The sequence below is a fragment of the Actinoplanes sp. TBRC 11911 genome, assembly GCF_012933445.1.
GTDB lineage: Bacteria > Actinomycetota > Actinomycetes > Mycobacteriales > Micromonosporaceae > Actinoplanes.
The window spans coordinates 1-57,671 of record NZ_JABBNC010000027.1 but is presented as its reverse complement, the minus strand read 5'-3'; the positions used below and the strand labels follow the sequence as shown (position 1 = coordinate 57,671).

The 57,671-nt window shown below is 64.4% G+C and carries 40 protein-coding genes and 3 pseudogenes (1 of these 43 running past the window's edge); 24 read left to right on the top strand and 19 right to left on the bottom strand.

Going from position 1 to position 57,671, the window contains the following annotated elements; translation table 11 throughout:
• The 6 genes from HH310_RS29845 to HH310_RS29820 all read left to right on the top strand — a co-directional run.
• A protein-coding gene (locus HH310_RS29845) for a hypothetical protein (protein ID WP_169179026.1) crosses the window boundary here: on the top strand, positions 1–1,298 show its 3' end. 11,419 nt of this gene lie to the left of the window's left edge; 1,298 of the gene's 12,717 nt are visible here — the last part of the coding sequence; its start codon lies off the left edge, out of view; its stop codon occupies positions 1,296–1,298.
• Positions 1,289–2,581, top strand: coding sequence for a hypothetical protein (locus HH310_RS29840; RefSeq protein ID WP_169179025.1), 1,293 nt, complete (start codon positions 1,289–1,291; stop codon positions 2,579–2,581). The genes HH310_RS29845 and HH310_RS29840 overlap by 10 nt, the downstream gene beginning before the upstream one ends.
• Before the next feature lie 62 nt (positions 2,582–2,643).
• Complete coding sequence (locus HH310_RS29835; protein ID WP_169179024.1) at positions 2,644–3,759, top strand: hypothetical protein; 1,116 nt, start codon at positions 2,644–2,646, stop codon at positions 3,757–3,759.
• Complete coding sequence (locus HH310_RS29830) at positions 3,756–5,798, top strand: hypothetical protein (RefSeq protein WP_169179023.1); 2,043 nt, start codon at positions 3,756–3,758, stop codon at positions 5,796–5,798. The genes HH310_RS29835 and HH310_RS29830 overlap by 4 nt, the downstream gene beginning before the upstream one ends.
• Entirely contained in the window at positions 5,795–9,079 is a 3,285-nt protein-coding gene (locus HH310_RS29825; protein WP_169179022.1) for an AAA family ATPase, read from the top strand. Before HH310_RS29830 ends, HH310_RS29825 begins: the two co-directional genes overlap by 4 nt.
• Positions 9,080–9,236: 157 nt before the next feature.
• Entirely contained in the window at positions 9,237–9,953 is a 717-nt protein-coding gene (locus HH310_RS29820) for a GNAT family N-acetyltransferase (RefSeq protein ID WP_169179021.1), read from the top strand.
• 122 nt (positions 9,954–10,075) lie between these two features.
• On the opposite strand, the gene HH310_RS29815 is transcribed toward HH310_RS29820, so the two are convergent.
• The 9 genes from HH310_RS29815 to HH310_RS29775 form a co-directional block, all read right to left on the bottom strand.
• A complete protein-coding gene (locus tag HH310_RS29815) occupies positions 10,076–10,534 on the bottom strand; it encodes a DUF6924 domain-containing protein (RefSeq protein ID WP_169179020.1) in 459 nt (152 codons plus the stop codon).
• Positions 10,535–10,643: 109 nt separating this feature from the next.
• The gene (locus tag HH310_RS29810) at positions 10,644–12,566 is read right to left on the bottom strand and encodes a hypothetical protein (protein ID WP_169179019.1); all 1,923 of its coding nucleotides are present in this window, start codon (positions 12,564–12,566) and stop codon (positions 10,644–10,646) included.
• Entirely contained in the window at positions 12,563–13,672 is a 1,110-nt protein-coding gene (locus HH310_RS29805; RefSeq protein WP_169179018.1) for a VWA domain-containing protein, read from the bottom strand. Before HH310_RS29805 ends, HH310_RS29810 begins: the two co-directional genes overlap by 4 nt.
• Positions 13,669–15,927: a DUF5682 family protein gene (locus HH310_RS29800; RefSeq protein ID WP_169179017.1), complete on the bottom strand. Its 2,259-nt coding sequence runs from the start codon at positions 15,925–15,927 to the stop codon at positions 13,669–13,671. The genes HH310_RS29805 and HH310_RS29800 overlap by 4 nt, the downstream gene beginning before the upstream one ends.
• Before the next feature lie 11 nt (positions 15,928–15,938).
• Positions 15,939–17,057, bottom strand: a complete 1,119-nt coding sequence (locus tag HH310_RS29795) for an AAA family ATPase (RefSeq protein WP_169179016.1) — start codon at positions 17,055–17,057, stop codon at positions 15,939–15,941.
• Positions 17,054–20,665, bottom strand: a complete 3,612-nt coding sequence (locus HH310_RS29790; RefSeq protein WP_169179015.1) for a DUF4132 domain-containing protein — start codon at positions 20,663–20,665, stop codon at positions 17,054–17,056. The genes HH310_RS29795 and HH310_RS29790 overlap by 4 nt, the downstream gene beginning before the upstream one ends.
• Positions 20,666–20,851: 186 nt before the next feature.
• Positions 20,852–21,040, bottom strand: a complete 189-nt coding sequence (locus tag HH310_RS29785; RefSeq protein ID WP_169179014.1) for a hypothetical protein — start codon at positions 21,038–21,040, stop codon at positions 20,852–20,854.
• Positions 21,041–21,117: 77 nt separating this feature from the next.
• Positions 21,118–22,047: an NADP-dependent oxidoreductase gene (locus HH310_RS29780; RefSeq protein ID WP_169179013.1), complete on the bottom strand. Its 930-nt coding sequence runs from the start codon at positions 22,045–22,047 to the stop codon at positions 21,118–21,120.
• 347 nt (positions 22,048–22,394) lie between these two features.
• A complete protein-coding gene (locus HH310_RS29775; RefSeq protein ID WP_211192778.1) occupies positions 22,395–23,219 on the bottom strand; it encodes an SMP-30/gluconolactonase/LRE family protein in 825 nt (274 codons plus the stop codon).
• Positions 23,220–23,963: 744 nt separating this feature from the next.
• Here HH310_RS29775 and HH310_RS29770 point away from each other — a divergent pair.
• From HH310_RS29770 to HH310_RS45880, 5 genes and pseudogenes are all read left to right on the top strand, one after another.
• Positions 23,964–25,016, top strand: coding sequence for a DUF4331 family protein (locus HH310_RS29770; RefSeq protein WP_169179012.1), 1,053 nt, complete (start codon positions 23,964–23,966; stop codon positions 25,014–25,016).
• Positions 25,017–25,050: 34 nt separating this feature from the next.
• On the top strand, positions 25,051–25,575 hold the full coding sequence (locus HH310_RS29765; RefSeq protein WP_169179011.1) for a GNAT family N-acetyltransferase: 525 nt from the start codon (positions 25,051–25,053) through the stop codon (positions 25,573–25,575).
• A 1,149-nt stretch (positions 25,576–26,724) separates the two neighbouring features.
• Positions 26,725–27,372 (top strand): sigma-70 family RNA polymerase sigma factor, encoded by a 648-nt coding sequence (locus HH310_RS29760; RefSeq protein ID WP_169179010.1) that lies wholly within the window; start codon positions 26,725–26,727, stop codon positions 27,370–27,372.
• A gap of 133 nt (positions 27,373–27,505) precedes the next feature.
• Positions 27,506–27,958, top strand: a pseudogene (locus HH310_RS45885) (hypothetical protein); the annotation flags it as partial.
• Between the two features lie 21 nt (positions 27,959–27,979).
• Entirely contained in the window at positions 27,980–28,219 is a 240-nt protein-coding gene (locus HH310_RS45880; RefSeq protein ID WP_248294557.1) for a hypothetical protein, read from the top strand.
• 11 nt (positions 28,220–28,230) lie between these two features.
• Here the strand turns inward: HH310_RS45880 and HH310_RS29750 are convergent, their stop codons facing one another.
• A complete protein-coding gene (locus HH310_RS29750) occupies positions 28,231–29,685 on the bottom strand; it encodes a M20/M25/M40 family metallo-hydrolase (protein WP_312034404.1) in 1,455 nt (484 codons plus the stop codon).
• Between the two features lie 211 nt (positions 29,686–29,896).
• Positions 29,897–30,943, bottom strand: a complete 1,047-nt coding sequence (locus tag HH310_RS29745) for a bifunctional 2-polyprenyl-6-hydroxyphenol methylase/3-demethylubiquinol 3-O-methyltransferase UbiG (RefSeq protein ID WP_169179008.1) — start codon at positions 30,941–30,943, stop codon at positions 29,897–29,899.
• A gap of 2,625 nt (positions 30,944–33,568) precedes the next feature.
• Here HH310_RS29745 and HH310_RS29740 point away from each other — a divergent pair.
• From HH310_RS29740 to HH310_RS29730, 3 genes are all read left to right on the top strand, one after another.
• The gene (locus HH310_RS29740; protein WP_211192777.1) at positions 33,569–34,030 is read left to right on the top strand and encodes a triacylglycerol lipase; all 462 of its coding nucleotides are present in this window, start codon (positions 33,569–33,571) and stop codon (positions 34,028–34,030) included.
• A gap of 172 nt (positions 34,031–34,202) precedes the next feature.
• Positions 34,203–34,673 (top strand): ester cyclase, encoded by a 471-nt coding sequence (locus HH310_RS29735; RefSeq protein WP_169179006.1) that lies wholly within the window; start codon positions 34,203–34,205, stop codon positions 34,671–34,673.
• A gap of 117 nt (positions 34,674–34,790) precedes the next feature.
• Complete coding sequence (locus HH310_RS29730) at positions 34,791–35,264, top strand: deaminase (RefSeq protein ID WP_169179005.1); 474 nt, start codon at positions 34,791–34,793, stop codon at positions 35,262–35,264.
• A gap of 473 nt (positions 35,265–35,737) precedes the next feature.
• On the opposite strand, the gene HH310_RS29725 is transcribed toward HH310_RS29730, so the two are convergent.
• From HH310_RS29725 to HH310_RS29710, 4 genes are all read right to left on the bottom strand, one after another.
• Complete coding sequence (locus tag HH310_RS29725) at positions 35,738–36,571, bottom strand: mycofactocin-coupled SDR family oxidoreductase (protein WP_169179004.1); 834 nt, start codon at positions 36,569–36,571, stop codon at positions 35,738–35,740.
• A 360-nt stretch (positions 36,572–36,931) separates the two neighbouring features.
• On the bottom strand, positions 36,932–38,470 hold the full coding sequence (locus HH310_RS29720) for a GMC family oxidoreductase (protein WP_169179003.1): 1,539 nt from the start codon (positions 38,468–38,470) through the stop codon (positions 36,932–36,934).
• 756 nt (positions 38,471–39,226) lie between these two features.
• Complete coding sequence (locus HH310_RS29715) at positions 39,227–39,820, bottom strand: TetR/AcrR family transcriptional regulator (protein WP_169179002.1); 594 nt, start codon at positions 39,818–39,820, stop codon at positions 39,227–39,229.
• A gap of 573 nt (positions 39,821–40,393) precedes the next feature.
• Complete coding sequence (locus HH310_RS29710; RefSeq protein WP_169179001.1) at positions 40,394–41,596, bottom strand: MFS transporter; 1,203 nt, start codon at positions 41,594–41,596, stop codon at positions 40,394–40,396.
• 666 nt (positions 41,597–42,262) lie between these two features.
• Here HH310_RS29710 and HH310_RS44250 point away from each other — a divergent pair.
• From HH310_RS44250 to HH310_RS29695, 3 genes and pseudogenes are all read left to right on the top strand, one after another.
• Positions 42,263–42,691 (top strand): annotated as a pseudogene (locus HH310_RS44250) (transketolase C-terminal domain-containing protein); the annotation flags it as partial.
• Between the two features lie 92 nt (positions 42,692–42,783).
• Positions 42,784–43,865: pseudogene (locus HH310_RS29700) on the top strand (Leu/Phe/Val dehydrogenase).
• 112 nt (positions 43,866–43,977) lie between these two features.
• On the top strand, positions 43,978–46,689 hold the full coding sequence (locus HH310_RS29695; protein ID WP_169179000.1) for a LuxR family transcriptional regulator: 2,712 nt from the start codon (positions 43,978–43,980) through the stop codon (positions 46,687–46,689).
• Positions 46,690–46,743: 54 nt separating this feature from the next.
• On the opposite strand, the gene HH310_RS29690 is transcribed toward HH310_RS29695, so the two are convergent.
• Positions 46,744–47,289, bottom strand: a complete 546-nt coding sequence (locus tag HH310_RS29690; protein ID WP_169178999.1) for a TIGR00730 family Rossman fold protein — start codon at positions 47,287–47,289, stop codon at positions 46,744–46,746.
• Between the two features lie 246 nt (positions 47,290–47,535).
• On the opposite strand from HH310_RS29690, the gene HH310_RS29685 reads away from it, so the two are divergent.
• From HH310_RS29685 to HH310_RS29655, 7 genes are all read left to right on the top strand, one after another.
• Positions 47,536–48,999, top strand: a complete 1,464-nt coding sequence (locus HH310_RS29685; protein ID WP_169178998.1) for an MFS transporter — start codon at positions 47,536–47,538, stop codon at positions 48,997–48,999.
• 681 nt (positions 49,000–49,680) lie between these two features.
• Positions 49,681–50,199 carry a gamma subclass chorismate mutase AroQ gene (gene aroQ / locus HH310_RS29680; protein WP_312034403.1) on the top strand — a complete coding sequence of 173 codons (519 nt, stop codon included), beginning with the start codon at positions 49,681–49,683 and terminating at the stop codon, positions 50,197–50,199.
• 27 nt (positions 50,200–50,226) lie between these two features.
• Positions 50,227–50,511: a transposase gene (locus HH310_RS45875; RefSeq protein WP_169178996.1), complete on the top strand. Its 285-nt coding sequence runs from the start codon at positions 50,227–50,229 to the stop codon at positions 50,509–50,511.
• Between the two features lie 140 nt (positions 50,512–50,651).
• A complete protein-coding gene (locus HH310_RS29670; RefSeq protein WP_169178995.1) occupies positions 50,652–51,038 on the top strand; it encodes a hypothetical protein in 387 nt (128 codons plus the stop codon).
• Positions 51,039–51,076: 38 nt separating this feature from the next.
• Positions 51,077–51,952 carry an LLM class flavin-dependent oxidoreductase gene (locus HH310_RS29665; RefSeq protein ID WP_169178994.1) on the top strand — a complete coding sequence of 292 codons (876 nt, stop codon included), beginning with the start codon at positions 51,077–51,079 and terminating at the stop codon, positions 51,950–51,952.
• A 753-nt stretch (positions 51,953–52,705) separates the two neighbouring features.
• The gene (locus tag HH310_RS44990; protein WP_169178993.1) at positions 52,706–53,275 is read left to right on the top strand and encodes a TetR family transcriptional regulator; all 570 of its coding nucleotides are present in this window, start codon (positions 52,706–52,708) and stop codon (positions 53,273–53,275) included.
• A 109-nt stretch (positions 53,276–53,384) separates the two neighbouring features.
• Complete coding sequence (locus HH310_RS29655; RefSeq protein ID WP_169178992.1) at positions 53,385–54,434, top strand: aldo/keto reductase; 1,050 nt, start codon at positions 53,385–53,387, stop codon at positions 54,432–54,434.
• 113 nt (positions 54,435–54,547) lie between these two features.
• Here the strand turns inward: HH310_RS29655 and HH310_RS29650 are convergent, their stop codons facing one another.
• The 3 genes from HH310_RS29650 to HH310_RS29640 all read right to left on the bottom strand — a co-directional run.
• Positions 54,548–55,534, bottom strand: coding sequence for an MsnO8 family LLM class oxidoreductase (locus tag HH310_RS29650; protein WP_169178991.1), 987 nt, complete (start codon positions 55,532–55,534; stop codon positions 54,548–54,550).
• A gap of 1,222 nt (positions 55,535–56,756) precedes the next feature.
• The gene (locus HH310_RS29645) at positions 56,757–57,302 is read right to left on the bottom strand and encodes a DUF4331 family protein (RefSeq protein WP_169178990.1); all 546 of its coding nucleotides are present in this window, start codon (positions 57,300–57,302) and stop codon (positions 56,757–56,759) included.
• 69 nt (positions 57,303–57,371) lie between these two features.
• Positions 57,372–57,671: DUF4331 family protein (locus HH310_RS29640; protein ID WP_211192774.1), on the bottom strand; the 300-nt coding region annotated here is incomplete at its 5' end.

The window sequence follows — 57,671 nt, the reverse complement described above, 5'->3', positions numbered from 1 at the left end:
TGGCGACCACGGGTGAGATCGCCGCTCGACTGGGTGGGGTCTTCAAGCCGGCTTCGTCAGAGGCGTTGATGGATCTGCCGCCCGGCACGGTCACGGTGGTATGGACGCAGCATCCCGACGATCCTCAGCATGTGGTGCTGGCTCACCGACCGTCAGGCGGCGCTGGACGGCTGACTCTGGTCGAGACGCAAGCTAGTGCTGATCGGCGGGTCAGCGTGGTGGACCCGGAAAATTTGCCCCGGGCGTTTCAGGGACTACTGCGGCTGCCCATCAACGATCATGGACAGCTCCTGTGGGTACAACAAAATGGCGGCGCCGGATCGTCACCGGTAAGGGCGAATGACGCCAGCTCCGCCGCCGCCCTTCTGGACCCGTCCAGGAGTGTCCGGCCTGGTATGCAGTCCTATGGTGGTTATGGACACCCCGACAACGAGGGGCAGTCGTCGTCCCAAGGCCAGGGCCAGCCGTATTACCAGGGCCAGCCGTATTACCAGAGTCAGCCGTACTATCAGCAGCCGTATTATCAAGGCCAAGGCCAGCCGTCCTATCAGGGCCAGTATCTGCAGGAAGAACGCCCGACGCGGTTGCAAAGTTTGCGCATCGCGGCGTTCGCGATGATAAATAAGATACTTTGGCGCGGTTCAATAGAACCCGATCCGAATAACGGCTGGAGGGAGATGTCAACGACCTCTCAAGGTCGCACGAATGATTTTGTCCGCTGGATCCAGGATGACACCGGAGCCATCTCCGAGCCAGCAGAAAATGGCGTCATGAACTGCTGGCAGTTCATCTTTCTTGCTTCCTATCGGGCTGGATTGGTTACGAAGCGTGAGTTGCAGCGCATACACAACAGAGCCGCCCAAGCGGCGTCCGAGGAGTTCGCTACTGACGGCGGCAAACTTATTGAAATCGCCGGCTTCACGGACGAGGTGGTGGTCCCGCACCTGAAGATGGCGGCCGGTCATTCAGCGTATTACTCGTCGTTGCTTCGCGCGTTGTACCGAGGGCCGCTGTCTCGATATGAGTTCGGTTCGGAGTCGACCGGTGTCAGTCGGACCGATATCCCATTCGGGAACGTTGTGTTTTTTGACGGTCCTAGCCACGTCGCCCTGAGTTATGGTATGCGTGATGCCCAAGGACGCCACCTTGTCATGAGTCTTTGGATTTATCCGCACGGCAGCTATCCCGGACCTACCGAGCAGGACAAGTTCGGATGGCTGGAAGTGACGACGGTGGAGGAATTGATGCAATCCGGGCTGTTCAGCGTCGTCAAGTATGGGGAATTGGCGTGGGCGTGAGCGGGCACGGCGTCGTGCTGGAGCGGACCGACGAGGTGCCCGCGTCACCCGGGCAGGTGGTCTTAAGCGTGGGCTGGGGCGACGGTCCAGAACAAGTCCCCGAGCGACTCGTCGCGATGCCGTCTTTCGGTGCCGGCGGCACCCGTCGGTTGCGACCGGTGTTTGCGCTACGAGCCGAACCCGGTGAGGGAATGCTGGTCCTCGCTGATACCCAGGCCGGTCAGGGAACCCGGCGATTCCTTCGTCAACACGACGGTCGGTCCACCTGGCTGGATCTCTCGCCAGACCTCGACGAGATCGTAGGCTGGCGGGTGGTGGACTTCCTGCCCGACGGGCAGGGTGGCCTTTTCCTGCTGGAGCTCCTCGAGCACGGCGGCGGACAGTGGATGAACCGAGTCCGGCACGTGGACGGCGCCGGTGACATGATCTGGTCGACAACCGGCCCATTCGACGTGCAAGCCACAGATCTCACCCACCTGCGCGGCGTTATTACTCGGCTTCAAAAACCTGCTGGCGGCCCGTTGTGGGTCGTCCCCCGAGCCACATCAGCGGGACTGCTCGCCCTGGACCCCGACACGGGGTGGAACTTGGCGATCCCACGTCTGGACGCCGACATCGCCAACCTGATTATCACCGACCGGGACCAGGTGCTCTACGCACGGATGATCGAGGCCGACGGCGAACGCACCATGATGTTGGCCGAGACGAATCTCGGTACTGGCGAGACTTCATTCGCCCCATACCCCGGGGAACCGCTGCTGGACCTGGTCGGCAACGACGATTCCGGCCGGACGTACGCCCGCGTCGACGACGGTGTCATCAGGCTTGACCCACGCTGGCGAGTCCGGCTTCACGGCGCCGTACACGATCCGAGCACCGGGATGTCCACCGTCGCCTACGGGACCACCGAGCCCAACCGGCTTCTCATCACCGAACATCAGCGCGGAGGCTCTCCCGGCCCGTCATGGTCCTTGAGGTTGGGCCAACTCGGCGGCGCATCCGCCACCCTCATCGGCGTCGAGCACGGACCCCGCTTCGTCTTGCACGTGGGTGGCTCCGCCCGTCTCGCAGGGAGCCTCGTTACTGTGGACAACAGGGGAATCAGCCGCACCAGCGACAGAGTCGCCGACGATCTCGTGGCACGAGAACACCGTCTCGACCTTACTCAGACGGTCATCACCCCGGAAGGCGCTGTCCTGGCGCCGCTCAGCAGCCCACACGGCTTTCACGTGCTTCGCATCCAGCCGAGCGGGCCATTGCACAACACGGCATCCGGACCCTGAGCGGATATCACTCCACCCCGGTGGAGCGGGCGGGAACAGTAGCCGAGCGGGAGAGAAGTTCGATGGTCCAGGTAGTAGAAGTCCAGCACCGGATGGAAGCCTTTCACCGGCTGTTGTTGCGGATGGCGGGTCGCCTCTCGGACGAGCTGATCGCCGAAGCGCGGCGCTGGCTTGCCGCCGAGGAGTTCGTGCTGATCACTCAGGCGCTCGCGTTCGCCGTCAACGCGGCGCGAGTCACCCTGACCGAGACGGAGTTGGCGTTGCTGATGGAAACCGTCACCGACGCCGGTGCGGACATCGAGCTGCTGGCTGGTATCGAGCAATCTGAGGCGGACCAGCCGCCGTTCTACGGATTCGCACCGGTCAGCCCTGAAGTGCTCGAACGGCACCGCGACGAGGTGCCGTACAGCCTCGACCTGACCATTCCGTACTACGGGCCCGGAGCGAGCGATGACGTTGACGCCGAGGTGGCTTCGGCGGTCGAGGGGCTCGCGGTCGCGGGGGCTGGGCCTGTCGCGTTGTGGCGCGCCTGGCGCTTCCCAGGCATCGACACGCCATGGCCTCGGCCCCGCCGGATCTACCTGCTCCAAGCCGAGGACGAGCTGTCGCCGCCCGAGCTCGCCGTCAGGCTGCAGGACGCCCTCGAACTGGCTGGGGAGATCGACCCTCAGGTCGAAGCCTTCGCAAACCCGGATGACCTGCCAACCTACCAGCGCATCGCACTCGCCTTTTCGGCTCTGCTATGGACTGCGGCCCCTCCGGCGCCAGTAGTGCTCACACGCGTGTTCGACACCTTCACCGAGGAGGGAGGGCCGGGGTTCCATCCGGCGCATCCCCTCCTCGTCGAGATCGAGCGGGAGAAGGTGGCGAGCTACCTCGAGGACGGTGCTCGGCTACTGGCCACATCGGAACTCGACCCGGACGTACTGGACCCGGGGCGTGGTCCAGTGGTGCCGGTCACTTTCCGCACCGACGGCCGATGCATTTGGACCGACGCTGCCGGCTACTACCTCCGTGAATACGGGCTGGCCCCAGACCCGGATCTGCTGGACGAAATCCGTGCCAACGACTATCGGCCCCCGCCGGTCGACGCGGTGGCGCGGCACCGGGCATTGAATGTTCTCTACGGGCCGGGCCCTGAGCAGCCCCCAGCCGGCAGTGATGGTGAGCAGTCGTGAGGTTTCTAAGCGTCGAGGAGGGTGGGATCGTTCCGGTGCCGGGTGAACGCCCGGACGTCGTCTGGCTGCCGTCGGCTCGCACAGTAGGCGTTCCGCGGCCCGCGACCGCGGCCCCCTCAGACAAGGATGTGCCCGGCCGACGCACAGCCGTGGGCTGGTCTTTCCTGGACGAGCCCGGGATCGACGATGGCCCGCTACTCGCCGGGTTCGTCGTCGAAGTCCGCGTGGAAGCCAGCGTCTTCCGAGTCGGTGCTCAGCTTCTCGCGCCCGGCTCACTCGCTCGGATGATCGCGGCGGTGCGTTCCCCGATCCCGCAGCCCATAGTGGTTTTGACCGGCGGCTCAGTCGTGAGCGAGGAAACTGCGGAACTGCTGTTCGGAGGTCTGGCCGACGCCCTGCGTACCCCGGTGTTCACCGCCGACGCGGAGGTACACAGCACCGTGACCGGTTTGCTCCGCACCATGGGCGCCTTCCACCAGTGGAGCCCGCGACGAGGTGACACGCCGCGGGTACGTGTCGTGGGCGACGTGCTACCACCCGTTCCGGCCAGACCGTCGCGCCGGGCCGGTGCGATCGACGGGCGACCTGTCACGACAATGGTCGAACCGGTGGTGCTGGGCCCGCAGGTCGCCGTCCTACTCGCGCCGCAACGCTGGCTTGAGATGTCCGAGATTCCTGCCGTCGGCTGGCCCGCGCTACCCCGTCGACGTAAGGCCCAACCGGAGGCGTTCCCGACCACGGCGATGATCCTGTCGGACGACACCGGCGTGATCGCAATGCCACAACGCGCCACCGCAAACGTACCGCAAGCCAGACCCGCGGTCGGAGTGGTGCGGGTCAGCGGGGACGCCCGCGCGGGTACCCCTACCGGGGTGATCTACGGAACTGCCGAGACCAGTCCCGACCCGCACGCGGAACCGCCGGCCGACGGGGTGTTCGGACGAACGCGGGTACCGCTTCTGCCGCCGTCGAACGTCGTCGCGCTGCCGGCGCTTCGAAAGCCGAAAGGCGACGAGGATCCAAGTCCGGTGCCGGCCGCGGATCCGATGCCGGCAAGCCTGATGGTCCCCGCACCCACCGTCGTGTCGGTGACGGTGAAGCAGGCACCGGCCCCGCTTGCCGAGCCGACCCCCGTACAGGCGACCGGCCCTATCCCGCGGGTCGCACCCGCTCCCCTCCGAGCGGCCGAGCCCGCGCCGCCGGCCGAGTCCGTCTCAGCAGACCCGGAACCCGGCCCAACCCCGGCGCCGATCGGCGTTTCCGTGACCCCGCTCCCGCCGACCGGTTCACCGCGCTGGCTCACGGAAGCCGACATCGACCAGGCGGTCATCGACCGTACGGCGCTGCGGCTGGCGTTGGAAGGCAGATATGACGCCCACGCCCGAGTCGTTTCGCGGACGCTGGCTGAGTCGCCCGGGCTACGGGCTTCAATCGGTGCTTTCGCGGACCTGGCCACGGGACTGGTCGGCGTGCGGGCATATCACGCGGAAGAGCGTGACGTGGTGAATCAGGCTTTGCGTGGCGCCGGTTCGGCCGATGATGCGGAGCGTGTCCTGGTGTTGGCCCGGTGCGCCGCGTACGGCCTCCGCCGGCTGCCGGTGGTGCTCGGCCCGGTCTTCCGGGCCGGTCCGGCCGACGTGGAGCTGATCCGCGGCTACCGGCCGGGCGACGTACTCACTGAGCCCGCATTTATCGACGTCGACTTGGCTGCGGGACCTGTGGCGCCCGGGGTGGAATATGCCGTCTGGTCGGTCAGCGCGCACCGGCTCGACGGTCTCGGCAGCGGTGCCGCGGGCACCGCGATTTTCGAGCCGGGCAGCCGCTTCAAGGTGCTTGCGGTCGATGACCGGACGAGCTCAGAAGAACCGGTGCGGGTGCTGTTGCAGGACCTAACCGGACGTGCGAGCAGCTCCGAACGGATTCTCGCGCGGCTACGCGCGGTATCTCGAACCGGCAAGGGCGGTGGGCGGCTGAGCTTCGCCCCCGGCCTGGACGACGCCGGCCGTCCTTTCCTGCCTCCGAAGGTGTATGAAACGTGAATAAGAGCATGGTGTCCGTGTCGCAGACGGATCCAACGAGCGTCCCCACCATCGCCGGCGCCATCGCCGGCGCGGCGGCCGGTGCCACCGTCGTCGTCCAGCCGGGCACGTACCGTGAGCAGTTGCGGCTGGTGCGGGACGTCTCGCTGATCGCTGAGGAGGGGCCGGGTACCGTCGTCATCGACGGCGGCGACGGTGTGGCCGTGTTCACCGCGGCGGGCACCGCGATCCTTCGCGGGCTGACCCTGCGCGGTGGGCGGGCTGACCTGCCCGCTGTCCAGGTCGGGCGTGGCGCCCTGCAGGCCCTGAACTGCCAGATCGTCGGCAACGGCATCGTCGCAGTGCACGCGGCGGGCGGCCGATTCGACATGCGTGATTGCCTGGTCAGCAACCCGATAGGGGCGGGATTCCTGATCGAGGACGACGCGCGGGGCACGGTCGCGGCGACCACCGTTCATGACGTGGGCAGCGCAGCGATCCTCATCTCCGGTGGTGCTGATCCGGTGTTCCGGCAGTGCACCATCACCGGCGTACGCGGGGCTGGTGTGCTTTCGACGCGGGGCGGGCTGGGCACCATCGACGAGTGTGATATCAGTGCGGTCGATGGTCCGGCGGTGGCGGTAGAGTCCGACGGCGGCGTGCGGGTGACGCGCACGACCATCCACGACACCAGCGGCGCGGGTGTCGTGATCACTGGAGGAAGCCCCAGCCTAGACGAGTGCGAGATCCGAGCCGTCGGTCTGCACGCGGTGATCCTGTCCGGAGACGCCAGCCCATCTCTGCGAGGTTTCCGTATCAACGGCGCGGCCGGTCATGGACTGATCGCGGTGGATCAGGCGACCGGGGAAATCGGTGATGCCGAGATCGACGGCACCGGCGCGGCGGCGGTGGCGGTCACCGGTTCGGCGGCGCCGCGGATCCAGGGCGGTCGAGTGACGGCCGGCGGGGACGGTTCGGCCGTGGTGTTCGAGCAGCAGGCGACAGGCACCATCAACGGCGCCGTCATCCAAGGTGGGCAGAATGCGGTTCTGGTGCGAGACTCGGCCCATCCGGTGTTCCACGAGGTCAAGATCGTCGGGGCCATCGAGTACGGTGTGCGGCTCTCCGATGCAGCTCGGCTCACGGTGCGCGGGGGACGGATCGACGGCGCAGGTCTTATCGCCGGTGCCGGCACCGATCTCACCATGGAGCAGACGACGGTGCGCGGCGGTGTGAACTCATTGGAGCTCGCCCGTGGCAGCCACGCCGCGGTCCTTCAGTCCGATCTTGGCAATGCCAGGGACGCCGGCGTCCTGGTTCAGCGCGAGGCCCGGCTGGACTTGCTCAGCACCCGCGTGCACGGCAACGGCGTGGGAATCCGATTCACGGCGGGATCACAGGGGCGGGTTGACGGTTCCGAGGTGATCGGGAACTCGGGCGAGGGCCTGCTCGTCGAGACGGTTGAGCCGGTCACGGTCCGCGCGACGAAGCTGACCGGGAATGGCGGTGCGCCCTATAGGCTGACCGTACCGGCAAATGGGTTTGAGATTGACGATCGCTCCGATGAGCGGCCCAAGCAGCCACCAGAACCCCCGGCCAAGCCGGTCGACAGGAACCTGGAGGCGCCGCCAGCCGCAGCGTCCTCGGCCGAGGACGAGGCCACCCCGCTGCTGGCCGAGCTGGAGAAACTGGTCGGGCTGGCCGGCGTCAAACACGAGGTGGCCACATTGGTCGGCCTGCATCGGGTCAGCCTGCGCCGGGCTGCCGCCGGACTGCCAGCCCCGCCGATGTCGCGGCACATGGTCTTCGCCGGGGCTCCGGGCACCGGCAAGACCACCGTGGCTCGCCTGTACGGCCGGATCCTCGCGGCCCTCGGCGTGCTCAAGACGGGTCAGATGGTCGAGGTCGCCCGCGCCGACCTCGTCGCGGAACACATCGGCGGTACCGCCGTAAAGACCACCGAGAAGTTCAACGAGGCGCTGGGCGGAGTGTTATTTCTCGACGAGGCGTACACACTGTCCTCAAGTGACGGCGGCACCGGCCCCGATTTCGGTCGGGAGGCCATCGACACCCTGGTCAAGCTCATGGAGGACCATCGCGACGAAATCGTGGTCATCGTCGCCGGATACTCCCAGCAGATGCGGTCCTTCCTGGACTCAAACCCCGGGCTGGCGTCGCGCTTCTCGAAGACGATCGAATTCGAGAGCTACGCGACCCACGAACTCGTCACGATCGTGGAACAGCTGTGCAGCACCCACCACTATTCGCTGGAGTACGACACACGCCTGGCTTTGGCCAAACTGTTCGACGGCATGGTGCGCGACGCCAACTTCGGTAACGCCCGCGTGGCCCGCAAAGTGTTCGAAGACATGATCGGCCGGCAGGCGTTCCGATTGTCGCAGGCCGGATCGTCGTCCGGAGTGGAGCTCGCTCAGCTGCTTGCGCAGGATCTCAGCGCCCCCGCGGGCGGCGGGGTAGGGGCGGGAAATGCCCGAACAGCCGAGCTGGACCAGTTGCTCGGCACGTTGCGCGGAATGATCGGGCTGAACGCGGTGAAGAAGGAGGTGTCCGACGTCATCGATCTGCTCGCGAACATCCGCGTCCGTGTCAGCGCCGGCCTGCCTGCACCCGCGATCTCCCGGCACCTCGTCTTCTCCGGACCACCGGGCACCGGCAAGACCACCGTGGCCCGTCTCTACGGCCAGTTGCTGACCGCGCTCGGCGTGCTGGCCGGGGGGCAACTGGTCGAGGTGGCTCGCGCCGATCTGGTCGGCGAGTACATCGGTCAGACCGCGCAGCGTACGCGTGAAGCTTTCGACCGGGCGCGCGGCGGAGTGCTCTTCATCGACGAGGCGTACTCCCTCGCACCACCGGACGCCCGGCAGGACTTCGGCAAAGAAGCGATCGACACTCTGGTCAAGCTCATGGAGGACCATCGTGACGAGGTGGTGGTCATCGCCGCCGGATACGAGGAAGAGATCGAGGAGTTCCTCGCCACCAACGCGGGTCTGGCCTCGCGGTTTTCGCGCCGGATCCACTTCGCCAATTACAGCGCTGACGAGCTGGTCGGCATCTTCCAGGGGCTGGCCTCGTCGAGTGGATACGAATGTCCCGGCGATACCCTGGTAGCTTTGCGTGAACGTTTCGAGAAGGTCCCGAAATCGCGGTCCTTCGGCAACGGACGGTATGCCCGTCAGGTACTCGAGGAGTCGATCACCAGGCAAGCGACAAGGCTCCGATCTTCGGTGTCCCCAACCGTCGATCAGTTGCGAACCTTGGTCGTCGAAGACGTTTTGCCGTGAGTCGTCATCTTCCCACCACCCGCATGCCGTCGGCGGCCATCATTTCGTCAACCTCACGCAGGAAAGCAAATTCGACTACGACCAATCTGCGACCCTGAATCCTGTTCGTCCGGACCGCAGCGAACCTGGGACTAATTCTGTGGAATCACGAGAAGCGTTGCTCGCGGCCCATCGCGCGTACCTGCTCGGCTGGAACATCGACGCTGCCAATGACACGACGCTTGTTACTTATCGTAGCGGTGTGCGACACGCGACCCTCAACGGTGTGCTGCGCGTGGCCAGACGCTCGCAGGAGGAGGCGTTCGCCGAGGCCCGGGAGCGGCTCGACGGCGTACCCCGAATCTGGTGGGCCGGTCCGGATAGTGATCCGGAAACCCCGAGCCAGCTGCTTGGACTCGGAGCCGTCCTGATCGCCAGATTGCCGATCATGGCGGTGGCGGTCGACGATGTGGAGCCGGAGAAGGTGCCGAATGGGTTGCGGATCTCCGAGGCGACCGACGTGGAGGAGTTCGTCGCGGCGTACGGGAAAGTCTCAGGGATTCCGGCCGATGCGATACCTGTGGCGATCGAGCGGGAGAAGGCGTTCTCGGGCGACGGCACCGTAGTCCGTCTGGCCGGCCGCTTCGAAGACGGCAAGATCGCTGGGACCACCGTCGCCTGGTTCAGCCACAATCTGCTCACGCTCTACTTCGTGGGCACTCAGCCGCACCAGCGTCGGCGCGGGGTCGGTAAGGCGATGACGCTAGCTGCGATAGACCTGGCCCGTCAACGGGGCATCCGTACCGCGGCGCTCACCTCGAGCGCCGTCGCTCAGCCGCTCTACCACCGCGTCGGCTTTCGCACGGTGGGATCATTTAATCTCATGTTGTTCTGACCGTTCCCCTCGTACGGCTGGCGTTGTTCAACCAACCCTGCGATCTAGATAATGCCGGATTTGGTATCGTGGTGACTCCACACATTTCTGTCTGGAGTCACCACCGCGCCGCAGGTAGCGTGTTACCGGAAGCCGCGGAAGATGCCGTCGTCGTCTACGCTCTCGGCAAAATCGTTCCAGTCCATGTTCGACAAAGCGAGATTGTTCTGGACTGACCACATCTCTGACGGAACGACTCGGAACGTGGCACCGTACTGCGGCTCCTCGCCGTCGTCCTCATCCTCCGAGCCGTCGTAAAGGTTGATCACCAGGATCGGCCGGTGCGGATGAGTAAGCGTCAGGGAATCGACCAGGAATGCGACGGAATGATCCACATCCGAGGGCATCAGCTCGAGGAGTTGTGGCGTAGTGAGCCCCTCGTCGGCGAGATCGTCGACGAATTCGACCATTGCGGTGAACTTGTCGTAGGTTTGAGGCTCCGCGATCGCCGACTGAATCTCGTCCCATTCCTGTGGGTGGGTGAAATCGCTACGGATGACGAGGGAAACGCTGGCGTCCTTTTGCCATATCTGTTCGTTCACGTACGCGAGGATACGTCGCGTAGCCGGAGCTTGCGGCCGGATGCACGGGGCAGTCACAAGGTGAGTCGAAGCCGACATCAAGCAACTGATCCTGGCCAGAATCCACCCCTCACCGCAGCTCGGCCGCGAGGCTGAGACGCAGATAGGCGTCGACCCAAGCGGTCACCGCAGCCTCACCCGGATCGGGCCCGAGCAGACCGGTGAACGTATCTATCGCGTCCGCGGTGCGACGCAGTCCCAGCCCGCGCAGTCGTGTCGCGGCGTCGCGCAGGCGTCCGTTCATCGTCATCGGCGTGTGCTGCAATCCCCGGTGCACCAGTTCAGCGAGCAGCGACATTGCCTCGTCGAGTGCCAGCGCGAGCGGATCTGCCAAAACCCGGGCCGGTCCACCTGGCGCTGTACCTCGGTCGGCCGGTCGCAGATCGGGTACCACGACATCACCCGCGACAGCGAAGCCGATCGGATCGATGAAGATACTGCCGCCGGCGTGACGGACACTGCCGGAAACATAACGCACCGAACCTCTCAGGGCGGCGGCCACCGCATCCAAACGGCCGGGCGCCCAGGAGGCGTGCACTGTCGAGACCACCGCAGTGGCCCCGGAAACGTCCGCGATGACCGCGTCGAGGCGCTGGGCACCCGGCGCGTACTCGATCGAGCGAACCTCGGCCACCGGGATGATCCGGATCATTTCCGCCTCGACGCGAGCCCGGATTGGGCGCGGTGGCAACACGTCCAGCTCGTCCGCGAGCCGGCTCAGGTCTTCGGCTATCAGGTTCCGGGGCAGGTCCTGCCACAGTGCCCGGGCGGTCATCACCTCGGTACGGCTGGACTGGCGGGTGCTGAGGCGCACCGCACGGCTGGCACTGCGGACCGCGGACTCGGTGACGATGACGCCACTGGCGAGTGTGCCGACACTCACCCCGGCGATACGCCGCGCAGCCAACTGCGGACCAGCATCCTCGGTCTCGTACGCACGTCGCAGCACCAGAACCGTCGCACTGTCCGCGTGGGCCAGAAACAGATCGACCGTCCGTTCACCGCCCAGAGCTGAGACGCGCGCTCCCAATCCATCGAGACGCGCGCGGCGCAGCGGCGTCTCGGAAGCCTCGTCGGTACCGAGCACCCGGGAGCGTAGCGCGGACCCGTCGTTCGCCACCGCCCGTCGGCGTGCGGCTAGTTCGGCGATGTGATCAGCGAGTGATTCAGGACGATAACGGGCGCTGCGTTTCCGATACGCCGCGAGCTGTGCGACGAGGTCGTCCACCGCGAGCAAGGGCCATCTCATGCGAGCAGCCTCCAGGTCTCGCCGCACCACGGCAATGTCGGCTGTCAGTGCCACGTCCAGGTGTACCGCGCCCTCACGCAGTACCCGTCCCGCCAGTGCCACGACGCTGTCGAGACCCGCCGTAGCCTCCCGCGCCGCCGTGCCGCCGACCTGCACGTGTACATCGGTTGTGCCGGGCGCCCGCTCGTCGGCGGCCCGGAACGCCCACACCGCCAAAGCCAGCACGTCCTCGCGTGTCCCAGCGGCCGCGTCGCTCCGGGCGAACCGCAGATCATGCGGCACGAGGAAACGGACGGTTGCCGCCGGCAACTCCACGCTGGGCACCGGGTTGTCTGGCCCCCCGCGATGGACCCGTGCGACGTAGCCCGCGGCCGCACCCCGCCGTGCGGCGGCCATTGCGCGCTCGCCGATCCGTGTCATCACCTGGTCATCGCTAAACTCACCAGGCGACCAGCGACTGCCAGCGGATGCCTGCGGCGCAACCGACGTCTGGTAAGCGAGCACAAGCCCGACGAGGTGACGGCACACCCCTGTCGCGCCACAGCCGCATGTTCCTTCGTCGAGCTCACCGACCGGAAGGGAGGCCGTATTCCCGTCCGGGTAGGTAGCACGAACCGTGCCGGCGTCGTCCTCGGTTACCGCCAGCGCCATCCTCTCGATATCCCGCGCCGCGCGTTTGACCAAGCCACGGTTGGTTAGTTCGGCAAGTATGTCCGCCGTCAAAGCCTGCAGATCGGTTCTCATCGTCCCACCTGCTGCGCGATGAACGCCGCGAGCTCGCCCGGGGTCATCGCGCCGATCGCCGCGCCCACGTCGGCGAGGCGCTGCGCGGTATCCCGGTCGTATGTGGGCGTGGCCTGCGTGTCCAACGCCGCCAATCCGAGCACCTTGGTGCCCTGATCGAGCAATTCGCGGACCGCGCGAACCAGGACAGGGGTCGAACCGCCCTCAAAGAAGTCACTGATCAGGACCACGATGGCACGTCGCGGCCGCTCGATCAGGCTGATGCTGTATCGGACGGCGCGTCCGATATCCGTACCGCCGCCGAGTTGGACGCTCATGAGCAGCTCGACCGGATCGTCGACATCGCTGGTCAGGTCGACGACCTCGGTATCGAACGCGACCAGGTGCGTGCGGACTCCGGGCAATGCCCACAGGCAGGCAGCCGTGACCGCGGCGTGGATCACCGAGTCGACCATGGAGCCGGACTGGTCCACGAGCAGGATCACCTGCCATTGCTCGACCTGTTTGCGAGTACGGGAGAAGAAGTGCGGCGTCTCGATGTACAGCCGACGCTCGCCGGGCCGGTAGTGGCCGAGGTTCGCCCGTAGCGTACGGGTCACGTCGAAGTCACGTGCCTGTTTCTGTCGGCTGGGCCGCCGCGCGCGGGTTCCGGTGAATGCGGAGCGGATCTGGGTGGTCATCGTCGCCATGAGGTCACGAACCACCGCCTCGACGATTCGTCGGCCTTGCCGTAACACGTCCGGGTTCATCAAGTGCTTGGTCTGCAGCACGGCCCGCAGCAGAGCGGGACTCGGCTCGATTGCCTCAAGTACCGCGGGGTCGGTCACGATGTCGGTGATCTCATACCGTTCGACCGCGTCACGGTGCAGCCGTTCGATGGTCTCCCTCGGGAACAGCCGGTTGATGTCGTGGAGCCAGTCGACGGTGGTCAGCACTGAAGCGCCAAGACCGCCCTGCCGTACGTCACGGTCGTCGTGCTCCACGTCGCGTCCGTACAACCAGTCCAGCGCGGCGTCGCATGACGTGCCCTCGGCACTGAGGTCCCCGACAACGGAAGCCGGCTCACCTAGCACGAGCCGCCAGCGTTCCAGATCCGGGTCGATCATGAGAGCAGTCCTTCACGCTGAAGGAGCGTGTCGACCTGTTCGTCGAGATGCATGCCGGCTGCCACCACGGCCGGGTCGGTGACGGCGCGCAGCAATGAGCGGCCAGTGCCGAGGATGCCCCGGCGCCTGAGCAGCCGCTCGGCGATGGCTTCGCGTTCGCGGGGTGGGAAGAACGCGAACGCCTGCCGTAGCGCGGGCAACGCCACCAGGAAATCCTCCACCGGCATGGCCGAGAGCATCTCGTCCAGAAGGCCGATGATCTCCTCGGCGTGCAGGACCTCCTCGCGGGCGAGCGCGAACAGTCCGGCGAGCCAGTCTCCGAGCGTCCGCACCATGAATGCCCCGCGTGTGACCCGTACGGGATCCAGCGCCCTCCGGCTGGACAGGGCCCACCGTAAACCGAACGCAGCACCGCGTATGTCCGGTGGCGCGGTGGTATCGGACGTGATCCGCTCGGTCACCTCAAGCGCGTCGGTGACATCCAAGCCGAGCGCTGTTCCGGCATGTCTTAGAGCATCCCGGCACGCGGCGATCGCGGCGATCCTGCCCAGGTCGGCGGGGACCGCACCGCCGCGCACGCCCTCGGCCAACCACAGAATCCGGCGCACGGCGGCGCCGATCACCCGCCCCAACGTAGCGTTGCGGGCGGTACCGAAGATGTGGTCATGACGCCACATGGTCACCACCACGGCCAGTGCGCGCCCGAGCGTGCCGAGCTCGGGGGCCATCGCGACGGTGGCGTCGACGTCAGAGAGCGCCTGCTCGGAAACCTGGTGGATACCCGCGAGCGCGGCGTCGAACAGCACCCGGGACAGGGTGTCGATGCTCGCCCCTGCCGACCGTTCGCCGAGTATCGCCGCACTCGCGTCGGCGAGCGTCGCGCCGTACGCACCCGCCTCGATCACCGCGGTGAGCCGGCCCGGCTCCGATCGCAGAGTCCACCGCTCGGTCATCATGGGGTCGAGTCCGGTCCCCGGTCCGGACGTACGGTCGAACCCGGGCACGCCCAGGATCCGCACCCGGTGCAGGATACGGCTGCGCTCCCGGTCGTCGTCTAGGGTCAAGTCCAGCGAGAGTTCGGCCGGCTCGTCGAGGCCGGCCCGCACGAGCTCAGCGTCCAGGTCGTGCACCAGCGGCGGCGCGGGCGTGTCAGGATGCAGGCGTCCGACGCGACTTCCGCTGAGTGCCGCGACCATCTCCACCACAACAGGGTGGTTGCTGGCACGCAGCGTGCCTCGAGACGACCATGGCAGGGGTACGTCCAGAGCTTCGTCGATCAACGCTGATGCCAGTCCGTCGAGTACGTCAGCACGCGACGGGTGAATGTGCCCCCGCGTTGCGGCCAAGCCGTCTGCGGTGGCCCGCGCGGCGATCAGGTCCGCCGTGGACACCGGCTGCTTGCGTTCTCTCAGCCGCGAGACGACCGCCTCCTCGAGGTGCCTTGCCGCGCCCTCTGGGCCCGATTCCCACAGCTGCTGGTAATACGCGGGCGACGGCATCCCCGACTGGTAACCGTCGAAGGCGTCGAGCCGCCGGAACGAGTACGGCGCGAGGAAACTTCCACCGCGTACACCCTCGGGCAACCCGGGAACCTCCGGCCACGACGTGTCCCCGCCTGCGGCCAACGCGGCGACCAGGGCAGGGCGGTGGAAACCGCCGGTCACCACGACGACCGGGAGATCGCCGGCGGCAGCGTGCGCGGCTCGCACCCATCGCGCCATGTAGGCCTCGCGCGCGGTGTCGGGCTCGCCTGCCTCGGCCGTAGCGCGTACCAGGTCGAAGTAAGCGGCGAGCCGCTCGGCGAGGCCATCGTCCGGGCCGATCTCCATCAGGTGGTCCCAGAGCGCGTCGGCGTTGTCGAGCTTGAAGCCGCGGCACAGCCGGTCGATCACGTCGGCGTGGCGCAGTTCGGCATCCGCGTAGCGGTTGCTGCGCCCGGCGAACGTTGGATGCCATGCCGGCAGGTCGATGAAACGCAGTTCCGCGCCCGCGTCGCGGCCGTGGTTGAGCGCCACCCACTCGGGCGAGTAGTCGCACAGAGGTGTCCACGACTCGTGCCCGCCTTCTTCGTCGTGAAAGCTCGTGAACACCGCGATGGGCAGCTCATGTCCCAGCAACAGCTCGCCGATCCGATCGTTGAGGTCGGCTGGGCCTTCGATCAGCACGTACGCGGGCCGAACCCGGTCGATTGTGGACGCGACGAGCCGGGCGCAGGCCGGGCTGTGGTGGCGAACGCCGATGAATGTGACCCCCATGGCTGGCGGGTTCAGCCCGGCAGCATGTGACGGGCCTGGTGCAACGCGGTCCACTGCTCACCGGCGCGCCAGGCGACCTGCTGGGACAGGTAACGGCGCAGCTTGGCGAGATCATCGGGGTTGTCCTTTGCCGCGGCGCCGGCCAGGCAAGCGACCACATCCTCGGCGTTGCCCGGTTCCCCGCGCAGAAACCACCCGCGCAACCCGACGGCATGCGCGACGGACACCGCTTCCGCCGTACTCATCGCCGATGACAGCCGCTCCATTGAGTCGCCTCGCACGGTCTCCCCGGAGCGCAGCTCCCGGAACGTGGTGACCAGAACCTCCAGGATGTCACGACGCGGCTCGGTGGTGACCCCTGAGCGCCGCAGCAGCTTGGCGGCCTCGTCGGCGACCAGCGCCAGCTCGGTAGCGAAGTCCGCGATCGGGAACACCGTCTCGAAGTTGAAGCGCCGCTTGAGTGCCGAGCTCATGTCATTGACACCGCGGTCGTGAGTGTTCGCGGTGGCGATGATGTTGAAACCGTCACGGGCGAACACCGTTGCGTCTGGCCCGCTCAGCTCCGGGATCGCCAGTACCCGGTCGGACAGCGGCGAGAGCAGGCAGTCCTGCACCTCGATGGGGCATCGAGTGATCTCCTCGAAGCGGACGGTGCGACCGTCGGCCATACCACGCAGAAGGGGTGCCGGCACCAGCGACCGAGTGGACGGACCATCGGCTACCAGCAGCGCGTAGTTCCACGAATAGCGGATCTGGTCTTCCGTGGTCGCGGCGCCGCCCTGAATGGTTAACGTCGAATCACCGCTCACTGCCGTCGCAAGCAACTCCGACAGCAGCGACTTCGCTGTGCCGGGCTCGCCGACCAGCATCAGGCCGCGGCTTGTGGCAAGCGAGATCAGGGCGCGGTCGATGAGTGACGGATCACCGACGAACTTGCGGGTGACGCCGAGCGCGTCATCGCCAACGACGAAGCTGCGCGCGGCCTGCACGCTCAACACCCAGCCGGGTGGCCGTGCGCCGGTGTCCGTGGCCCGTAACCGGGCCAGCTCGTCGGCGTAGCGAAGCTCGGCCGGTGGCCGCTGTACCTCGGTAGCAGACGCGGCGACCTCGACCGCGGCATGGGCGTTCACGCGGTGATCTCCGTGAGTTCACGGATGACTTCGGAAACAGTTATCGCGTCGAGCTCGCTCAAAGCCAGTGCAGCCTTGCTGCGATCCTCCGAGCGGGTGCCGTCGCCAGTCCACACATAGACGCGGTCGAGTGTCTGCTCCGGGATGAGGTCCATCACACCCACCACGACGCCGGGATCGAGGTCGATGACCACCTCGCGGCCACCGTCGAGGGGCAGCTCGATACAGCCCTGAACGCCGGCGTCCTGTGGTGCCTCCCGCCGCCAGCCGCGGCGCTCGAGGCCGAGGAGCTGGCCAGTCGGCACAGTGATGCCCTCGAAGCGGGTAAGTCGATTACTTGAGGCCTCCTCCCGGGTGAGCGTGAACACCGGCCGGCCGAGTTGGGGGAAAGGTTGCAGGATCTCGTAGTCGGCGAATACCGCGACCCAGTCCGGAAGAGTGTCACCGAGATCGAGCGGGTGTGCCACGCCTACCGACTCGTCGTCGGCGACCGTCGTCTCGTCCTCGTCAACCGTGGCGAAGCTGCGGTCCTCCGCCACTCGCAGCGCTCCCATCAGTGTGCCGGACACGTCGTACCGGCCCCACACCAAGCGGCGGACGATGTGCCACATCAACGGGTGAGAAACGAACAACCTGCGGAACTCCGCACCGGTCCAGCGGCGGCCGGTGACCATCGCGCGTTCGAGGCGCCGGATATGGCTGTCCGCCATCGTGCGAACATCCTTCTTCAGACTGGTAAACCTCCGATACGCGGCAGGTGCCAACTCGTCGTCGTCACGCACCCCCGGTTTGGGCAAGGCCCTCAGACGTTTACCGCCCACGTCGGTGACGAACGGCCGCAACCGTTCGTCGAACCCGACGGTGAACTGCCGCGGGCCGTAGTCCAGGCGCATGTTGCCGCCGGCGTCGAGCCCGAGGTCGGGGACGAGGCGGTCGGCGAGCTGTTCGACGTTCAGGCCCAGGCCGGCGGCGACCTCGTCCATCTTCTGCTGCGCGGCGGTCTTGAGCGCTTTGAACCTCGCCCGTTGCGCGATACCGTGCAGATGCATCAGCGCGACGTCGGTGCCGATCGCGGCCAGAGCGCTGAGTCCGGAAACCGCGTTGGCATGGCCGCCCTCGCCCGGCCATGCGAGCACCATCGGACTGAGCAAGCGAACAGTTTCGTCGTTGCCGGTGTGTCCGAGCGCGTCGAGGATCCAGTTGTCCTTGCTCGGTGACCCGGACACCTGCCATCGTTGGAACAGGCCCCATCCGAACTCGGACAGGCTCGCCGGGTCGCACGCGGCCTTTACGACGTCCATCCCGGCGTACGGCGTGTCGAGTCGTGCGATTGACAGCACCGTGATCAGGTTCGCCACCGCCTCGCCAGGCAGCACACCGGAACCGTCACGCAGCTTGACCGGCGGTAGCGTGCCCGGTGTCACCCAGCTGGGTGATGCCGGCATCCTGATCGGCAGCACCGTGATTGGATCGCTGTCCAGCAGCGTGTCGATGGCCACGGCCGCCTCGGTGCCGTATTCGCGCGCCGCCGATCGCACTGCGTCGCTGTGGCCGTGGTGGTGCAACGCGAGCAGCGCGTTCTCGGCCTGCCGGCGCGGCACGCCGTTCTTGGCCAGGGCGGAGGGCACGAGCGCACGCGCCGCCGAAGCAGGGTGCCGCAGCAGCCATGCCAGCGCGGTCGCGCGCGCGGTCTTTAGTCGCGCGAGCCATTCGGCCATCAGCATGGCCACCTCGGTCGAGAAGAAAGGTACGAGGATCTTTCCTATCTCGGCTGGACTGCTGCGCGCCATCGTCAGCACGAGGGGTAGCGAGTCGAGCCCGAAACGTGCGGCGATGATCCGCAACCAGTCGTCGGCCATCCAGGTTTCGCGGGGTTTCCAGTGGGCCAGCAGTGGCCTAACGTAAGCTTCCGGGCCGTCGATGAAGAACGACGGTGCTTCCGACCAGCGGGCGTTATTCGCCTGAATGCGGTGCCATCGGCTTTCCCACGGCTCGCTGTCGTCTCGGTGGCCTCGGTCGAACCGGACAAGAGCCCATGTGTCGCGTTCCCCGGCGGCCCAGTCGATCGCCGCGGGTTCATGGCATTCCAGATTCCCGAGTACCACGGGTCTCCTGGTTTTCGCAGGGCGCCGCCATGGGGGATCGACGAGCAGCGACGGCACGGCGGACAGCGGCGCGACGCGCAACGATGAGGAATCCGCGATGATCGCCTGAATCCGCTTCGCTGCCTCCGGCTCAAGTTCCGGAAGTACCTGGTCGACGAGTGCGGGATGCGCCAGCACGTGAGCCTGGAGCAGGCCGGCGATCGAGCGTTGCGACGCGGACTCGGACAGCAGCCGCATCGCCCGTACCGGATGCCGCTCTGTTGCCTTGAGCAGAGCGGGCATGACGTACTTGTGGTCGGCCCGATCGATGAGTCCTTGCATCACCTCGTCGCCAGGTAGCCGCTCGAGTATGGACAGCAGCCGGCGCTGAGAATCCGCGTCAGCCGTGGGGTGCCCTAGCCAGTGGAACAGCGCGTCGGCCGTGCCCGTACCGACAGCATCGACGATCGTGGTGAGAATGGGCAAGGACCGGAAGACGAACCACGGCGACGCCACCGGGACCAGCTCCGTCAACTCCTCTTTGGTGCCGGTCGCCGCCGTCAGGAATGCTGCGAGGTATTGATCGCCAGTGGTGACCGCGTCAGCAATGTCGCGCGCTACCCATTCGCGTTGACTGGGCACGAGCACGGATGTGGCTGCGCGCGCATACGGATGACCCGCCCGGTACGGCGTCAGCGCGGCGACCACATCGGCATAGTCGTCATCGGATGCGGCGGCGAGCGCGTGCCGTATTCGCAGGGTGATCTCTGCCGCGAGGTCGATGGCGTGATTCCCGCGGGACTCGCCGGCTCGCATGTGGCGGACACCAAGGTTGTCCTGCATATAGTGGTAGTGCGCCTCCGGTGGCAAGTTGTTGTCGGTGACCTTGAGGGTCATCAGCTCGGTGGCAGCCTCGGCGGCGAACCGCAGCCCATGCTCGGCGATCCAGACGTCCGCGAAATGCGTGAGCTGGTCGAGGATCATCCAGTTCCCGAGTTCACTTGTGACAGTGACTGCGGCAGCCCCAAGCGGTGTGGCGTCCGGCTTGCCCTCGAGCCATGCGACGGCCTGTCGAGCGACGGTGGTGTCGGTGGTCGCTGCCTGCAGGACTTTGTTGACCGTGTCGGTCATCTGCCTGTCGAGCAGCGCGCGCGCATTGGGCTCGGCAGTGAAGGTGATGGAGCCGCCGCTGCCCCGTCGGGCATAACGGTGGCGATACCACGCCGATGGGAGCACGAATGTGTCTTCGTCACGTGAAACGACCTTCGGGGAGCTGGGTGCTTGCGAAGGTCCGGCTTGAGATACTACCGGCGCAGCGGCCAGGGTCTCGACGTACCCGTTCTCGGTCTTCTCGGCCACGAGCTTGGTCTCGTGGGCTGCGGCCGAGGCGGGATCATCGAGGACCTTGACCGTTGACTCACCGCTGGTACCGGCCAGGCCCCACCGCACGGTGACCTGCGCGCGGTTCCGCGAAATTTCCCAGAACTTTGCGACACTACCTTCGACGAGTTCGAACCTACGCATGTGACAACCTTCTACAACAGCGGCCGCTGCGACGAAGATGCGGCAGGGGCCGAACTCACAGCGCATCCGTGAGGTGCTTATCGTGGCAAACAAACAGAATCACTGAGCGTTTGGACATTTTCGATCTGGAGGGTCGGCGTCGGTGACGTACATATCCGTCAGTTTCGGGAGCGATGGTCGACGAGATCAGTAAGAGTCACCGGGGTGGATCTCGTAGATGGAGATTCCGTCCTGTTCGGTGTGCATGACGCGATACCCGTGACGTCGAGCCCATTCCGCGGCTGCGGCATCATCGGTAATGACCATGGAGGTCTCACCGAGATCCAGAGCGGTGAACACCATGAGGAAGCCTCTCGATGGCTCGTAGGCTGTCATCGTGTAGACCGATCTTCCATTCGCTGTCTGTAGGTAATGGCCGTTGAACAATGGCTATCAATTGGCCATGATTCGAGTCAGGGAATAAGCACAATTTTCCCGCGTGTGTGGCCGTCGTCGACGAGGCGCTGAGCCTCGACGGCCTGCTCGAGCGGAAGTTCCTTGGTTACTTCCGGCCACAGCCGGCCCAAGTCGGCGAGCTCTGCCAACCGGCCAAGACCCACACCATCGGGGCGGGCAAACACGAACCGGCCACCCTGTGCCTTCACTGCCGGATCGACCACGGAAACGAGGCGGACCGGGTTGCGAACCAGCAAGAAGGACTGCTTCAACGCCTCACCGCCCATCAGGTCGAGCACGGCATCCACACGGCCATCGCCGCCGAGTAGCTCGGCGAGACGGGACGGGAGGTCCGGACCGTACTCGACCGGCTCCACGCCCAGGCTACGAAGGAAATCATGGTTCCTGATAGAGGCCGTACCGATCACCCGTGACGCGCCGAGCGTCCGGGCCAGCTGCACGGCGAGATGTCCCACACCCCCTGACGCAGCGTGCACAAGTACGACATCACCGATACCGACAGCGACGGCTTGCAACGCCTGCCAAGCGGTAAGTCCGGCCAGGGGGAGGCTGCCGGCCTGGGCGAAAGTCAGGGCGGCTGGCTTCCGCGCGACGATTCCCTCGGTCACCGTGACCAGCTCGGCATAAGTACCGAACTGCAAACTGTCTTTCTGCGCGTACGCCATTACTTCATCACCTGGTTCGAACCGGGTGACCCCGACACCGACTGTGTCGATCACACCCGCAACGTCCCAGCCCGGGATCAGCGGCACGTGACTAGGGAAATAGCCGTTGAAATCCCCGGCGCGAATGACCGAGTCAACCCGGTTCACCCCAACGGCTTTGACGCTAATGCGGACCGATTCCCCTGGTACGAGTGGATCAGGCAATTCGCGGAGCTTCATCACGTCGTAGTCGCCGAACTCATCGAGAGCGATTGCCTTCATGGTGAGAACGCTACCTTGACGGCCTCATTTAGAAGTGATCCTGTAATGTACCTCACTCTAACTACCATGCCTGGTAGCCAGACTCGGGCGCTGTGCATCGTGGATGTCGATGCAGCGTCCGACAGCGACGCCCCGAACACCTCGATGGGCGTGATTAAGAGTGGTCACGTGCCAGGTCTGGTCGAGGTTGTGCCCCGCGTCGGAACCTGTTTCAGGACGCGGCCTCGTGGGGTCCTGTTCCATCATGGTCGCTCGTCGCCGGGCCTCATCGAGCACCTGATGCTTAGGAGCCCGGTTGCCGATAGATAAGCTGTCCCAGGTGCAGCCGTCGCTCGAGGATGCCATGGTCAAACGTCGATCGCGAGGATGACGGCGTCGCGGGTGCCGCGGCGCTCATCCTCGCGGTACGACGGCGCGGCGCAGATGAACAATGTGTCCCCGCGAGCGCCCCCCATCACGCACGTGAACGCGTGCAGGGAGCCGGTTGATATCTCTTGAACGACCCCTCGCCCCTGCTCTACTCGCACTACGCGATGATGCGCCGAGTCGGCGACCCAGACGGTGCCGTCGGAGGCGGCGCATATTCCGTCAGGATCGACACCGTTGAGCGAGGCCCACTCTCGCCTGTCGGACAGGCCCTCGTTGCCGATGGGGGAGAAGGCCGAGATTCTGTGCCCGGCCGTCTCAGCGACCAGCAGTGTGGCGCCATCATGGACCATCGCCATACCGTTCGGGAACTCCAGAGCGTCTGCGGCGACTCGGGCCGAGCCACCAGGCTCGACGCAAAGCAGGTCCGCCGGCTTAGGCTCGGCGCCGGCCATCAAGTCGTATCCGACGCAGCCGACATAAGCCCGGCCACTTTGATCGACGAACATGTCGTTGATGAACCAAGGCGTAAACCCGGAGAGGTCTGCGTGCTCGCTGAGGGATCCGTCGTGCGCCAGCCGTAGTAGTCGCCGATCCTTCATCGACACGATGAGGAGTTCGCCATCGGGGAGCCAACCGAGCCCGCTGGGCATTCCCGGTACGTCGGCGACAACATCTACCCGGCCCGAAAGCGTTGCCGAGATCACGCTATTGGCATACACATCCGAGACAAACAACCGATCCTCATGCCACCGTACGCCCTCAAGAAAAGAGAAACCACTGGCGATTTCATGCAGTCTTGCCATCTAACTCACCCCGGGTGTCGAGAACGAGCGATTGCCACCATGCGGTCATTGTTCCGCACCGCCGTAACACATCCAGAAGATCGGAGCGCCGTTGGGAACAGGCTGTCGGAGCTATCGGCACGTGCCGACGACTCGCTATGGAGAACCGTACTGAACCGCGTGTTTCATAGGCAACACGCGGCCCGCCGCACCTTGGCTGCGGGGTTCCACACGCGAGGCGCGGTGTACGTCTGGACTGTCGCAGTCAGTAACCCATTTTCGGGAGGGCACATCAATGTGGCTTCCATCATGGTGCCGCCGGTTACTGGCGTCCTGAGGCAGTGATGCTCAGCAACGTCCATTGGCTGCAAAGATGCCGGGACGACGCCGATAGGCCGTCAATCAATGCTGAGGGTTGGCGCTGACCAGGCGCACTGGTATTCCGGCAGACTGTCACGGAGTTCGGTCCGACGCAGAACCTCCCAGGCAGAGCCTCGCGGGGTATGCCGTCGACGCCGCTTCGCTTCTCGGGCCGCCGACGATGGGTGGTCGCCGTCACACGAATCCTGACTTGATTGATTAATAGCCAGGAGCTACCTTGACTACGTCTTGGCTTTGTCGATGCTGTTTCGCGCCTCTACCTGCTGCTATCCGGTTGACGGCGTTGCAGTCTGCGCAGGCGCCTCTATCGACCTGACCATCATGCAGCAATATCACCGGCGCTGGTGTGCGGGTGGTACGAGCGGTTTCTGCTAGGAGGCATAGATGTCACACCATCTGGATTCTCCAGAGGCTCGTAAAGACGCCCGCCTGGACATCACCGATTTGTACGTCTTCCGCGGTGATGAGGGCACAGTTTTCGTGATGAACGTCAACCATTCCCTCGCCACCGAGGTCACCGGCGTTCAGGCACCGGCCGGGTATCACCCCGACGCACGGTACGAGTTCAATATCGATACCGACGGCGACAGCGTGGAAAACTTGGTCTACCGGTTCACTTTCGGCCCACTGGACGGGTCTGGCGAGCAGCAACTGACGCTACGCGTACCGCCGGATCCGATCGATGCGTCCGTCACAGATGACAACGTGGAAACTACGATTCTCCAAGGTCGAACCGGAGAAACTCTGCATGGACCGGATGGTGTACGCGTCTGGACCGGTCCGGCTGGCGATCCGTTCTGGATCGATCCTGTGGTACTTGCTGCGGCCGGCGAAGCCGTCGCCCACGGCACCCGTTTCGAGCTGGGAGAGTGGACGCCCGCTCTGGCGACGAACGCGTTCGCCGGCCACACGGTCTACACGATTGTGCTCGAGGTGCCGGACGGGCTGCTCGCTCCGCTGCTCGCAGCCGACCAGCGGTTCACCACATGGGCCCTCACGAGTCTGGCCACTGACGCTGGCGGATGGCGCCCGATAAATCGGGCCGGGCATCCGATGATTCATCCCTTGTTTGCCCAGCACGACGAGCAACTCGGTGATCGGCTCAACGCCACCAAACCTGTCGCCGACGTCACGAACTATGCCGAACATGTAACCGAAGCCGTTGCGGCCGTTGTGTCGGCATATGGGAATGTCGATGATCCTCGGGCTTACGGTGCGGCCTTCGCGGCGCGCTTCCTCCCGAATGTGTTGCCCTACACCCTGGGTACGGCTGCTTCGTACAGCTTTCTCGGTATCAACGGACGGTCCCTTGTCGACAATGTTCCGGACGTCATGTTCTCGTTGGCCACGAACACGCCGCTGAGCATCGGGCTCGACAGAGATGCCGTGGCTCGGCCACCGAAGACTGACTTTCCGTACCTGTTGGACGTCGATTGACGCCTGGCGCCGTGGATCAAACGTGGGTGAGCCTATGAAGATCGACTTTGCCGACTCCGGTGATGATCCAGCCCTCATCGCCTCGCTGGTCAACCGAGTCTATGACGAAGCGGAGAAGGGCCTCTGGTTGGACGGTGCGAAACGCACCGACGTCATGGAGGTCAGTGGGTCGCTCCAGAATAGGGAGCTCGTGGTGGCCCGCCTTGACGCAAATATTGTTGGGGTGGTTCGCATTCGACGGCTCACGGATGAGCTCGGTGAATTCGGTATGCTTGCGGTGGATCCGGTTCATCGCGGGATCGGAGTCGGCCGTGATCTCGTCGCGTTTGTTGAACGATGGGCCCGTGGTCAGGGTCTGCTGCAGATGCAACTGGAGCTCCTGGTCCCCAGTTCCTGGAGCCATCCGACTAAGGAGTTTCTCCGCAGCTGGTACGTCCGCATCGGTTACCAGCAGGTGCGGACAGCACGGCTTGAGGAGACGTACCCCGCACTGCAACCGTTGCTGGCCACGCCATGCGATTACCTCATCTACCACAAAGACCTGACGAAGCTCTCATAACGCACAGGATGACGATCCCGAGGTGCGGGTCAGCTCGAAGAACCCTCGACCCCTGGTGCTCGGACCCACCATCGACGCCTGCTGGCGTTTGACGTATGCGTAGAACGCGATGGACTTGCACCAGCGATGTACACGCCGCGATCGGAGCGGTCAGTAATGCCTTGTTGCCACGAGCGATGCCGATCGGTAAGCCATATCGCTTGGCGGCAAGCCTCGGGGCGCCCGAACTATGTCACACACTGCCTGGAAGGTCGTGTACGAGACCGACGCAACCGGGTCGCGTGCCCAGCCACCCGTTCGACGACGGCGACGTCTGGCCGGATGGGGCCGATTGTGGCTGAGGTTTTGTGGATTCGCGTTGGGTCTTCGGGCCGGCTCGCCGGCCGACGTGGTTCGAAACCTATGTGTTCCGACTGAGCGTATTGGTCAACCATCGCTCCGCTTTGATAGCAGGTCGCTGCCATTGCTGAAATCAGCAATCGTTCGCAGGGTGCGTGGCTGACGGGGCTTCGCGGTATAAATGTTTGTTGGAAGGTCCCAGGCGGGCGAAGCGGTTAGACAGGGCAGTGACTGTGGTCTAACTGCTTGAGGGACTGCGCACAAGGTCATCGAATCGACGCTCACCGGCAAAGTACTTTGCCGGTGAGGTCGGACACGAGAAGCACCGGCAACTGAGCGACGAAACGCTTGAACGGCTCTGCGAATCCGTTGCTGAGATGGATATTCGCGCGCGTTGCAACTATGCGCACTGTGTGCCGGTGATCCCGCCCTGAGTGTGATCGCGATCCCCTAACGGGTCTCCATGCCGAATTTCGCGCTACCGCCGCCGCTGGCTTGATGTTCTAGTAGCCAGTGGATAAGATTACGTGGAGCACTCATCCGGATGCGGTGTACTGACGAGCCGGAGGGATATGCGCGATGCAGGCGCTTTCTGGGAGTTGATGAACGTAGCTCAACTGATGGCGCAGGAATGGATGTGGCTCAAGCTCCTGCGCCTGCGCCGTGTGGGTGAATGACTAAAATGTTTATGACGAATGGTTTAGAACCGGTGGTTGTCGTGCAGGACAGCCGTAATTCGGCCGCTGTCTGGGCCGAGGTGCCGTCCCTCTTGCAGCGTGGACTGAACACTCGTCTTGCGGACGAAGGTCGATGTCGAAAGGTGACGTCAGCGATGTTCGCCTGCCGGTCTATTACCAAGGTCAAATGGATGGGGGCGGGAAGCCGCATCTTGGCCCGATCAGGCTCGTTGTAAAGGGTGCACTCGTGGAAATCGAACGATACGGCGAATCGAAGTTGGTGCAACGTGATTCAGATCGTTCGAGGCGGATGGTCGATTTGCACGCTGAACATTCTGCTGTAGTTTTCTCTTTCTTGCTACGTCTGACCGACGGCGATCGAGTCGAATCTGAAGACCACCTGCAGGAGACAATGCTGAGGGCCTGGCGGCACATTGACTCGCTACCGGCTGGCCATGATGAGCTGCGGCGATGGCTGCTCACAGTGGCCCGGCACGTCGCGGTCGATGCCTACCGACGGCGACGGGTTCGCCCGCAGGAAGTTGCACTGACGGACAACGTCTCGGCGTCTTATGAGGACGTGATGGAGATCGTTCTCGCGGCTCAGACAATTCTCGGTGCATTGGACGCGCTCACGTCCGATCAACGGACCCTGCTGGTAGAAGTGTACGTGTACGGCTGGCCTATGAGTCAGGTTGCCGCCCAGCGCGGTATCCCGATAGGCACTGTCAAATCGCGAACACATCATGCGCTCAAGGCGTTCAGAAAGGCGAAGCGATAGCGGAAAGACTGAAAACGGACGCCGGGTCCTGCGGGTGCTTCGGTGGTGAAAACGATGGTTGTGAGTCTGCGTACCCGGTAACGGACGTCCGGCGCTTTACGTACCGCGGCGTGCACCGTGATCGGCACCGCCAATGGACCGGCTCCGGCTATGGGTTCCTAAGCGAATGGTTCCGGTGAATGAGGATCTCCGAATGATGAGAAATGTGGACATAGACGTTTCAAGGCAGTCGTTGTGGGAAAGGGCTGACGGACCAACTCACGCACGCGAGTCTGAGACGCTGAGTACCGATGAACGCCAACCGGAGCCTGCTGACCCCGGGCTCACTCCGGATGAGGAGGCGGCCTCCTGGGAGTTTATCCGCGCGCTGTCCGCCCTTCCCCGTGTCATCGACGCTGAAGTAGAGCGTGTGACGGGTCTGAAGGTCTCCGAATATGGCGTCTTGATCGCGGTATCCGGTTCCACGTTCCGAGGGGTCCGTCCCTCGGACCTGGCGGGAGGGGCTCAGATGACAGCAAGTGCTCTTACCCGCTTGGTCGATCGGCTTACTAAACTTGGCCTTACAGCACGTCAACCTTCCGAAACTGACAGGCGTTCGCATAATGTCGTGCTCACCGCGGCTGGCCGGCGCATGCTGGAGACCAGCAGGGTTGCCTATCACGAATGCCTGCGCCGTGTGGTGCTGGACAACCTGCACGGCGCTGACTTGACCCGGCTGACGGTGGCGCTGCAGGCGATGGGGTCCCGAGCCACCGATCGTCCCGGTGGCGCGAGCGCCGCTCGCCGATGGCCCACCCCCAGGGAGGCGCAGCGCGCGATGGCGCTGGATTCGTGGACATCTGAATAACAGGCACTCTCTCAACCCTTGGCGTGCGCAGTCAGCACGATTGCCAGAGCGTCGGTCACTCGGAACGCGTGGGCGAGGTTCAGCGATTCGTCTGGCCCGTGCATGTTCGAGTCAAGTCCGACGGCGCCCGTGACGACGAACTGCGCCAATGGGTACCGCCGGGCCAGCATCGCGATAGGCGGAATGCTGCCGCCCATACCGACTGCTCCGCCTGGTCTTCCGAATACGCGCTCGCTGATATCCGTGAGTGCCGACGTCAGCCACGATGCTTGTCTCGGCGCGGCCCACCCGTCCATCAACATGAAATTCGCAACCTCGACTACGGCGCCGTACGGGACGTCGGTGGTCAGTATCTCCGTGAGGGCGTCGCCGGCCGCTGCCGCGTCAACGCCCGGGGGCGTACGGAAGCTGAGGACTAGGGTAGTCTCCGCGCGTAGTACCGCACCGGCTGCCGCGGGGTCGGGCATGCCGGCGGCGCCGACTATTGAGAGCGTCGGCCTCCAGGTGTTGTTTAGCAGGAGCTCGACGTCGTTGTCGCTGACTCTCCGCGTCGCCGCGGCACGGGGGAACGAGGCCCCTACTCCGGGACGCAGGGTGGCGAGAATTCTCGCTTCGTCGAGCCGGGTAGCCGGTATCGACACGTTCATCTCCGGGATAGTGACCGCACCGGTCCTGGAATTTTCGACCCGGTCCAGCAGCTGGCGAATGATGCGGAACGAGCTCGGCACGATGCCGCTGCCGACACCCGAGTGCAGCGGGGTGTCGAGGACGCGGACGGTGACCGAAGCCTGAACCACCCCGCGGAGCGAGGTTGTCAGCCACATCCTGTCGTAATCGAGGCTGGCAGAGTCCAGACCGACAATTAGCGTTACGTCGCCGAGCCGGTCAGCGAGCTCGGTGAGATACGGCTCCAGATCGGGGCTACCGGATTCTTCGCCGGTCTCGAGTATCAGCACGGTGCGAGCATGTGCTGTGCTTTCGACTAGGGCCAGGACCGCGGCATATCCCGCGTAGCCGTTATCGGCCGCACCGCGGCCGTAAAGGCGGCCGTCGCGAATCACAGCCGTCCAGGGGCCGAGACCGGATGACCAACCGCCGAGTGGTGGCTGCTTGTCCAGATGCCCATAGATCACGACTGTGCCGCGGTCACGCGGACCGGCCGCCTCGGCCAGCACGAGCGGCGTACGCCCGGGAAGCGCGATGACCTCAGCGATGAGACCGTCGTGTTCGTTGATCCAGTCGCGCATGTGCTCGGCTGCGCGGAGCAGGTGGCCGTTCTCGGACCATGACGGGTCGTACGCCGGCGAGATCGCCGGAATCTCGATCAGTCCTGCCAGGCTTGGCAGGACGTCAGACTTCCACAGTTGCGCAACCTCAGTCACGTCGTGTTCCTCCAAGTAGGAGAGGGGGTCGTTGCGGAGCTGGAACGGCAGGTCTACCGGAGCCTCTGCAGCCGTGCGTTTCACGAACTGCGTTCGCTCCGAATGCCGGCGTAGTCGATCCTGGATATACAAACTAGTAGTCAGATATCGCGGGTTTTCCCGCGAGTGCTCTGCAGCGGAGTCCTTCTTCTGGGCGCTGCGAGTGTGACCGGTCCCGGGTGCGGCTCTGGCCTGGGCTCGCCGCACCCGTACGCGTTCTCACGAGTCAAGGACAACCGGCCTTTGGCGGTGCGAGCTAGACGGTTAGCCGGTAGAAGTTCCACTTCTGCGACTCGATCGGCAACATCCGCACCTCAGTAAACCCCGCGTTGGCTGCGTATCGGCGCAACGTGCCCGGTCGCATCACCGTGCCCGTCGCCGCCGACCCAGGACCCATCGCCTCGGGCAGACATACCATCAGGCTGATTCCATAGTTCAGCTGTTCCTGCGGCGTACCTGGCACCGAGAACTCCTCCTCGACGTGCGAGTCCACCACCAGAACGACCCCGTCGCCTGCTAGAGACTTCCGCACCGCATGCAGCACCTCCACCGGGTTCGACATGTCATGCAGCGCCTGAATGATCGTCACCACGTCGTAGCCTTCGCTGGACAGCGACGCCGCATCCCCAGCCTTGAAACGCACTCGGTCGGCCAAGCCGTGCTCATGTGCATGCCGGCCCGCCTCGGCGATCGCCTGTGCGTCCAGATCGATACCCTCCACCGACACCAGCGGATACGCCTCGGCCATCGCGATACTCGACCAGCCCGTACCGCAACCGATGTCCGCTACCCTTGCACCCGCCCGCATCAGCCGCTCATCGATCTCAGGGATCGCCGGCAGCCACTGCTTGCCCAGCAGGTTCAGATACTGTGCTCGGTTCTGCTCCGAGCGACCTTCCGGCTCCCACGGCATACTCGGCGGCGCTTGCCCAGTGCGATAAGCGGTTACCAAGTCCGGTAGCCGGCGCGCGATCCGGGCCAGGTCTGTGGCACCCGCGATCACGGCCATCATCGAGTCCGGGTCCGCGAGGACCGGCACATGCTCGGCCGGCAACCGATATCGGCGTGGCTGCGCCCGTTCGTCCTGCACCTCAACCAACTCTCGCACCGCCTGCTGGCTCAGCCACTCCTCGGTATAGCGCACCGACGTCCCGGTGCGCCGCGCCAAAGACTCGGCGCTGAACCAATCGCCGCCGGTCATTGCCCGGTAATACCCGAGCTGATCACCCAAATAGATTGAGTATAGATCCAGCGCACCAAGAGTTTCCTCGAACAACCTTCGAGCCAAAACATCGGACTTCATGCCCAGGTAAACGCCTTGCGTCCGAGAATTGTTCAGTCTCGTCCCTGAAAGTGCTCTGGAACACGTTTTTCAATGAATTTTTCCAACCCGCGAGACGCGTACGAAAGGATCTGTGCGTCGCTGTCTGCGCACCAATTAACGGATAGGCACGCAGGTATAGCCCGACGCTTGCGAGACGCTACTTCGGGTCGGCAATTTTTGCCACGGCGAACAGAGAGGAGTGCTGACGGCGCCTAGGGCCAGAACGGAACAATAGCCCTCGGTCGTTCGCGGTCGGTGTCAGCTACGAGTTTAGCGCCAGCGTTCTCCGCGCTCAAGATGAAAGCATCTACGTTGTTCAGTTCGGTGCGGACTCTCCCGAGGTAAATCGCGGTCACGCGCATTCCTGACTCCTGGAGGAGGTCGCCCCCGTATTCCTTCAGTCAGATTCAACAGAGCTGCTTTCGACGCGGAGTCCGCAGTGAGACGGCCGGGTGTTCCTCGCATCGCGCCCATCTCGCGTACCGCCGGGCTAGTTCCGCACCGATGCCCGAGCTTGCGCCGGTGATGAGGATTGAACGGCGTCGTGCCTTTCCTGCTCGGGTCATCGCGATGGGTTCGCGTCAGGGCAGCCGACGGCGCTAGATCGTCTGGTCGCCAGGGTAAATGAAGGCGTCCTCAAACCCTGCCACCTCGTATGTTTCCTCGACTGGACGATGCGTCCATGAGCAGCTCCGCGTTGGACAGTGGGGATCGCTGCCTCCAACTCTACACTCTGATAGTCAGGTTCGGGTCGGGAGTCTTGCGCCACATCCGGGTCAGGGTTGGCAGCGATCTGGCTGCCGGCGCAGCCACTCGCGCAGCTGGTCGTGACCGCATGGGGTGTGGACGACTGTCGCGTTGCTCGGGATGGTTGGTAGGGCGTTGGCATTCTGCAGCGCGACTACCGCTTTGGCCCGGCGGCACGATTTTGGTCTGTGCGGCACCGTACGCCAGCGTTTCCTAAAGTGCTGTCGCCGCCGTGTGGGGCCGCGTCCGGGTCGGCCCGCGTTGATGTGGTGGTGCCTAACTGGTGTAGGCGTCGAACTCCGTCGGCGTGACGTACGACTCTCCGGGGCGGTGCCTGCCTCCCTTAAGGTATAGTCAGAAGTCGAGGCGAATGTGCCGTGAAAACGGGGCAGGTCGTCATAGTGTGGCCCGCGACGGTTCTCCAGGCTCTGTCCGCAAGCTTTGCCTGCTGTCAAGGGGGCTGACGGATCGGACGTGAGTTTGGTGGACCCTGCAGATCCGTAGTGCGTGCATGAATCAAATATCGCGCGCGCTTCACGTTTAGAATCTTGCATACCGGGCCACATTGAGAGTGGCGCCGGTCTGGGTGGGACTATTACCCCTCTGACCGCACCTGGACCGGTCCCACGTCCGCAACTGCAAAATTCCATCACTGGCAGGATTGCTGCTGGTCGGGGAGTGGCTTCACGTGCCAAGGTGGGGTAACTCACGAATCAACAGTTGCTCTCCTGAATCAAACCCAGGAATGCGCGGCCCGGCCGGCTGCGCTGGCCGGGCCGCGCAATAGTCTCAGACTATCCGGCGCAGGACGTAGAAGGCAATTTCCTCACGGACTGATGATTTCATTGCCGCCATCGCCGAACGTGGCGGTGCCTGGATTTCGCAGTGTGCTGCTGGTATGCGTTGTGTGCGGCGCCTACGAATCTTCATCGAACAGATTCCCCCTTTGGACTCTGCCTGCCATTCCAGTCCGGAACAGAATCAATTCTGTCCAGAATCTGGGACACGGTAAAGGATTTGGGAGGTGACTTTCCCCACGACTTCAGGGCCTGAAGTCAATGGGTTTAATCAGCAGAAACGATGACGTGTGCACATGCGAGTCGGTTCGATCTGGACCCGCACGTTCGGTTCAGGCGGACGTGCGACTCCGGTTTCCGCGTCTAGGCGTGTCCGGCGGAAAGGAGAGCCGCAGCGGGTGTTCGAAGTATGAGCCAGGCGGATCGCGCCGCCAAGGGCGGCGCCTCCGGTGGCGGGTGAACCGTTTGTGATGGAGAAGGGAAGGGGCAAGGTCCTCGGTGTGTCCGGCGAGCGGGAGTGGACCGCCGAAGCCGAACACGTGGCCGGAGACGAACGACTCGAGCGAGGGTGATGCACGCGTGCAGATCGTTTCCTACGGCTGACTCCGCCAAGCCGAATATCGAACTCGCCCAGCGTCGCACCTGGCGATTCTGAACACGCGAGGACGACACCCCAGAGCCGAGCCGGCCGACGCACGCTCGGGTCCGCCGGTACCGCCGTGGTTGGAAGAGGGTAAGCGATGGCCACGAACCAAATCTAGATGCGGGTTGATCGATACCCAACGAGGTGAGATCCAGCTAACTTGACAACTTGGTAGCCAGGCCTTGGTGATCTACCGTGTCTGCGTTAATTTAGGTGCCGTTGTGGCCAGGTGTGAAGCGTCGCCTCGCGTCCCGTCCGCGGTGCCTTCTCGTCAACCACTCGCCCAGCAACCCAGTTCGTCGTTGTTGCTGTGGGTATGAGCTGCACATATCACACCAACCGAGGATCCTTATGTCACAGCATTCCGAGAATCGGAATTCCTCATCTCGGACCGGGTCGCGAGCGAGACCAACGGTCGTGCTGGTGCACGGTGCGTGGACCGACGGCTCGAGCTGGGCAGCCGTCACCGATCAGTTACAGCGTGAGGGTTACACCGTCGTCGTCGTACCCAACCCATTACGCGGGATCGACTACGACAGCCGATATCTGGAGGACTATCTCGCCACGATTGCCGGACCGATCGTGTTGGTCGGCCATTCGTACGCTGGCATGGTCATTACCGCGGCCGCCGCCAACAACTTTGGTGTGAGCGCGCTGGTCTACGTACCGGGCACAGGCATCTGTGGTAAAGGCGGACGCGCCGCACCTGTCGATGATTTCGCATCCGCACACGGTCGCCGATCTCATCGTCGTCGCCGCCCGCGTGAGCTAGTCGGTCGGCGGCCTCGGCAGGGCTGCGGCGCGAACGCTCTGAACCGGATCGGCCCACCGATCATCGGTGGAGTCAGCAGTGGAAGGGTTTCACTGCCGCAACCATGACGTGCTGCGCCGGGGGCGCACCTGACTGACGCTAAATGTTCGCACAAACGGTCGGCGTCTGTCGTGACGGACCGCCGCCAGTGAACCGAATTCTGTCCGGCCAGCACACGCCGACGTGTGTTAGCCGGCGCTTCTAGTGGTTATCAGAATCTACGCTTACTAAGAGGCATCGATGTCGTTTGACAACGAACAGCTCATCCGTCACCTGTACAAGGTCGCTGAGGACCAGGGGGGCATAGCGTTCGCGGAATGCTTCTCCCCGGAAGGTGTGTTCACCGACATGGCCACCGGGCGAGTGTCTCGTGGGTACGACGAACTGACCAAGAGTCTCGAACCGATTCTTGAGACTTTCCCTGACATGCGCCGGGAACTAAACAATGTCTATGTCGCGGGAGATACCGTCATTGTGGAGTTGACCTTGATCGCAACGCACAAAGGTCCCCTTCCCATGCCCGGCGGCGGCGTCATCCCACCTACGGGGATCAAAACCGAGACACCCTGCTGCGATGTGTTCCAGCTCAAGGCAGGAAAGGTTGAGGTCTTCAACTGCTATCCCGAGGTAGTCGTCACACTGGCGCAGCTGGGTGTGCTGTCCGGCCTGGGGACTGCCGTAGGGGGTGATGATCAAGGGAAGCTGGTGTGACGGTCACCGACCGCATCCCGACCGGCGTGCACTTTCCGGTTCGAACGGCCGGTACCTGGCCGCCAAACGCGACCACACACATCACACACTTGATCTGCCCGAGGGATACGACGCGGCATGAACACTAAGGAAATCGACCGCAGGCGGCTGAAGGCGGCTATCGAGCTCTCCCGGCTCTCGCCGCCCGCCGACTCGCACTACGCGGTCGGGGCGGTGATCACCGACGCGAACGACAACGTGCTCGCGACCGGCTACACCGCCGAGGGAGACCTGCACAATCACGCCGAGGAGGCCGCGTTAACCAAACTGGCCGGCCGTGACCTCGACCTGTCCGGCGCCACCCTCTACACCTCGCTGGAGCCCTGCACGATGCGCAAGTCGCGGCCGGACACCTGCGCCGAGCTGATCGTCGCGGCGGGCATCGGCCGGGTCGTGCTGGCGCTGCGGGAGCCGTCGGTGTTCGCCGACTGCCACGGGGTCGAGGACTTGACCGCGGCCGGCGTCGAGGTGGTCGAGATGCCCGAGCTGGGCGGCCTGGTCGCCGCGATCAACGGCCACGTTCTGGAACCGGCCCCCATGGCGGACGCCTGACAGGGAGCTCGCCATGTGGCACTGGTAAGACTGGCCTGGCGGACCTGGGTGAGTGGCGGATTCGGCGGTGCTGCACTGCATGCTGGCGCTCGAAGAAGCGAGAGCTGGGCTCACGCGCCGTAGAGCGGGCTGGCGCGGTTGTACGCCGGACCGTCCCGGCATGATCCCGAGGTCGCTTGGCGACCTCGGGATCCGTTGGCCGGCTGTGGCCGCTCTGTCGCGCGACAGGGCGGGGCCTCGTCTACACCATCCGGTGTGGTGAGGATCCACTAACGTTTGCCGGGTACGATCGCGCAAACGTTAGTGGACACAGCAACGAGCGGGGAGATCCGTGGGTGCTGGTCAGTCCCGAACGCCCACGCTGGCACCCCAGACGACCTGTAGATTGGTGACGGGATCGTCGGGTCGGAGACTCTCGGGCCTTGCCGTAAGGTCCAGCCGGACGCCAGCTGATGTCGGCGAGAGGCGTCGCGTCAGCGGTAGGTGGTGTATCCGGCATCGACGACAACTGACTGTCCGGTGATGTAGCGTCCCGCGTCGGAGACTAGGTGCAGCACGGTATTGGTGACGTCGGATGGCTCCAACATCCCCCCGGGGGTGGGCAGCGGATTTTCTATCATTTTTGCGAGCTCGGGATGGTCGCGGAAGTGCCGGGCCATAGCCTCGTTGACGACCATCGGCGTTCTGACGGCCGTGGCATGTACGACGTTGACCCGGATACTGTCGGCAGCGAGTGCGTTCGCGACGGTGTGCATGACACCAACCACGCCATGCTTTGCTGCGGCGTAGCCGATTTCGCCCGGGGACGGCTCGGTGAGGATGCCACCGACGACGCCAATCGTAGAACCGTGGATGACGATGGCCCCGCCCTGGCCGCCGGCTTTAATGTACGGAATCGATGGGTAGATCGTGTTGAACACCCCGGTGAGCATCACCTCGATCGAGGCGACGAAAGCGTCCCGGTGGAATCGGATCTGGTTGGTAACCGGGGCGATACCCGCGTTGGCGATAACGAAATCGAGCCGGCCCAGCTTCTTGACTCCGTCGGCGATGACCTTCTCCACGGCGTCGTAGTCACGCACGTCCGCCACCACGATGTGTGTACGTCGGCCTATCGCCTCGATTTGGCGGACAGTCTCCGCCAGATCTTCCTTTGTGGCCAGGGGATATTCGAGGACCGGGTCATCTGCTGCGACGTCGAAGCCGATGATGTCGGCACCCTCTTGTGCAAGCCGCAGCGCGTCTGATCTGCCCTGGCCGCGTGCGATTCCGGAGATCAGGGCTACCCTGTTTCCAACCAAAGCCATTGACGAATCTCCTGTTCAACCATCTACGGATGATGGACCATCTCCGATCCGCGGCACGCGAGGTGTTCAGAGCGATGTCTCAGTTACCCATCGGCCGCGATCAGCGATTCTCGGGAACGTCAGCCTCGCAACCCGCTCCCGATCGCGACGAGCCGCTCGGTGAGGTGGTCCAGAGCGTGCACGTCACGGTGGTAGTTCTTGGACGACATCGGGTTGAAGCAGACAGCATCAACCCAGATTTTTAGCCTTCGCTAAAATATGTCACGTCGCAGAGGGGTGTCAAGAGAGCAAGATCCGGGCTCAGGTGGTTGGCTGTCGCTGTGCTCGGCACGACGCAAGCGCGTGTCCAAGAGGGCGCGATCAGCCCTTGATCAAGTCGGCGGCTCGTTCGGCGATGGCGAGGACGGTCGCGTTCGTGTTAGCCGAAATGGGAGTAGGCATGACCGACGCGTCGGCGATCCGCAATCCGGTGACGCCATTGACTCGCAGTTCGGAGTCGACCACTGACTGTCGATCCGAGCCTATCCGGCAGGTTCCGGCATAATGCGAATAGGTCAGCAGGTTGCGGCCAATGTAGGCACGCAGGTCTCTGTCGCTCGTGACGGCGGCTCCCGGAAGGGCCTCGGTGGCCCGCCATTCGTCAAGCCCGGCTGCGGTTCCGATCGATCGAGCTGCACGGAGACCGGCGACCATCGCGTCGATGTCGCGCTCGTCGGTGTAGTAACGCGGATCGATCACGGGCCGAGCGGCGGGGTCCGGGGAGGCCAGCCGCACTGTGCCTCGGCTGTGCGGAGCCATGAGGCTTACTGCGATCGTATAGCCCTCGCTCGTCGGCGGGAGCAGCGAGAAGTCCTCGGCGAGCGGGGCGTTGGTGATTCGAATCTGGATGTCAGGCGCGGGAAGTTCGGGATTGCTCCGGATGACCCCCATCACGCCGCTACGGGTGTTGACGGTGGGCGGAACCGGCTGCGCGGATCGGTAAACGATGCCGCTCATCGGGTGGTCGTGCAGGTTGGCACCGACGCCCGGCAGATCGGCTACCACATCGATGCCATGCTCGATCAGATCGTCCGCCGGTCCGACGCCTGACAACGTCAGCAGCTGTGGTGAACCGATCGCCCCCGCGCACAGCACAACCTCGCGCGCGCTGCGGGCGATGTGTTGTTGGTCGAACGTGCGGTATGCAACGCCCATGCATCGGCCTTTATCCAGGACAAGCTGGGTTGCCAATGCGTTCGTTGTCACTGTCAGGTTATTGCGGTCGAGTACGGGTCGTAGGTAGGCATCCGCGGCACTCTGCCTCAGGCCGTCGAGGATCGAGAGATCGACCCATCCGAAACCCTCCTCAGCGCCGCTGGAGACATCCTCGACCACGGGATATCCCGCGTCCGCAATCGCGGCCAGGCCGGCCGTCGCCACAGGATGACGCGGGTGGGACGGACCGGGCCGCATCGGACCGGCCATGCCACGCAGAGCGGGATCCCGCCCCGGGACACCGCTCAAGTTCTCGCTCTGCTTGAAGAACGGAAGCAGATCCGCGAAGCTCCATCCGGTGGCGCCGGCGGCGACCCAGGCGTCGTAACTCGCCCGATTCCCGCGTACGAAGAACATCGCGTTGATGGAGGAGGAACCACCTAGTCCCCGCCCACGCGGCCAGGGTACGGCTCGGCCGGTCACCGCTTGAATCACCGTCTCGTCAGCCCAGTCCGCCGTGGTGCCCTGGAGTGCGGGCCAGGCTGGAGGTAGTGCCATGTCCGGCAGGGGGTCAGCGTCTCCTGCTTCGATCAGCAGCACTCGGACATCGGGACTCTCGGATAGTCGAGATGCCATAACGGATCCGGCTGAGCCTGCCCCTACGACGATATAGTCGAATTCCTCAGCAGACGCTCCAACTATCATTCTGCTCTCCCGCAACCAGCCACGAGATTTGGACTTCCTTTGAGAACTCGTGCAAGCGCCGACTCAGCCACAGTTGGCTCGGCGTTCTGCATGGAACAGACAGCTCATGCCATGTATTGATTGTGATCGCGATGGGCGTGCACTGCCGTCAACGACAGGGCAAGGAACTAGCTTCAGGTGACGCCGAGAACGCTACCTCCTGGCTACCAATGTGCCAAGTTAGCAGTGGGTGACGGAAACCATAGCCGGTATGTGCTGTCCGCGTCGGTGCTGATCGACATCGTCGTGCACGTCGCACTCGAACACTTCGGATGTCTGGAGAATGATTTCAGTCGGCTATGCGACTGCAGTCGCGGCGGCCGGCTGGGCCTTGGCGCCTCTGGCTTCTCGGTGCCTGGCCCAGTCACCGCCCAGGAGGTAGCGCCGTCGTCCATTTCAACCTCGGTTGAACAGCTGCCGCCCTTCGCCACGTCTCGGGCTTGGTAGGCGTGGGACTACTGCGGCCGTCTCGCTCCCCGAGGTGTAAACCAGATCGTCCATCGGTGGGCGACACCCTCTGGCGGGGATGATGTCGCGGCCGGCTGTGACTGCACAAGGCCGGTCCGGCGACCTGCGGGTCGGGATTAGCTTCGCCGCTCCGACCGGCACACCACCTGAAGACTCCAGGTAGAGGTCCATTCGTTGGTCTCCGTGGAGCACTGATCTCGAAGCGGGGTCATGGATTTGCGCGCCGGGATGGCTATGCCCGTGCGGCCATCACACGGTGTAGGCGGCCGTCAGGGTAGCGGTTGTGGCACGCTTGGCCGTCGCGTATATCTCGTCGCTGGCGCCGGACTTGCGGAGGAATTCGATTCCTTGCATTGCCACGATCATGGCGACCGCAGCATCGTCGATGTTCACATCGGGTCGGATCTCGCCCAAGTCGCGGGCGCGGCGCAACAGATGGACGAAGACTCTGAGAACGTCGTCATAGGTTTGCTCCCAAAGTTCCCGGACGGCATGATCACGACGCGACATGGTCACGGCTGAGGAGGAGAGGAAGCAGCCCTCGGGGGTGAGCTCGGGTCGGCCGCCCTCGTCGAACGTCACCGCGGCGAGAGCTGTCTGCCAGGGGCTCTGCATTTTCTCGGCGGCGGCCGTCAGGCCGGCGATTTGGCCGGTGCAGTACGCGTGCAGAGTTCGCATGAACAAGCCGTGTTTGCTGCCGAACGCCCCGTAGAGGCTCTGGGAGGCGACGCCGGTTGCCTCTACTAGGTCGCTCATTGAGGTGCCGTCGTAACCTGTCGCCCAGAACCGCTCGCGGGCCGCTGCGACGACCTCGTCCTCATCGAACTTCCGTGGTCGGGCCATGGGACCAGGGTAACGATTATTGGCCAAACAGCCAGTAAGGGCTGGGCCTATGCATGTTCGGACGATCGTGGTTTAGCTCAGCGTGAGCGACGCCAAGAGCATCTGACTCGATCAGTTGAAGACCAGATGATAAACGTCAGTCCTATTCCGTAGTGGAACGTACCTGGCGGCGTCGGAGCGGCGATCTGATTTGTTGGGGAGGATCCGCAAAGTCACCCATCATTCGGTGCTCATCCGTGCTGGCATTCTTGCACCCTGATTCACATAACAAAGGCAATCGCAATGAAGCACGAATCTGTCCTCGTCGGGGACGGGCGCTTTGCGTTCATCGATCGCGGATGCGGTGGTGGTGTTATGGGCGGTGTGGACATGCAAGGGTGGACGCGGCGGCATCGCGGATGGCGTAGCCGGTGCCAGCTGAGTTTGGGGCGCTGCTCGGCTTTCACGGGCGGCCTCGCGGGCCACCATCGTCGCTGCGACAAATGACGAGGGTGGCCTGTCCACCGGTTGAGCCGTTTTCATCGTGACTGCGCTGGACGCACACAGCCCTGGCCAAGAGGTCCACCGCTCCGGTCAATGATGCTGGCGATAGCTTCGCAGTACGACCGTAGCCGCGCCGGCTAGGGCGACAGCCGCCGCGGCCGTGAATGTGACGCCCAGCCCAGCGCGGTCGACCGCCACCCCGCCGAGCGCAGATCCAGCCGCGAGGCCGATCTGAAGAGTGGCGACGAGCATAGCTTGGCCGCCCTCGGCCGCTGCACCCGCGGTGCGCATCATGAAGATCTGCAAACCGATCGGCAACCCTCCCCAAATCGATCCCCACAGCGTAACCAGCACTATCGCGGCGAGAGCATGGCCGGCGACTCGGGGAAGCAGTGCGATGGCCGCCGCCGTGAGGGTCAAAAAGCCGATCACCGCGTACCTGGGAGACGCATCGATAATGCGGATGAAGGCGAAGTTTCCGGCCAGCCCGGCCAGTCCGAAGGCCAGCAGCACGAGCGTCACGGACGACGGGCTGAAATCGGCGCGGTCCCTCAGGTACGGCTCGAGATACGTGTACGCCCCGAACTGTGCAAGGAAGGTGAGGAGGGTGGCGATAAGGACGGTTCGTGGCTCCCTCATGCGCATGAATGCGATCAGCGTCCGTGTTGTGGTGCGGCCGGTTGACGGCAGTGACGGCAGGAGCACGAGCTGAGCGACCACGGCTAACAGCGATAGTGCGGCCCCGAACGAGAATGCGTATCTCCAACCGGCTACGTTACCGATGAACGCGCCTAGAGGCAGGCTCGCGACCGTGCCCAAAGCGATACCACTGGTGACCGTCGCGGTAGCGCGCGTGGCGTGCACACCTTCGACCAAGCGGGGTGCGACGCTGGTGCCGAACGCCCAGAAGCCGCCGCTCCCGATGCCGAGCAGGATCCGGGCCGCCAGCATCATGCTCAGGTTGGGACTGAGCGCAGCCAGTACATTGGACACAACCAGCAGGCCGGCCAGCGTCACCAGCACGATCCTGCGGTTGATCCGTCCGGCGAGGACGGTGGCGGCCGGGGCGGCCACCGTCGCTGCGAGGCCGGGCATGACAACGAGCAGACCTGCAGTCCCGGCCGAAACGTCGAGTCCGTCGGCGATGTCGGTGAGCAAGCCGATCGGCAGGAACTCGGAAAGCACCAGGCTGAACGAACAGGCCGCCACAGCCGTGACTGCCAGCCACTTGTTCGGCCTGGTATGGCTGGGCGGTCCTACGACCTCAGGGTCGTTGACGGTTCGGTTCGTCATGACATGGGCCTCCTGACCACCACGGGCGAGGTGAGATCGCCGCCGAACGCTAACACCGTTCTTGGTCGATCAACCTAAAACTGTGCCGCGACGAGATTCACACTGCTCCCTGCCTCGCCGTGCATCAGCAACACCCATCACCGGCGTGGTCGATCCAGTATTCGCCTGGCCCTGGGCCCAGCGCCTGGAGGAGCGGAACACGCACCCACGCACGGCATTGCCGGAGCGACCCATGGCTTCCCTGAATGACTCTCAGGGCCGTTGGCCTGCCTTCGCCTGCGGCCAGGGCAGGTAGGGCGCGGGTCGGATTGCCGCGCCGGCCGCCCTGGACTCGATCGACGTAATGCTGAGGGGTTTCCAAACGATCTACCCGTCGATCCCACATCAAGGCGCACCGTCCAGTGTGAGCCCGGCGACGACGTCCGCGGGCAGATCTGGTTCGTTACCTTGGCGGGTTGCCCGTAGATTGCGAACGCAATCAATCTGGATTCCGTAATGTATAGTCAGCCGCGTGATTAGTGTTCCACGTCTGTCGTGTAGGTCCTCACCATGCCACCGCTTCGTAAGTCCGCCTCCAGGGCAACGCCGAATCGTCCAGGCGTAGGCCCCGATGCTGTCGATCGGCGCAGGATTCGCAGGTCAGGCGACGTCAAGCCGAACAACATCGCGATCGAGCACCACTCTGAGTCGCCCGAGACGATGTTCTCGCGCGCGTGCCGGGTCTCAAGGTCGTGACCTGCGCGAAACCCGGCGGACGCGTATTCGATGATCCGCCAGTCGATCGTTTCGGACGACCCGATCGTGTTCTTCGAGTCGAAGCGGCGTCACTGGGAGAAGGGCGAGGTTGACCTGGACGCCAATCTCGCGAACACCTTCCCGCTGCACTCGGCCAGGGTCGCTCGTGCAAGCACCGGCGTAACGGTCATCGCGCACGGCCCGATGGTCCGCACCTCGCTGGAAGCGGCGACCGCCGCGGCCGAGGACGGCCGCGAGCTCGAGGTGATCGACCTGCGTTCGCTGTCCCCGCTCGACATGGAGACCGTGTATGCCTCAGTTCGCAAGACCGGCCAGGCGGTGGTCGTGCACGATGCGCCGGGCAAGACCCCGCCTTCGGACATGACCGGCAGCATGTTGTCGATCACCAGCGATCCCCTCATCACCTACCCCGTCAGGAGAAATACGTTGACGTGTTCAGCACTCTCGGCGATGACGCTACTGGGCACGAGCAGGTGGTTTTTCATCATGATCGGAAAACCGGATTGCGGGCTGTCGTAGCGATTCATTCCACGGCTCTTGGGCCGGCGCCCGGAGGTACCCGCTTCTACCACTACGAGCGAGAGGACGACGCGGTTGCCGACGTGCTCCGGCTCTCTCGTGGCATGACGTACAAGAACGCGATTTCTGGCCTGAATTTTGGGGGTGGGAAGGCGGTCATCTGGGGTGATCCTGGCGTCGCGAAGTCTGACGAACTCCATCTCGCATATGGTCGACTGGTCGAGTCTCTGGCTGGCCGCTATTACACAGCTTGTGACGTCGGCACCGATGTCTCAGATATGGATGTCATCGGAAGCGTGACTAAGTACGTCGGCAGCCGAAGCCCGGAACATGGCGGTTCAGGTGACTCGTCGATTCTCACCGCATGGGGCGTATTCCAGGGCATGCGTGCCGTTGCTGAGCATCTCTGGTCCAACCCCAGTTTGGCCGGACGTGCGGTTGGTGTCGCCGGATTAGGCAAGGTTGGCAAGACGTTGGTAGCTCATCTGATTGAGGCAGGCGCGATCGTGGTCGCGACGGACATCAACGAGGCCAGGCTTGCCTGGGCCCGCAACATGCACCCTCAAGTCACATTGGTCGGCGACACTGATGCACTACTTGCCTCGAACCTCGATATATACGCCGTTGTGCGCTGGGTGGTGCGCTAAACGATGAGACGGTGCCGGCCTTGCGCGCAAGGGCCGTGGTCGGCGCCGCAAATAATCAGCTGGCCCATCCTGGCATTGCGACGACGCTGACGGATCATGGAATTCTGTATGCTCCCGATTATGTCGTCAATGCGGGCGGAGTCATCCAGGTAGCGGATGATATCAGTGGCTTCAACTTCGATCGGGCGAAATCCCGGGCAACTGGCGTCTACGAGACGACCAGGGAAATTCTGCACATTGCAGACAGCAAAGGCATCTCGCCGGTAGCTGCCGCCGATTATCTCGCCGAGCGCCGAATCGCGGGGATGAGCCTGTCACGGTTAAGCGCTGGGCCCGAGGGCGTTTGAGGTGCCCTGCCCGGGAAGGCTCCGAACACCCGTGACGACGGCATCCAGGTACTCTGACCTGGGCCGGCGGGGCCATGGTGCCGCCCACGATGCCGGTCTAGTGTCAGTTTTTATGGATAGCGGCTTCTTGATCGGCCGCGGAGCTGAGCTCGCGGTGATGTATGCAGCTGTCGATGGCATCCGGACCCAAGGCTCGGTGCTCGTCGCGATCGGCGAGGCGGGTATCGGCAAGTCCAGTCTGCTACGCGCCGCTGCGGCGCACGCGCGAGACAGCGGTTACCAGGTGCTCGAGGTCAGCGGTGTCGAGTCGGAAGTAGGAATGCCCTTCGCCGGTCTGCATCAGCTTCTACGGCCGATTCTGCCCAGTCTCGACGCCATTCCTCCGGCCCAGCAGCGTGCGCTGAGGTCCGCATTCGGCCTCTCCGACGGTCCTGGTGACTCGTTGTTTCTTATCGCGCTGGCGACGCTGAGCCTGATCAGCGAAGCCGCCGTCGAGCGACCGGTCCTGGTCATACTCGACGACCTGCAGTGGTTGGATGAACCGACGCGAGACGTGCTCGCTTTCCTTGCTCGTCGTATCGGCAATGATCCGATCGTTATTGTGTGTGCTAGGCGGACCGGCTATCCGGACCCGTTCGGCGATGCGTCGCTGGGCCAGCTCGAGGTGAGCGGTCTGGACGAGAACGACGCCCGGCAGCTGCTGCTGCAGCACGGGGGCGACCTGGACGCTGCCGACCGTGAAGCTGTGCTCGAGCAGGCCGCGGGAAACCCGCTTGCGCTGGTGGAACTTTCCGCCGTTGCGCGGAATGTTGCCCACGATCCGGCTCTCATCCCGCTAAGCGCCCGGCTTGAGCGTGCGTTTGCGGCCCGGATCGATGAACTACCCCGAATCACGCGCGATGCGACGCTCATCGCTGCGGTCGACACGGAGGGTGAGACGTCCGAGATTCTGGCCGCTACGGAAGCGCTATCCGGGTCGCCCGTCACACTGGATGTCCTCGAACCGGCGTCCGCCATCGGCCTGATCGACTTCGACCTTGTCCACGTTCGTTTCCGGCATCCGCTGATGCGGTCCGCACTCATCCAATGCGAGTCAGGTGCTCGGCACCGGGCGGCGCACTCCGCGCTCGCGGCGGCGCTCGAGAAGAACCAGTACCGGCGTACGTGGCACAGAGCCCAATCCATCGTCGGCCCCGACGAGGAGGTCGCCGATGAGCTCGAACTCAGCCACGTCGAGAGCCTCCGGCGAGGAGCCGTCGTCGCGGCGATCTGCGCACTGGAGCGTTCGGCACAGCTGACCACCGACGACTCGGCGCGTGGACGCCGACTGCTGATGGCAGCGGAGCACGCTTTCGGGCTCGGCCGGGCCGACCTCGTCGACCGGATGATCGCGGCGGCGTCCCTGACCCCCCTGTCGGCACTCGACCAGGCCCGGATGGAATGGCTGCGGGAGATATTCCACGACGGCGTGCCCGGCGATGATCAGCACATCCTTGAGCTTTGCCGCGTTGCCCGGGCATCGGCGGATGCCGGCGACACCGACCTCGCGCTGAACCTACTGATCGGCGCAGCCCTGCGCTGTTGGTGGGCGAACCCGGGCGAGGTGGCGCGGGCACGCGTCGCGTCGGTCACCCTGTCGCTTCGCGGTGCGCGGGAAGACCCGCGTTATGTTGCCGCGTTAGCGGTGGCGCAACCGGTGCTTCAAGCGCGCACAGTCCTCGGCATCCTTTCGGAGATATCGGTGGAGACGGTCTTGGACGCAGAAGCGCTCCGTCTGCTCGGACTGGCGGCACACGCTGTCGGCGATCAGCCCCTTGCCCTGGATTTTCTGCAGCGGGCCGAGCGCAAGCTGCGCGATCAAGGAAGGTTGGGACTGCTTTCACACGTTCTGGGCGTGCAAGGCGTGGTGCGGCTCGACTTGGGGGACTGGGCCGGCAGTGACTCGGCGACTGAGGAGGCTCGGCGGCTGGCGCAGGACACCGGCCAGATGATCTGGAGTGTCGGGCCGTTGGTGAACGAGGCACGGTCTGCCGCTCTGCAGGGCAACAGCGAGCAGGCCCTGCAACTCGCCGCAGCGTCCGAACAGATGCCGACGCTGCGCTCGTTGAACCTGTTTCTCGCGTGTGCGCAGCTCGCCCGCGGTTTCGCGTTGATCACCGAAGGTCGGCATAACGAGGCATTCGAGGCTCTGCGTCGTGTCTTCGATCCCGCCGATCCGTGCTTCCACCCGCGTGAGCGGTTCTGCGGGGTCATGTTCGTTGCCGAGGCCGGTGTCTACGCGGACCGGCGTGACGAGGCGCGACGCATCATCGCGGACATGGAAGATCTGACGCGCGTCACACCCTCTCCGCTGCTTGCTGTTCAGCTTCTCTACGCCCGTGCAGTCCTCGCAGACGACGACGCGGAATCCCGCTATCGAGAAGCCCTTGCGGCTGACCTCACCCGCTGGCCATGGGTCAGAGCGCGCATCCAATTCGCGTACGGCGCCTGGCTGCGCCGGCAACGGCGCAGGATCGAGTCCCGAGAGCCGTTACGCCAGGCATTAGGCGTCTTCCGGCTGATCGGCGCAAAAGCCTGGGCCGAGAACGCGCAGACCGAACTACGCGCGGCCGGAGACCGTACGGCTACCGCCGTACCGGTGTCGTTGCAGCGGCTGACACCGCAGGAGTTGCAGATCGCGCGCATGGCCGCCCAGGGCATGTCGAACCGCGAGATCGGTCAGCAGTTGTTCCTGTCGCCACGGACCATCGGGTCTCACCTCTACCGGATCTTCCCCAAGCTAGATATCACCTCACGCAACCAGTTGTCAGCGCGCATGACATAGCCGCGCGGGCCGCGCTCGACACGTTGTCACACCGCGGCGGCGCTCAGAACACTGTCATCTCACCACCGAGAGCCGACGCGCAATCGCATCCAAGGCGGCGTCGATCGACCTCTCCAAGATCACCTTCTCTAGCGCCTCCGGCCGGACAAACGGTGCCTTCGCCAGCCAGCTCATCAGTCCGTCGTAGAAGCCGTCCGGGTCCAGCAACACGATCGGCTTGTGGTGCAATCCCAGTCCTGCCGTGGTCCAGACTTCGAACAGCTCGTCGAGTGTTCCGAGCCCGCCCGGTAGGACGACGAACGCATCCGATCGCTCGATCATCTGGTTCTTACGGCTGCCCATGTCCGCGACGACGATCAGTTCGTCAGCCTTCGTGTCCGCACTTTCTTTCGCTACCAGCGACTCGGTCATCACCCCGACGGTCTGGGCTCCGCCGGCGCGAGCGCCGTCCGCGACCGCACCCATCATGCCGACCCGGCCACCGCCGGACACGAGCGTCCAACCACGCGCGGCGAGCGCCTTTCCAGTGGCGTCAGCCAGATCCAGCCACCTGCGGTCGAGCCCCGTGGAAGAGGCACAGAAAATACCGATCGCTGTCACTTTGGGTGCCCCTCATGCCTTTCCTTGCGTGGCAGCCGCACAAATCACGGCAGGCGTCCTCCCGGCGCCAGCCCCGGGCCACATTCGCGGGCTTCCACCGTAGCGCTTCTAGCTATCGGATCATAAAGTCAGGTTGAGATAGCCACACCACGGACTGGCAGCTGACCACCACGCCCCGGCGTCGACGTGGTCGATACCTCTCGCAAGCAACTACGTCGACGACGGCGGCTTTCGGACTGATCTGTAATGAACGTCTCGGCAACCTGTCCGATCGATGTATGCGTTCCTAGCTTCGGGCTCGTGGCAATTACCGAATCTCTTCCAGCCACCGCGACTACTGAAACGGGCGTACGCTGGCCCGCTCGGCTCTGGGGAGTTGTCGCGGTGCTCAGCATCGCACTTTTACTGGACGGTTTCGATGTCTCGGCGGTGGGCGTGGCCCTGCCGTCGATCGGTACCGACCTGCACATGTCCACGACGGCTCTGCAGTGGGTTGTCAACGGCTATGTTCTGGGCTTCGGCGGTCTGCTCCTGCTTGGCGGGCGTACCGCGGACCTGCTGGGCCGGCGCAAGGTCTTTTTGATCGCGCTGACCGTCTTCACCCTCGCCTCCCTGGTCGGTGGCCTCGTCAATGACGGCGGCCTGCTGATCGGTTCACGTTTCGTCAAGGGCGTGGCGGCCGCGTTCACCGCGCCGACCGCGTTGTCGATCGCCACCACGACGTTCCGGGAAGGCCGTGACCGCAACCGGGCACTGTCGATCCTGACGTTGTTCGGTGCCGGCGGGTTCGCAGGCGGTCTGATCATGGGCGGTTTGTTGACCAGTCTGGGCTGGCGCTGGAACTTCCTGGTTCCGGTGCCCGTCGCGTTGGCGGCGTTGATCATCGGATACCTCCTGATCAACAAGGACCGCCCGTCGGTGACGGGAGGCTACGACCTGGGCGGTGCCATCACTCTGGTCGGTGCAACACTTCTCGTCGTCTACGCTGTGGTGACCGCGCCGCATCGTGGCTGGTCGGACCCGGTGACCATTGTCTTGTATGTGGGATCGTTCGTCCTGTTCGCGGCCTTTGTCGCGATCGAGAGTCTGGTGCAGAATCCACTCGTTCGGCTGGGTATCTTGCGTAGCGGCGCGCTGGTAAGGGCGAATCTCAACATTGTCGCGCTGTTCGCGTCGTGGATCCCGTTCCAGTTCATCATGACCCTCTACCTGCAAAATGATCTGCACTGGGGGCCATTGCGCGTGGCGCTGGCTCTGCTACCCGTCGGCTTGATCGAGGTCCTCGTCATCCCGGTGACCGGCCGGCTCATCACGAGGCACGGCACTGCACCACTCATCGTCGCCTCGATGCTGTCGCTGAGCCTGGGCCTTGTCTGGACCCTTGTTGCCGCCGGAACCCACCCGCACTACGCGCCGGTCATCCTGCCCACGATGATTCTCTTCGGTTTCGGCTGGGCCTTCGGCTTCCCCGCGATCGTGACGCAGGCGACCAACGGCGTCCGACACGACGAGCAGGGACTGGCCTCCGGCATGGTGCAGTCCAGCAGCCAGGTCGGCACCGCGATCGCACTGGCCGTAGTGACCGCCTTGGTCGCCACCGCCGGCACCACGTTCAGCCAGTACCGGCCCGGCGTAGACCTGGTGACCGGTATCGCCTTGGCCGGCCTGCTGGTCAGCCTGATCTCGATCGTGAAACAACGCCGCGTCTGAGACACGCATCCATAGCTCTCCCACCCCGCGCGGCACCCCCCGCCGCAGCGGGGTGGGAGGTTACCCGCATGCAAATGAATGAGGTGAGCATGGCTGAGATGCAGGGCTTCTGCAGCGACCAGTTCGCAGGCATGCGGAACACCTGTCGGATCCCGGGACGCAAGTGGGCTGCCGCCCACTGACGTTCGGTTACGGAGCCGACTTCCACATCGGCCTATCTACGGGGCGCGACCAATCGGGCGGCGCCGGTAATCGTGGCGGTCGCCTCCGACGCGCTGAACTTCAATCCGGCTGGCCTACAGGTCGACGGCGGGATGCTTCTCGTCCTTCGGTCATGCGCCGCCGGAGCCGCATGTGGCGGCATTTCTCGTCGCGAGTCAGCGACCAGTTATAAACGCCGCATCGAAGCATTGACACCAAATTCGCGCCGAGCGCTGGTTACGAGCGAGCCGCGCTTCTCGGCGTCATTCATCGAGCATTCGCCTCGATCGAACCCGATCCTGCCCGTGATCCGGAGGCTGCAATCTTTGCATGATCGGTTTTCGGAGTGCTGGTATCGGCGCGCGTATTCGGTCGTGGCTAGTATCACCTCCCTCTGGCTTGATGATGTGGTAGCTAGGGCCTAGCGTTTTGTGTGACGTCCTCCGATGGGGGACATTGCATCGAAGGGGGCCGGATCGAGTGCCCACAGAACATTCACCGTCCGACAGCTCGACATCATTGGGTGGGCTCGGCGCTCTGATAGATCTCATAGTGCGGCGGCTCCGGATGAGCGATCTGGTCGCGGCAGCCAAATTTGGTATCTCGCAGTCCATCGAAGACCCAGTCCGTGAGCAGCAGGAGCTAGGCGAGGTTCGACAGCGATCCGTTGCCGCGGGCCTCGACCCCGAGGCGACAGCTCAGTTCTTGCGCGACCAGATCACCGCAAGCAAGATCGTTCAGGAAGGGAATTTCTCGCTTTGGGCGACAAGGTCCGACCAGGCACCGAGAGTGCGGCCAGAGCTTGGCAAGATACGCGCCGAACTTGACGACCTTACGACCGAGTTGCTTCACGAGCTCAGAATGACTCGGTATTTGCGACGGCTACCGGTTTCTTGTTCGATCCAGCTGGCAATCGCTACGCAGTCTGCCGGGTTTGACGACTTACTACATCTTCGGGCCTTCAATGCGGCGACGCAGAACATCTGCGCCGTTACCTAGAGCGCCTCTGACGGATCATCACGGCTGATGCGGGACGATCGTTGGGGCGTTGTTGCTGGTGATCTGACTGATCAGGAGTGGGAACGGCTGGAGCCGTTGCTGCCGTCCATGGCGCCGCAGCGTGGCGGGCGGTGGCGTGAACATCGGCAAGTCATCAACATTACCCTGTGGCGTGTCGACGACGGCGCGAAACGGGATCAGGTCCCTGAACGCTGCGGGCCGGCGAAACCTGCTACGACCGGTTCGCCCGCTGGGAACAGGACGGCACCTGCGCACGGATCGAGAAACAGCTGGAGGCCGACGCGGATGTGACTGGTGACCTGGATTAGCGTGCTCAGGCCGACTCGACCATCGTGCGCGCGCACCAGCACGCCGCAGGCGCTCGAAAACGGCTGAGCCCGGCCGATTCGAGCAGCCTAAAGGGATGGGTCGCCGCCGGTGTGCTGGCGGGCATGCTGCTCACCGCGATCGGTGCCGGCCTGGCCTGGGCGGCGTTGTTCCTGACCGTATCGGTCGGCGTGCACCACGGCGAGAGCGGACTCGCCTCCGGACTCATCAACACCTCGCAGCAACTGTGCAGCGCCATCGAAGTGGCGGTCATCAGCTCGGTCTCCGCGGCGTACACAAGCAGTTTGATTCGCGGCGGCACGTCGCCGAGCGATGCCCTGGTCAAGGGCTTCGACCGGGGCTACCTGATCGCGACGATCATCATGCTGGCCTCGGCCGCCGTCGCACTGGTCGGCCTGCGCTTCACCGACGGCCGTCGCGCTCCGGCACCGGTGACCACGGAGCCGGACGAGATCCCGGTGACCGGCCTGGAGCCGGCGCTCGGCGACTGATCACGTCGTAACAAGAACGCAGGACAAGGAGGAGTGTCGTGCCCGATTACGGTCACGAAGTTCAGTTCGGAGCGTTCATCACGCCCGCCGCGGACGTGCCCGAGCGGGCGATCGCGCTCGCCGAGGCGGCCGAGGCAGCCGGGCTGGACCTGGCCACATTCCAGGACCACCCCTACAACCCCGGATTTCTGGACACGTGGACGCTGCTCGGCTGGGTCGCCGCCCGCACGTCGCGCATCCACGTGGCGGGCAACGTGCTCAACCTCTCGCTCCGGCCGCCGGCCATACTCGCCCGCGCGGCCGCGAGCCTGGACCGGCTCTCCGGCGGCCGTTTCGAGATGGGTGTCGGCGCCGGCGGGTTCCCAGAAGGGGCTCAGGGTATGGGATTACCGGTGCGTTCCACCGGCGCGGCGATCGACGCGCTCGACGAGGCGATCGACATCATGCGCGGCGTCTGGGACCACACCCAGCAAGGGCCGATGCGCGTGCTCGGCGAGCACTACCGCGTACCGGCGATGCAACGGGGCCCGGCGCCCACGCACGACATCGGCGTCTGGCTAGGCGCCTATAAACCCAAGATGCTGCGGCTGACCGGCCGTAAGGCCGACGGCTGGATGTCGTCGTTGGAGCACCTGCGCTCGCCCGACCGGCACACCGCCAACCCGATCATCGACGACGCCGCGGCCGAGGCCGGCCGGGACCCGCGCGAGGTCAGGCGGCTGCTTAGCTTCATGCGGCCACTGCCCGGCGGCCCGGGGGAATGGGTGGAACGACTGCTGCCGCTGGTGCTGGAGGACGGCTTCAGCGCCTTCATCATCGCCGGCGACGACCCACGGGCGTACCAGGTGTTGGGGCAGGAGGTGGCACCGGCACTGCGCGAGGCGGTCGCCCGGGAACGCGGCACCGATAGGTGACAAGGAGATGGGCTCGACGACATGCCATGCCGCTATGACCAGTAGTGATTCGAACGAGCTGCGGGAGGCCCCGTCGTAAGTGGCTCGAGCTACTCGAGCTCGAAGAACGAAGTGCTGAGCCGGGCGGCGTCTCTCTCAGGCGAACCTATAGGAAAGGCTTCACTCGCTCGTGAAGCTGGCCGCTGGTGGGATTCCCGTGGCGGTGACGCGCCGGGTCTTGAACATGGCTCGACAGCCTTACTATCAGTGGCTTGCCGGGCCCGTCATTGTGCCAGCCTCGCCGAGACGTACCGGGCGAATGCGTTGTCTGACGCCCACTCTGGCCGACGTACCCGAGGTGGCCAGACGGCCGATGGTCGGGTGCACCGCGTGCAAGATCCACTCCGGCACGGGCTAGTGGAGCGTGTCCAGCCGGTGGGCCGCGTCGCCACCATCGGCGCCAACGCCACCATTGCCGCGTGACTCACTGTGGGGGTGCAGCAGACCCCTACCGAGCGATGGGGAGCCCCGCGTAACTGCCGCGGACCGATCCAGTCACGCTACCTTCCGTATAGCGAGTCGTGGGCTTCGCGATGTCGGAGCGCGCGTAGGGACGCGATAGCAGCGCATGATGGCCGAGAAGCCCCTTCGTCGCTCACGCCAACCGCGTTAAACCACTCTCAGGGACTCAACGTCGACCCCGCTGGGCGGAAGTCGAACGTTCTACATCGCGCTGATCCTACAACCAGATGGTTGGATGGATATGCTGGTGGGGTGTCCTATGACTCCGCCGCCACGCGTACGCGCCTTCTCGATGCCGCCTACGAAGAGTTCTCCTTGCGAGGCTTGGCCGGTGCGCGGGTGGACCGGATCGCGACTGCTGCGAAGGCGAACAAGCAAGCCATCTACGCCTATTTCGGCTCGAAAGAGGAGTTGTTCGACGCGGTGCTCGCGGCTCGGCTGACGGTGCTTGCCGACACGGTGCCATTCACGGCCGATGACCTCCCCCGGTACATAGGTACGTTGTTCGACGCCCTGGTCGCCGCACCCGACCTCATGCGTCTGACTCGGTGGCGCCGTCTGGAGCGGGGAAACGCTGTTCCAGGCGAGGTGGAGTCACATGCAGCGAAAGCTCGCGACCTGCGAACCGCGATGGACCTGCCAGATGACCGTACGGCGATCGATATCCTGGCGATCGTCGTCGCCATGGCCAGTGCATGGCTGGACATGCCCGTCGGCCTACGCGCATCCGGCCCCTCGTCGTCGAAGCGCCTCAGAGCCCACCGTGAGGTACTGGTGATGGCAGTACAGGCGATCTGCAATGCGGTGGCTGAACCCCGCTGAAGCCCGAGCCGTCGACTGCATCGCCATCGAATACAACCAGATGGTTGAAACTCGACCGAGCTCCGGGTAGATTTCCAAACATCCAGTTGGTTTTGATGGAGGCGGCTTCTTGGAACTCACTGACTTCCGCACGCTCGGGCGTACAGGGCTGCGGATTAGCCCCCTGACACTGGGGACGATGACCTTCGGTGACCCATCGTGGGGAACCTCCCCGGAGGCGGCATACGAAATCCTGTCCCGGTACCTTGACGGCGGTGGCAATGCCATCGACACCGCTAACGCGTATATGGGAGGAATGTCCGAAAATATCCTGGGCGAATACCTGAGCAAGCGGCCTGGGCTGCGCGACCGCCTCGTGATCGCCACCAAGGTGGCGCTCAGCATGGATCATGCCGACCCTAACAACGGTGGCACCGGGCGCAAGGCGATCCTCCGACACATCGAAGAATCGCTGGACCGGCTCAACACCGACTACGTCGATATTTATTGGCAGCACAACTGGGATCGGCATACGCCGCTCGAAGAGACCCTATCGGCGTTGGACGATGTGGTCCGTGCCGGAAAGGCGCGCTACATCGGACTCTCCGACACCCCTGCCTGGGCGGTGGCTCGTATGGCTACGCTTGCCGAATGGCGCGGCTGGACCCCCGTGGTGGCTATCCAGGCTGAGTTCAATCTGCTGGAGCGCACGATCGAAGGCGAACTCGCCGGCGCCGCAAGAGCATTCGGGCTCGGAGTGATGCCGTGGAGTCCGCTCGCCAACGGCATGCTCACCGGTAAATACACCCGCGACAGACACAATCCCCCTGCCTCGGGGCGCGGTGTTTTCGTCGCGCGGCACTTGCATGAGGGCGCGTTCCAGATCCTCGACACGCTCGACCGAATCGCCGTCGCACACGGCACATCGATTGCGGCCGTTTCACTCGCGTGGGTGCGGCAGCAACCCTTGGTCAGCTCGACGATCATCGGGGCACGTACGATCCGGCAGCTTGACGACAATCTCGCGTCACTCAAGATTACCCTGTCCGCGCAGGAGCTTGCTGAATTGGATGACCTGACCACACCTGCACTCGGATTCCCGTTCGGCTTCCTCCAAAACGTCGGCTTTCCGGCCCAGCAAGGTACGACCCTAATCAATGGGTTGGCAGGAAATGCTTGACGGTATTCGTCAGCAGGATCCGCGTCTCGAGCAGCGGCCGCGGTCCTTCACCGCATCGGGTGAAGGACGCGGCTCGCCGGCACCATTTGGCGCCCTTGCCCTGCCGACACGCTCTAGCGCGCCACGGCCGAACTGGCAGCGGGCACCTGCGTGGCTACAAGTTGGTAGGAGCGGATCCGGCCGGACGGGTTGACTATCGGGCAGAAGATCGTCATTTCGTCAGCAGCGAAACGGCTAACCAGAGCATCCAGCTGGCTGGCCACTGCGTCGGGCGCACCATGCACCTGGCTGCCGCGCAGTGCACGCAGGGCGTCCTGTTCGGATGAGGTGAACGCGTACCTAGATGCCAGTTCGGGGTCGAGGAATTCGCGAGGGCCGGAACCAGTCATCACTCCAGCCATGACTATCTCTATCGGACGGATCAGTGCGGCCGCGCGTTCCTCGGTGTCGGCACAGGCTACCGTAACGCTGAGCTGTACGCGCGGTTCTGTCGACCACTCAGATGGGCTGAACGCCTCGCGGTATCGATCGATCGCCTCGGCCGCGTTGTGCGGCCGGATGTGGTAGGCGAATGCCATGGGCAGTCCTAGCTCAGCGGCCAGTAGAGCACCGTTGGTGCTGGAGGCCAGCAGCCAAGGTTGCGGGACGGTCGGCCCTTGCCGTATGTCATCGAGAATAATTTTGACCGCGGCGCGATATTCACCATCCGTGGCAGGATCGCCACCCCAGCGCATCGCTTTGGCGTAGGCGGTGTCGGGTGTGCCGGGGCCTCGCCCGATGCCCAGGTCAACGCGGCCTGGATACAACCGCTCTAGCGACCGGAATTGCTCGCCGACGATCACAGGCGCATGGTTCGGAGCCATCACGCCGCCCGAGCCCACCCGGATACGAGAAGTCGCTGCAGCGATGTGCGCCACCATCACGGGCGGAGGAAAGTCGACCGCTGAGGGAGACCGATGGTGCTCTGCGTACCATATGCGGTCGTAGCCTGCAGCTTCGACAGCCTGTGCTACTTGAGCCAGTCCGGAGGCTACCGCAGCGGTGTCGTGTCGGTTGTCGGTGCCGAGCACTTCCAAAGCCGAGATCTGTACATCGATCATGCCTTACTCCCCTTGATTGCACTTGAGTGCAAACTAAGCTTGCACTCAAGTGCAACCGGCGGCAAGCTTGACGACGATCAGGTGATGGGGGCAACAGGAGCCTACGTGCTACGCGTTGGGAGCAGGGCTACCGGACCACAGTCCAACTGCTCATGACCAAGGGTTTAAGGGCACCGTTAGCGACGAGATTGCGGCGGCGACCGGGATCCGCATCAGTAGCAGGAACCCCAAGCACACCGGCCGACCTGACCGCGGGAGCAATGCACGCCATCGACGACGCGGCCCTGCAGACCGTGGTCGCGCTCATCGGAGAGCACGCCACGCCCTCATCGGGTTCGTAGCCTGACACTCGACGAGATCGATCTACCCAACCAAGGCATCGACCTCGGCGCTGGCCGCCTGGCGCCTGGACCTGTTCACCGCCACCGCGCTGACCGGCTACCTGCACTGCCGTCACGAACGCTGGCCGGGCACCGGGAACCCGCACCTGTTGATGACCCGACGCACTGTTCACGAACGTGGGACGGGTCAGCGCTTGTTTGGCGCACCCGGCTCTTCGACGGCCTGCCGGCCACCACGGCCCAACTCTGCGAGGAGCGCGTTCTGGAAGAGGTGAATGCCGCCGACGGCGGCTTACTGCGCATCGCCGCAATGTTCGGCTCACCGCCAAACCCGGTCTGCTCCACGCCAAGACATGTGGTGACATCGCCTTCTGCAGCGCCGTCCGTGCCAAATTGGCCAACGCGTGGAAACCCGTTTGACCGTCTCGCTTATCGCAGCGGCGAACTCTCCTGCAACGGCGGCCGCTGGCGAGCATTGAGATCAAGCTGATGACGCACGGTTCGGGTCGAGCGGGTTGAGCCTCGCCTTGCGGTCGGCGGCGTGGGCTGCAAGGGCCGAGCGTCGGTCGAACTCCCGGAACTCGGCGCATCCCCACGCGGCGACGTGGTCAGCCATATCCGGCGGTAATCGAGGTTCGCTGAGTCAAGCCCGATAGCCAGCGATATTGCCGACCGATCGTCCAGCTCGTTGAGGTAGGCGTTCAGGTCGAGGCCGCCGGATTCCTTACCGGTCTCCAGCGGTATCGGCCTACACCGGCACGCCTGCGTGGGCGACCGAAGGTAGCCAGGCCATTTGCGTGACGGGCTTGTCTCGTACGCACCGTCGCGCAGAGCGTTATCAGACCTCGGGCACGTAGGGGAGGACCCCCTCGGCCGCACCGTCACGCGCCCTTGTCCAGCCCGGTCGTCAGTGGCATGTTGGTGGCCGGTGTGAACATGAGTGTAGGGCAGCACGTTCGCCAGGAAACGCGCCGCGAACGCCGCGCCATAGGACCGAGGATTAACCACACTCCGTACGCCGACACCACTCCCGCGACTGCGTCGGCGACGTGCTTGGAGTAGTTGGTGTCATCGGCGGCCGGTTCGGTGGCGTTGAGGCGGTCCCCAAGTTGCTCGTCGTGCTGGGCGAACAGGGGGTGGATCATCGGGTGGCCGGCCCGGTTGATCGGTCGCCATCCGCCTGTATCGGTTGCCAGGCTGGTCAACGCCCACACGCTGAACCGCCGGTCAACCGCAAGTACGGGCAGAAGCAACTCGTCCGGAACCTCCAGCACGATCGTGTCGACGGTCTGCCCGGCGAATGCGTTCGTCGCCTGGGCGGGCCTCCATGCCCCGGAGTCGACACGAGAGCCGAAGGCGACGGCCTGGCCGGCCCTGGTCAGAACGGTGGGTCGATCCAAAACGGGTCGCCGGCCCGACCGGTCCATACGCGTACGCCGTCCGGGCCGCTCAGAGTGTGGCCAGTGGGTCCTTCGAGAATGGTGGTGCTCTCGTCGTCACCCGTGACCGAGGAATCGCTCGGACTCGGGCGGCACCCGCAAGGCGAGCCGTTGCCGACCGGATTCGTCCGGCGAGTCGAACGTGAACCGGTAAACGAGGTTTTCGACGGCGTCGCCGTCGGTGTCGGGCTTGAATTCGTACCGGGCCTCGGGGTGATATCCCGAAGCGGTCTCGGGCTTGACGTTCATGACGAAGACCTTGCCCTCGTCACCGTGGAAGACGTACAGGTCAGTGATATCCAGCCATGGGTCTTTTGCGAGCCTCGGGGAATCCAAGTGGTGTGACATATCGGCCAT

Excerpts from the sequence above, each read along its gene's own strand:
- HH310_RS29835 (WP_169179024.1), top strand. The coding sequence starts at position 2,644 with ATGGTCCAGGTAGTAGAAGTCCAGCACCGGATGGAAGCCTTTCACCGG.
- HH310_RS29810 (WP_169179019.1), bottom strand. The coding sequence starts at position 12,566 with ATGAGAACCGATCTGCAGGCTTTGACGGCGGACATACTTGCCGAACTA.
- HH310_RS29805 (WP_169179018.1), bottom strand. The coding sequence starts at position 13,672 with ATGATCGACCCGGATCTGGAACGCTGGCGGCTCGTGCTAGGTGAGCCG.
- HH310_RS29800 (WP_169179017.1), bottom strand. The coding sequence starts at position 15,927 with ATGGGGGTCACATTCATCGGCGTTCGCCACCACAGCCCGGCCTGCGCC.
- HH310_RS29790 (WP_169179015.1), bottom strand. The coding sequence starts at position 20,665 with ATGCGTAGGTTCGAACTCGTCGAAGGTAGTGTCGCAAAGTTCTGGGAA.
- HH310_RS29785 (WP_169179014.1), bottom strand. The coding sequence starts at position 21,040 with ATGACAGCCTACGAGCCATCGAGAGGCTTCCTCATGGTGTTCACCGCT.
- HH310_RS29780 (WP_169179013.1), bottom strand. The coding sequence starts at position 22,047 with ATGAAGGCAATCGCTCTCGATGAGTTCGGCGACTACGACGTGATGAAG.
- HH310_RS29775 (WP_211192778.1), bottom strand. The coding sequence starts at position 23,219 with ATGGCAAGACTGCATGAAATCGCCAGTGGTTTCTCTTTTCTTGAGGGC.
- HH310_RS29770 (WP_169179012.1), top strand. The coding sequence starts at position 23,964 with ATGTCACACCATCTGGATTCTCCAGAGGCTCGTAAAGACGCCCGCCTG.
- HH310_RS29765 (WP_169179011.1), top strand. The coding sequence starts at position 25,051 with ATGAAGATCGACTTTGCCGACTCCGGTGATGATCCAGCCCTCATCGCC.
- HH310_RS29760 (WP_169179010.1), top strand. The coding sequence starts at position 26,725 with ATGTCGAAAGGTGACGTCAGCGATGTTCGCCTGCCGGTCTATTACCAA.
- HH310_RS29745 (WP_169179008.1), bottom strand. The coding sequence starts at position 30,943 with ATGAAGTCCGATGTTTTGGCTCGAAGGTTGTTCGAGGAAACTCTTGGT.
- HH310_RS29735 (WP_169179006.1), top strand. The coding sequence starts at position 34,203 with ATGTCGTTTGACAACGAACAGCTCATCCGTCACCTGTACAAGGTCGCT.
- HH310_RS29730 (WP_169179005.1), top strand. The coding sequence starts at position 34,791 with ATGAACACTAAGGAAATCGACCGCAGGCGGCTGAAGGCGGCTATCGAG.
- HH310_RS29725 (WP_169179004.1), bottom strand. The coding sequence starts at position 36,571 with ATGGCTTTGGTTGGAAACAGGGTAGCCCTGATCTCCGGAATCGCACGC.
- HH310_RS29720 (WP_169179003.1), bottom strand. The coding sequence starts at position 38,470 with ATGATAGTTGGAGCGTCTGCTGAGGAATTCGACTATATCGTCGTAGGG.
- HH310_RS29715 (WP_169179002.1), bottom strand. The coding sequence starts at position 39,820 with ATGGCCCGACCACGGAAGTTCGATGAGGACGAGGTCGTCGCAGCGGCC.
- HH310_RS29710 (WP_169179001.1), bottom strand. The coding sequence starts at position 41,596 with ATGACGAACCGAACCGTCAACGACCCTGAGGTCGTAGGACCGCCCAGC.
- HH310_RS29695 (WP_169179000.1), top strand. The coding sequence starts at position 43,978 with ATGGATAGCGGCTTCTTGATCGGCCGCGGAGCTGAGCTCGCGGTGATG.
- HH310_RS29685 (WP_169178998.1), top strand. The coding sequence starts at position 47,536 with ATGAACGTCTCGGCAACCTGTCCGATCGATGTATGCGTTCCTAGCTTC.
- HH310_RS45875 (WP_169178996.1), top strand. The coding sequence starts at position 50,227 with ATGCGGGACGATCGTTGGGGCGTTGTTGCTGGTGATCTGACTGATCAG.
- HH310_RS29670 (WP_169178995.1), top strand. The coding sequence starts at position 50,652 with ATGCTGCTCACCGCGATCGGTGCCGGCCTGGCCTGGGCGGCGTTGTTC.
- HH310_RS29650 (WP_169178991.1), bottom strand. The coding sequence starts at position 55,534 with ATGATCGATGTACAGATCTCGGCTTTGGAAGTGCTCGGCACCGACAAC.
- HH310_RS29645 (WP_169178990.1), bottom strand. The coding sequence starts at position 57,302 with ATGGACCGGTCGGGCCGGCGACCCGTTTTGGATCGACCCACCGTTCTG.